The 57,671-nt window shown below is 58.3% G+C and carries 48 protein-coding genes and 2 tRNA genes (1 of these 50 only partly in view); 29 read left to right on the forward strand and 21 right to left on the reverse strand.

Features of this window, described 5'->3' with window-relative positions; genetic code table 11:
- From ACUZ9P_RS12645 to ACUZ9P_RS12660, 4 genes are all read left to right on the forward strand, one after another.
- Positions 1-494 carry the 3' portion of an amino acid ABC transporter permease gene (locus ACUZ9P_RS12645; protein WP_449249978.1) on the forward strand. Its footprint begins 256 nt before the window's first position, so 494 of the gene's 750 nt are visible here — the last part of the coding sequence; its start codon lies beyond the left edge, outside the window; its stop codon occupies positions 492-494.
- Entirely contained in the window at positions 487-1,164 is a 678-nt protein-coding gene (locus ACUZ9P_RS12650) for an ABC transporter permease subunit (RefSeq protein WP_022659397.1), read from the forward strand. Before ACUZ9P_RS12645 ends, ACUZ9P_RS12650 begins: the two co-directional genes overlap by 8 nt.
- Positions 1,165-1,184: 20 nt before the next feature.
- A complete protein-coding gene (locus tag ACUZ9P_RS12655) occupies positions 1,185-1,913 on the forward strand; it encodes an amino acid ABC transporter ATP-binding protein (protein WP_027180933.1) in 729 nt (242 codons plus the stop codon).
- Positions 1,914-2,323: 410 nt separating this feature from the next.
- Entirely contained in the window at positions 2,324-3,232 is a 909-nt protein-coding gene (locus ACUZ9P_RS12660) for a flagellin N-terminal helical domain-containing protein (RefSeq protein WP_449249979.1), read from the forward strand.
- A gap of 115 nt (positions 3,233-3,347) precedes the next feature.
- Here the strand turns inward: ACUZ9P_RS12660 and rnc are convergent, their stop codons facing one another.
- Positions 3,348-4,091, reverse strand: a complete 744-nt coding sequence (gene rnc / locus ACUZ9P_RS12665) for a ribonuclease III (RefSeq protein ID WP_449249980.1) — start codon at positions 4,089-4,091, stop codon at positions 3,348-3,350.
- A gap of 101 nt (positions 4,092-4,192) precedes the next feature.
- Between rnc and ACUZ9P_RS12670 the strand changes: the two genes are divergently transcribed.
- The 4 genes from ACUZ9P_RS12670 to ACUZ9P_RS12685 all read left to right on the forward strand — a co-directional run bounded on the left by ACUZ9P_RS12670 (position 4,193) and on the right by ACUZ9P_RS12685 (position 8,238).
- Positions 4,193-4,534 carry a hypothetical protein gene (locus ACUZ9P_RS12670; protein WP_298994310.1) on the forward strand — a complete coding sequence of 114 codons (342 nt, stop codon included), beginning with the start codon at positions 4,193-4,195 and terminating at the stop codon, positions 4,532-4,534.
- A gap of 163 nt (positions 4,535-4,697) precedes the next feature.
- A complete protein-coding gene (locus tag ACUZ9P_RS12675) occupies positions 4,698-7,373 on the forward strand; it encodes a TIGR03960 family B12-binding radical SAM protein (protein WP_449249981.1) in 2,676 nt (891 codons plus the stop codon).
- A 4-nt stretch (positions 7,374-7,377) separates the two neighbouring features.
- The gene (locus ACUZ9P_RS12680) at positions 7,378-7,998 is read left to right on the forward strand and encodes a GDSL-type esterase/lipase family protein (RefSeq protein WP_449249982.1); all 621 of its coding nucleotides are present in this window, start codon (positions 7,378-7,380) and stop codon (positions 7,996-7,998) included.
- Positions 7,999-8,007: 9 nt separating this feature from the next.
- A complete protein-coding gene (locus ACUZ9P_RS12685) occupies positions 8,008-8,238 on the forward strand; it encodes a hypothetical protein (protein WP_449249983.1) in 231 nt (76 codons plus the stop codon).
- A gap of 443 nt (positions 8,239-8,681) precedes the next feature.
- On the opposite strand, the gene ACUZ9P_RS12690 is transcribed toward ACUZ9P_RS12685, so the two are convergent.
- Together ACUZ9P_RS12690 and ACUZ9P_RS12695 are read right to left on the reverse strand one after the other, a co-directional pair.
- Positions 8,682-9,158, reverse strand: a complete 477-nt coding sequence (locus ACUZ9P_RS12690) for a chemotaxis protein CheW (protein ID WP_022659383.1) — start codon at positions 9,156-9,158, stop codon at positions 8,682-8,684.
- A 169-nt stretch (positions 9,159-9,327) separates the two neighbouring features.
- Positions 9,328-11,250 carry a cytochrome c biogenesis protein CcdA gene (locus ACUZ9P_RS12695; RefSeq protein ID WP_449249984.1) on the reverse strand — a complete coding sequence of 641 codons (1,923 nt, stop codon included), beginning with the start codon at positions 11,248-11,250 and terminating at the stop codon, positions 9,328-9,330.
- Between the two features lie 83 nt (positions 11,251-11,333).
- Between ACUZ9P_RS12695 and ACUZ9P_RS12700 the strand changes: the two genes are divergently transcribed.
- A tRNA-Lys gene (locus ACUZ9P_RS12700) sits at positions 11,334-11,409 on the forward strand.
- A 556-nt stretch (positions 11,410-11,965) separates the two neighbouring features.
- Here the strand turns inward: ACUZ9P_RS12700 and ACUZ9P_RS12705 are convergent.
- From ACUZ9P_RS12705 to ACUZ9P_RS12730, 6 genes are all read right to left on the reverse strand, one after another.
- Positions 11,966-13,333: an amino acid permease gene (locus ACUZ9P_RS12705; RefSeq protein ID WP_449249985.1), complete on the reverse strand. Its 1,368-nt coding sequence runs from the start codon at positions 13,331-13,333 to the stop codon at positions 11,966-11,968.
- Between the two features lie 337 nt (positions 13,334-13,670).
- Complete coding sequence (locus ACUZ9P_RS12710; RefSeq protein WP_449249986.1) at positions 13,671-14,393, reverse strand: zinc-ribbon and DUF3426 domain-containing protein; 723 nt, start codon at positions 14,391-14,393, stop codon at positions 13,671-13,673.
- Positions 14,394-14,436: 43 nt separating this feature from the next.
- Positions 14,437-14,985, reverse strand: coding sequence for a hypoxanthine phosphoribosyltransferase (gene hpt / locus ACUZ9P_RS12715; protein WP_022659378.1), 549 nt, complete (start codon positions 14,983-14,985; stop codon positions 14,437-14,439).
- The gene (locus tag ACUZ9P_RS12720; protein WP_449249987.1) at positions 14,972-15,481 is read right to left on the reverse strand and encodes an N-acetyltransferase; all 510 of its coding nucleotides are present in this window, start codon (positions 15,479-15,481) and stop codon (positions 14,972-14,974) included. The genes hpt and ACUZ9P_RS12720 overlap by 14 nt, the downstream gene beginning before the upstream one ends.
- Positions 15,481-15,948 (reverse strand): TlpA family protein disulfide reductase, encoded by a 468-nt coding sequence (locus ACUZ9P_RS12725; RefSeq protein ID WP_449249988.1) that lies wholly within the window; start codon positions 15,946-15,948, stop codon positions 15,481-15,483. The genes ACUZ9P_RS12720 and ACUZ9P_RS12725 overlap by 1 nt, the downstream gene beginning before the upstream one ends.
- 49 nt (positions 15,949-15,997) lie before the next feature.
- Positions 15,998-18,394 carry a homocysteine S-methyltransferase family protein gene (locus ACUZ9P_RS12730; RefSeq protein WP_449249989.1) on the reverse strand — a complete coding sequence of 799 codons (2,397 nt, stop codon included), beginning with the start codon at positions 18,392-18,394 and terminating at the stop codon, positions 15,998-16,000.
- A gap of 297 nt (positions 18,395-18,691) precedes the next feature.
- Here ACUZ9P_RS12730 and ACUZ9P_RS12735 point away from each other — a divergent pair, with 297 nt between their 5' ends.
- The 17 genes from ACUZ9P_RS12735 to ACUZ9P_RS12815 all read left to right on the forward strand — a co-directional run bounded on the left by ACUZ9P_RS12735 (position 18,692) and on the right by ACUZ9P_RS12815 (position 34,221).
- Positions 18,692-19,954: an RNA polymerase factor sigma-32 gene (locus ACUZ9P_RS12735; RefSeq protein WP_449249990.1), complete on the forward strand. Its 1,263-nt coding sequence runs from the start codon at positions 18,692-18,694 to the stop codon at positions 19,952-19,954.
- A gap of 1 nt (position 19,955) precedes the next feature.
- Entirely contained in the window at positions 19,956-21,740 is a 1,785-nt protein-coding gene (locus tag ACUZ9P_RS12740) for a tetratricopeptide repeat protein (RefSeq protein ID WP_449249991.1), read from the forward strand.
- A complete protein-coding gene (locus tag ACUZ9P_RS12745; protein WP_192111900.1) occupies positions 21,737-22,522 on the forward strand; it encodes a lipoprotein insertase outer membrane protein LolB in 786 nt (261 codons plus the stop codon). The genes ACUZ9P_RS12740 and ACUZ9P_RS12745 overlap by 4 nt, the downstream gene beginning before the upstream one ends.
- A 142-nt stretch (positions 22,523-22,664) precedes the next feature.
- Complete coding sequence (rpiB, locus tag ACUZ9P_RS12750; RefSeq protein WP_022659370.1) at positions 22,665-23,108, forward strand: ribose 5-phosphate isomerase B; 444 nt, start codon at positions 22,665-22,667, stop codon at positions 23,106-23,108.
- 9 nt (positions 23,109-23,117) lie between these two features.
- The gene (gene cysS / locus ACUZ9P_RS12755) at positions 23,118-24,569 is read left to right on the forward strand and encodes a cysteine--tRNA ligase (protein WP_449249992.1); all 1,452 of its coding nucleotides are present in this window, start codon (positions 23,118-23,120) and stop codon (positions 24,567-24,569) included.
- 59 nt (positions 24,570-24,628) lie between these two features.
- Entirely contained in the window at positions 24,629-26,038 is a 1,410-nt protein-coding gene (locus ACUZ9P_RS12760; RefSeq protein WP_449249993.1) for a beta-barrel assembly-enhancing protease, read from the forward strand.
- Between the two features lie 2 nt (positions 26,039-26,040).
- Positions 26,041-26,574 (forward strand): ATP-dependent protease subunit HslV, encoded by a 534-nt coding sequence (hslV, locus tag ACUZ9P_RS12765; RefSeq protein ID WP_449250258.1) that lies wholly within the window; start codon positions 26,041-26,043, stop codon positions 26,572-26,574.
- Between the two features lie 30 nt (positions 26,575-26,604).
- Positions 26,605-27,483 (forward strand): 4-(cytidine 5'-diphospho)-2-C-methyl-D-erythritol kinase, encoded by an 879-nt coding sequence (gene ispE / locus ACUZ9P_RS12770; protein WP_449249994.1) that lies wholly within the window; start codon positions 26,605-26,607, stop codon positions 27,481-27,483.
- Between the two features lie 5 nt (positions 27,484-27,488).
- Positions 27,489-27,563 (forward strand) — tRNA-Gln (locus ACUZ9P_RS12775).
- Positions 27,564-27,710: 147 nt separating this feature from the next.
- Complete coding sequence (locus ACUZ9P_RS12780; RefSeq protein WP_298994356.1) at positions 27,711-28,658, forward strand: ribose-phosphate diphosphokinase; 948 nt, start codon at positions 27,711-27,713, stop codon at positions 28,656-28,658.
- Positions 28,659-28,767: 109 nt separating this feature from the next.
- The gene (locus tag ACUZ9P_RS12785; RefSeq protein WP_449249995.1) at positions 28,768-29,358 is read left to right on the forward strand and encodes a 50S ribosomal protein L25/general stress protein Ctc; all 591 of its coding nucleotides are present in this window, start codon (positions 28,768-28,770) and stop codon (positions 29,356-29,358) included.
- Between the two features lie 95 nt (positions 29,359-29,453).
- Positions 29,454-30,338: an alpha/beta hydrolase gene (locus tag ACUZ9P_RS12790; RefSeq protein ID WP_449249996.1), complete on the forward strand. Its 885-nt coding sequence runs from the start codon at positions 29,454-29,456 to the stop codon at positions 30,336-30,338.
- A gap of 153 nt (positions 30,339-30,491) precedes the next feature.
- Positions 30,492-31,088 carry an aminoacyl-tRNA hydrolase gene (gene pth, locus ACUZ9P_RS12795; RefSeq protein WP_298994363.1) on the forward strand — a complete coding sequence of 199 codons (597 nt, stop codon included), beginning with the start codon at positions 30,492-30,494 and terminating at the stop codon, positions 31,086-31,088.
- Between the two features lie 307 nt (positions 31,089-31,395).
- Positions 31,396-31,911 carry a CarD family transcriptional regulator gene (locus ACUZ9P_RS12800; RefSeq protein WP_449249997.1) on the forward strand — a complete coding sequence of 172 codons (516 nt, stop codon included), beginning with the start codon at positions 31,396-31,398 and terminating at the stop codon, positions 31,909-31,911.
- Positions 31,912-32,094: 183 nt separating this feature from the next.
- Positions 32,095-33,390, forward strand: coding sequence for a transcription termination factor Rho (gene rho / locus ACUZ9P_RS12805; RefSeq protein ID WP_298994368.1), 1,296 nt, complete (start codon positions 32,095-32,097; stop codon positions 33,388-33,390).
- Between the two features lie 160 nt (positions 33,391-33,550).
- Positions 33,551-33,760 carry a twin-arginine translocase TatA/TatE family subunit gene (locus ACUZ9P_RS12810; RefSeq protein ID WP_022659359.1) on the forward strand — a complete coding sequence of 70 codons (210 nt, stop codon included), beginning with the start codon at positions 33,551-33,553 and terminating at the stop codon, positions 33,758-33,760.
- A 29-nt stretch (positions 33,761-33,789) separates the two neighbouring features.
- Positions 33,790-34,221 carry an ACT domain-containing protein gene (locus ACUZ9P_RS12815; RefSeq protein ID WP_240824457.1) on the forward strand — a complete coding sequence of 144 codons (432 nt, stop codon included), beginning with the start codon at positions 33,790-33,792 and terminating at the stop codon, positions 34,219-34,221.
- A gap of 176 nt (positions 34,222-34,397) precedes the next feature.
- Here the strand turns inward: ACUZ9P_RS12815 and ACUZ9P_RS12820 are convergent, their stop codons facing one another.
- The 5 genes from ACUZ9P_RS12820 to ACUZ9P_RS12840 all read right to left on the reverse strand — a co-directional run bounded on the left by ACUZ9P_RS12820 (position 34,398) and on the right by ACUZ9P_RS12840 (position 43,125).
- Entirely contained in the window at positions 34,398-35,771 is a 1,374-nt protein-coding gene (locus ACUZ9P_RS12820) for a surface lipoprotein assembly modifier (protein WP_449249999.1), read from the reverse strand.
- Positions 35,772-35,783: 12 nt separating this feature from the next.
- Positions 35,784-36,839 (reverse strand): FecR family protein, encoded by a 1,056-nt coding sequence (locus ACUZ9P_RS12825; RefSeq protein WP_449250000.1) that lies wholly within the window; start codon positions 36,837-36,839, stop codon positions 35,784-35,786.
- A 27-nt stretch (positions 36,840-36,866) separates the two neighbouring features.
- Positions 36,867-39,065, reverse strand: coding sequence for a CHASE2 domain-containing protein (locus tag ACUZ9P_RS12830; protein ID WP_449250001.1), 2,199 nt, complete (start codon positions 39,063-39,065; stop codon positions 36,867-36,869).
- The gene (locus tag ACUZ9P_RS12835) at positions 39,062-41,116 is read right to left on the reverse strand and encodes an HD domain-containing phosphohydrolase (protein WP_449250002.1); all 2,055 of its coding nucleotides are present in this window, start codon (positions 41,114-41,116) and stop codon (positions 39,062-39,064) included. Before ACUZ9P_RS12835 ends, ACUZ9P_RS12830 begins: the two co-directional genes overlap by 4 nt.
- A gap of 230 nt (positions 41,117-41,346) precedes the next feature.
- A complete protein-coding gene (locus tag ACUZ9P_RS12840; protein ID WP_298994385.1) occupies positions 41,347-43,125 on the reverse strand; it encodes a formate--tetrahydrofolate ligase in 1,779 nt (592 codons plus the stop codon).
- Positions 43,126-43,381: 256 nt separating this feature from the next.
- Here ACUZ9P_RS12840 and lpdD point away from each other — a divergent pair, with 256 nt between their 5' ends.
- Positions 43,382-43,750, forward strand: coding sequence for a prenylated flavin chaperone LpdD (gene lpdD / locus ACUZ9P_RS12845; RefSeq protein ID WP_449250003.1), 369 nt, complete (start codon positions 43,382-43,384; stop codon positions 43,748-43,750).
- Positions 43,738-43,947: a hypothetical protein gene (locus ACUZ9P_RS12850; RefSeq protein WP_192111918.1), complete on the forward strand. Its 210-nt coding sequence runs from the start codon at positions 43,738-43,740 to the stop codon at positions 43,945-43,947. Before lpdD ends, ACUZ9P_RS12850 begins: the two co-directional genes overlap by 13 nt.
- Positions 43,948-43,998: 51 nt before the next feature.
- Here ACUZ9P_RS12850 and bioA read toward each other — a convergent pair whose 3' ends face one another.
- From bioA to ACUZ9P_RS12880, 6 genes are all read right to left on the reverse strand, one after another.
- Positions 43,999-46,092, reverse strand: coding sequence for an adenosylmethionine--8-amino-7-oxononanoate transaminase (gene bioA / locus ACUZ9P_RS12855; protein WP_449250259.1), 2,094 nt, complete (start codon positions 46,090-46,092; stop codon positions 43,999-44,001).
- On the reverse strand, positions 46,079-47,029 hold the full coding sequence (bioB, locus tag ACUZ9P_RS12860) for a biotin synthase BioB (RefSeq protein WP_449250004.1): 951 nt from the start codon (positions 47,027-47,029) through the stop codon (positions 46,079-46,081). The genes bioA and bioB overlap by 14 nt, the downstream gene beginning before the upstream one ends.
- 177 nt (positions 47,030-47,206) lie before the next feature.
- On the reverse strand, positions 47,207-47,617 hold the full coding sequence (locus tag ACUZ9P_RS12865; RefSeq protein WP_298994394.1) for a MucR family transcriptional regulator: 411 nt from the start codon (positions 47,615-47,617) through the stop codon (positions 47,207-47,209).
- 332 nt (positions 47,618-47,949) lie between these two features.
- Positions 47,950-48,690, reverse strand: coding sequence for a DUF4851 domain-containing protein (locus ACUZ9P_RS12870; RefSeq protein ID WP_449250005.1), 741 nt, complete (start codon positions 48,688-48,690; stop codon positions 47,950-47,952).
- A gap of 295 nt (positions 48,691-48,985) precedes the next feature.
- Positions 48,986-52,288 carry a tetratricopeptide repeat protein gene (locus ACUZ9P_RS12875; protein ID WP_449250006.1) on the reverse strand — a complete coding sequence of 1,101 codons (3,303 nt, stop codon included), beginning with the start codon at positions 52,286-52,288 and terminating at the stop codon, positions 48,986-48,988.
- 211 nt (positions 52,289-52,499) lie between these two features.
- Complete coding sequence (locus ACUZ9P_RS12880) at positions 52,500-53,618, reverse strand: sigma-54 interaction domain-containing protein (RefSeq protein WP_449250007.1); 1,119 nt, start codon at positions 53,616-53,618, stop codon at positions 52,500-52,502.
- 116 nt (positions 53,619-53,734) lie between these two features.
- On the opposite strand from ACUZ9P_RS12880, the gene hrpB reads away from it, so the two are divergent.
- Positions 53,735-56,521, forward strand: coding sequence for an ATP-dependent helicase HrpB (gene hrpB / locus ACUZ9P_RS12885; protein ID WP_449250008.1), 2,787 nt, complete (start codon positions 53,735-53,737; stop codon positions 56,519-56,521).
- A gap of 65 nt (positions 56,522-56,586) precedes the next feature.
- Here the strand turns inward: hrpB and ACUZ9P_RS12890 are convergent, their stop codons facing one another.
- A complete protein-coding gene (locus tag ACUZ9P_RS12890) occupies positions 56,587-57,588 on the reverse strand; it encodes a YheT family hydrolase (RefSeq protein ID WP_449250009.1) in 1,002 nt (333 codons plus the stop codon).
- Positions 57,589-57,671 lie beyond the last annotated feature (83 nt).

A 57,671-nucleotide genomic window follows, 5' to 3' on the forward strand; every position in this document is an offset into this window, starting at 1 on the left:
TCGCAGCACCCGACCTGCTGCCCTACAAAGCTAGCGTATGGTTTAAGGCAGAACTGAACCCCAACATCCAATTTTTTGTCATTGCCACCTGCGCGCTGGGTTTCTTTACCGGGGCGCGCGTCTGTGAGCAGGTCAGGTCTGGCATTCAGGCGCTCTCGCGCGGACAACGCTACGCCGCCCTGGCCCTTGGCCTTACGCTGCCGCAGACCTATCGGCATGTTCTGTTGCCCAATGCCTACCGCATCATTATTCCGCCGTTGACCTCAGAAATGCTCAATATGGTCAAAAACACCGCAGTCGCTTCAACTGTGGGACTTATAGAACTGACCGCGCAGGCCAACCGCCTTCTGGAATTTTCTGGCTACGCGTATGAATCGTTTATTGCGGTTACGCTTGCCTACGCCTTCCTGAATTTTGTGGTCATGCGTTCCATGAAACTGCTGGAGAACAAAATGCGTTTGCCCTCCATGAGCACAGGAGGCAAAAATGTTTAGCATAGACTGGAGCATCATCCAGCAGAGCCTGCCCCTGCTTGCGCAGGGGGCATTGGTAACGCTCAAGATCACCATTACGGCCATTGCCTTTGGCATGGTGATAGGCACGTTGCTTGCTGTGGCGCGCATTTCTGTTTACGCGCCCATGCGCTGGCTCTCCGCCGCCTACGTGAACTGCTTCCGCTCCATCCCCCTTGTGATGGTGCTGTTATGGTTCTACCTCATTGTGCCGCAGTTTTTGACTTCATTCTTCAATCTTTCGCCGCAAACAGACATCCGGCTTGTTTCCGCCATAGTGGCCTTTACCGCATTTGAGGCGGCCTACTATGCAGAAATTATCCGCGCAGGCATGCGCAGTGTTTCGAGCGGCCAGTATGCGGCATCCCTTGCCCTTGGCATGACCAAGTCGCAAACCATCACCTATGTCATCCTGCCGCAGGCATTCCGCGTTATGACGCCCCTGCTGCTGACCCAGGGCATGATTCTTTTTCAGGATACCGCCCTGGTGTACATCATCGGCCTTGCCGACTTTTTCCGCACCGCTTCCAACATTGGCAAAACAACAGGCTATGAAATTGATATGGTACTGATTGCAGGATCCGGCTACTTTGTGGTCTGCCTCTGTGTTTCAGCCACCGTAACCATGGTAAAAAAGAGACTCAATCAATGATTAATCCCACCGATGAAGCCATGATCATTCTGGAAAACGTATCCAAGTGGTACGGTGACTTCAATGTGCTGAGCCACTGTAGCACGCGCATACACAAGGGCGAGGTTGTTGTGGTATGCGGGCCTTCCGGTTCGGGAAAATCCACGCTGATCAAAACCGTGAACGGCCTTGAACCCGTGCAGTCTGGCAAAATTTTTGTAAACAACACAGAAGTAACCAGCAAAAAGACCAACCTGGCCCAGCTCCGCAGCCACGTTGGCATGGTTTTTCAGCATTTTGAGCTTTTTCCGCACCTGAACATCATCCATAACCTTGTTCTGGCTCAGGAAAAAGTGCTCAAGCGCAACCGCGAAGAATCTATGGAAAAGGCCCACATGCTGCTCAAGCGGGTCGGCCTTGAACAGCAGACGGAAAAGTATCCTTCACAGCTTTCTGGCGGGCAGCAGCAACGCGTTGCCATTGCCCGTGCCCTGTGCATGGATCCCGTGGCCATGCTTTTTGACGAGCCGACCTCCGCACTTGACCCGGAAATGATTAACGAAGTGCTGGATGTCATGGTTGAACTGGCCTACGAAGGCATGACCATGATGGTCGTTACCCACGAAATGGGCTTTGCCCGCAAGGTCGCCAACCGAGTTCTCTTTATGGAAAACGGCCAGATTCTTGAAGACTCCCCCAAGGACAAGTTCTTCGACAATCCGGCAACCCAGCGCGCCAAGGACTTTTTGGCCAACATTATTCCGCACTAATCGCCGCCTCAGGGCGCTGAAAACAGCGAACCCCGGCCAGCTCCCCGATACATGGGGGGAACAGGCCGGGGTTTTCTGTATGGTGCGCACGGCCCACGACCTTAACGAATACCTTTTCCTCAGGCGTATGCCTGTGCGCAATGCCTGCGCTCAATGGCTGCCTGCGCATCGAGCGCATGAGGTTGCCACATCATAAGCCTTCGGGCAGACCAGCCTCCATGGCCGAAGCAAGCAGGCAAAGTGGTTTGCGTGAATGTCTTGATATACTGTCAAAAATTCCTCTCCGGGGAGGGAAATTTTTTCCGGTTACAATTTAAATTTTATAACTATGTAAATTATAATAACTTTTTTTATTGGCACATGGATTGCATCTTGGCGAGTACAGCTTAGTAACCACCAGGAGGTGTCCCATGTCTTTGGTCATTAACCATAATATGATGGCCGACAACACGGCCAGAAATTTAAATGCGCATTACTCGGCACTGGGAAAATCCATGCAGCGCTTGTCGTCTGGTCTTCGCGTCAACAGCGCCGCTGATGATGCCGCAGGTCTGGCAATTCGAGAACTGCAACGCGCCGACATAACCACCCTGCATCAGGGCGCGCGTAACGCGAACGACGCTATTTCCATGATCCAGACCGCCGACGGCGCGCTTGGCATCATCGATGAAAAGCTCACGCGCATGAAGGAACTGGCGGAACAGGCGGCCACCGGCACCTATGATTCCACGCAGCGCCTGATGATCGAGTCCGAGTACCAGGCAATGGCTTCGGAAATTACCCGTATCGCCAACGCCACCGATTTCAATGGTATCCACCTGTTGAACGGCACATTGTCCTCTGACTCGCACGATGGCAGCGGCATGACGGCTTCCGGCAAGCTGAAGGTTCACTTTGGCACCGGCAACGATTCTGCCGAAGACTACTACTATATCACCATCGGTAGCACCACTGCATCTGCCCTTGGTGTTGGCAATCAGGCCTATGATACCGCCACCAACACATTGCGCGCGGGCGGCACGGTTTCCACGCAGCAGGCCGCGCAGCAGTCGCTTGAGGCCATCACGAAGGCCATTGTGTCCAAGGATAAAATCCGCGCGCACCTTGGCGCGGTGCAGAACCGTCTGGAAAATACGATTACCAACCTGAATACTCAGGCTGAAAATCTCCAGGCTGCTGAATCCCGTATTTCCGACGTGGACGTGGCAACAGAAATGACGTCCTTTGTCCGCAACCAGATTCTCACCCAGTCTGCGGTGGCCATGTTGTCGCAGGCCAACTCCTTGCCGCAGATGGCCATGAAGCTTATCGGCGGTTAGGTCATCATAAACTAGGCTGTGGTGGACCAAAGATGGAGGCCCGGGGACTGTGCCCCCGGGCCGGGACAATCCCGATTATGCACGCATGCTTTGCAGCGGCATATTGGGGGATTTGTCAGTTCTTTTTTGGTATTGCAGTAGATTCAAGAACGTCAAGCGCCTGCTGGGCGGCATTTTGTTCCGCCTTTTTGCAGCTGCTGCCAGTGGCGGCAAATTCGGTTCCATCCGGCAGCCGCAAGGCTATCTCAAAAATTTTGGCATGCTCCGGCCCTTGGCTGCCCATGCGGGTGTAGAGCGGCGCTTCGCCAAAGCGCTGTTGCGAAGCTTCCTGAAGCCGGGTCTTATAGTCCTTGGGCATGGCCTTGCTTGCAGCCGTGGGCCAGCGGTCGGCAAAAAGCCGCGCTACCACGCTCTGGGCGGCAGCAAAACCGCCGTCCTCATATACGGCAGCGAGCACTGCCTCCAGCGCATCGCTCAACACGCCATCACGATTGCGCCCTCCCTGGCTTTCTTCTCCCCGTCCCAGTTTCAGCAAGGCAACAAGCCCGATCTTCCGTGCCCGCTCCGCAAGGCTTACGGTGCTCACCAGATGCGCCCGCATCTTGGTCAGCTCGCCTTCGCGCGCATCGGGAAACCGCCTGAATAACTGGGCAGAGACGCACAGTTCAAGCACGGCATCGCCTAAAAATTCAAGACGTTCATTATGGTTTTGCCCTGTGCCGCATTCATTGGCCCACGAGCTGTGCGTCAGGGCAAGATCCAGCAGCGCGGGCTTTGTAAAGACATACCCGAGCACGGGTTCCAGCACTTTGGCCGCTGCTGCGGGGTCTGTATTGATGGGTGCGTCAAAATTCTGCATGCCCGTACTGTAGTCATTTCAAAACTGTTGGCAACATAAAATACCTTGACATGCGTTGCGCCAATGCCTAGGTAAAACCAACGACTACCGAGGAGTTGAGCATGGCTTATGATATCCGTTTGATGAAGCTGGTGACGGGCGAACTGGTCATCGGCAAGTATGACGCCGACAAGGACTGCCTTAACGAGGTGGCCACCCTTCAGACTGTCCCCACCCAGCAGGGTGTGCAGATGATGCTGTTGCCCTACGGCTATCCCTTTGAACCTGATTTTACGGGCAGCATTGAGGGAAAAAATTTCCTCTACCGCTATGCCAACACCCCCAAGGAACTGCAGGACAAGTACATCGAAGCCTGCACCAATCTGACCGTGGCCGGCGGCCTCGGCAAGATGCAGTTCAGCTCCGAACCCTTTGGCGGTTCCGGCAGCGGCCTTATCAAGTAATTACAAATAAAACTCTTGCAGCAAACCCCTTTGCGCCCGGCGGCTTTGCCGACTTTGACGGCGCAATACCCGAGAAACGGGGTTTGCCATCACTCTTGGGGCGGCGCAAAACGCCGCCCTTTTTGCACCCTTCGCCTTTTCTCCAACCCACACAAGGATAGACATGCGCCCACTGCTGCCCCTATTGCCCAAACCCAGCCGCTATGCGGGCATTGAGGACAACGCCTGCCGTAAGAACCCCGAAGACGTACGCCTGCGCGTGGCCTTGGCCTTTCCCGATACCTATGATGTGGGCATGTCCTACCTTGGGCAAAAAATTCTTTACAATATCGTCAACAGCGAACCGCGCTGGTGGGCAGAACGCGTCATGGCTCCTGAAAAGGAAGCCGCAGATATCCTGCGCGCACACAACACGCCTCTGGCCACGCTGGAATCAGACACGCCCCTGGGCAGCATGCACTGCCTGAGCTTTTCCATCACGCACGAGCTCTGCTACACAAATGTGCTCTACATGCTCGATCTGGCGGGCATTCCGCTGCGCACGGCAGACAGGCCGCAGAGCCTCACCCAATGCCCCCTGGTTATTGCTGGCGGCGGCGCGCTGCTGAGCGCGGAACCGCTGACCCCCTTTGTGGACATCATGGTGCTCGGCGATGGCGAGGAAAGCCTGCCGGACGTGCTGCGCATGCTCGAAAAAGCTCTGGATCTGGGCTGGACGCGCGATGAAATGCTGCTGCAATCGCGCACCATTCCCGGCGTATACGTGCCGTCCCTTTTCCAGCAGGAATTTGACGCCGCAGGCGCGCCCGTATTCCCGCTCAAGCCCCTGCGTGACGACTACCAGCGTCCCACCCGGCGTATTGTGGCCGACCTCAACAATGCGGCCTACCCCACGCGGCAGGTTGTGCCTGTGGGCGCGGTGCATAATCGCCTCTCGCTCGAAATTGCGCGCGGCTGCACACGCGGCTGCCGTTTTTGCCATGCGGGCATGGTTTACCGCCCTGTGCGCGAACGCTCGCTCGACAATATCAATGAACTCCTGACCAAATGCCTGAACGAAACGGGCTTTGACGAAATTTCCTTCCTTTCTCTGAGCACGGGCGACTTTTCCGCCTTGAAAACCCTGAGCTTCGGCGTGCTTGACCGCTGCGCTCGCGAACAGATCAGCCTCTCCCTGCCCTCGCTGCGCGTTGGCTCCATTGATGACGAAATCATTGAGCGCATGGCCGATCTGCGCCGCACGGGCGTGACGCTCGCCCCCGAGGCTGGCAGCCAGCGTCTGCGCGATGTTATCAACAAGGGCGTTACCGAAGAAGGCCTGCTGCTGCACGCGCAGAAGCTGGTCGAACACGGCTGGCGGCTTGTAAAGCTCTATTTCATGATCGGTCTGCCCACAGAAACGGATGAAGACCTGTCGGCCATTGCGGATATCTGCCGCAAGGTGCGCGATGCCGCAGGTCGCGGCAACCCCCGCTTACAGGTGACAGCCGCCCTTTCGCCCTTTGTGCCCAAGCCCTTCACGCCCTTCCAGTGGGTGCCGCAGATCGGGCAGGATGAAATCCAGCGCCGCGTCAATCTGGTGCGGACGCAGTTCAAGGGGCAAAAGTTCCTCAAGCTGCGCTGGCACGAACCCGCCATGAGCCACCTTGAGGGTGTCTTGTCGCGCGCAGACCGCCGCATGGCCGATGTGGTGGAAAAGGCCTACCGCAAGGGAGCGGTGTTTACGAGCTGGATGGAACATTTTTCTCTGCCGCCCTGGCTTGAAGCCCTTGAAGAGTGCGGCATCAGCGCGCAGGAATGCACCGGCCCGCGCGAACCCGGCGCGGCCCTGCCCTGGAGCCACCTTGAAGCTGGCATCTCCGAGGAATTTCTGCTGCGTGAACGCGAACGCGCCCTGACGGAAAAAATTACCGATGATTGCCGCTACGGCGCTTGCCGCCAGTGCGGCGCATGCGACACCAAGGCTGGCCCTTCGCGCATGCAACACGCATCCGCCCCGGCAGACTCGGACGAACCCGACCAGCCCCTGCACCGCAACAGGCTTATTTTGCCGCAGCGCGACCAGATGGCCCACGCGCCCACTCTGGACGAGGAAGGCCGCCTTGTATGCCGCCCGCAAACCAGCCGCCCGCCCAAGATCACGGCGGAGCTGACCGTCAAGGCGGCCCAGTACCGCCTGTGGCACAGCAAGGCTGGGGGCAGCGCATATTTGAGCCAGCTTGAATTGCAGGCCGTGCTTGACCGCGCTCTGCGCAGGGCTGCCATGCCCCTGGCATTTTCGCAGGGTTTCCACCCCATGCCCTTGCTCTCCTTTGGCCGTGCGCTGCCTGTGGGCGTGGAAAGCCAGGCTGAGTGGTTTGCCCTTACCCTGCACAAAAATTTGCCGCCGGAAGAAGTCGCCGCGCGCCTGGCCCCCCTGCTGCCCCCCGGCATGAACGTACTGCGGGTGGAGCCTGTGGAGAAAAGCCGCCGCACAGAACAGGCCGTTGCCGAGGCCTTTACCCTGCGCATGCCCACTCAGGAAGAAACCGCGTCTGCGGCTCGCTGTTTTGCCGAATTTGCAGAGCTGCCCGAGCGCATGTTCACGCGTGATACCAAGAAGGGCCCGCGCACAGCAGATATCCGACTGATGTTGCGCGACTGGTCCACAGAGACCAATGCAACGGGCCGGGTGGAGGCCGTGACATTTGTGGCAGACTGGAGTAACGGTTATTTGTCTCCTCTGGTTTTCTGCATGGCAGTGCTAGACACCCTGGGAACACCCGAAACTCTGCGCCAGCGCATAGGCTTGCTTAAAACAGCGCAGATATTTGCGGACGGTCAATCCTATCCAGAGTAACCATATGCCGCATACGACACCTGCCTGGTTCTTTTTTGGCGATTCGCTGACGCAAGGCGTTAACGATTGCCTCATGCCGGGCGGGTGGGTAAGCAGGCTGGCGGTGCTTGCGCACAAAACAGGCCTTTGCCCCATACCACGCGCCACCTTTTATAATCTTGGCGCGAGGCGGCACGGCACGGCTGACATTGCCGCCCGCTGGCGGCAGGAGCTGGAAAACAGGCTGATACCCGGCATGAAGCCGCACCTTGTTTTTTGTGTGGGCGTGGTGGATATGGCTGCCCCAGGCGGCGGTCAGCCCGCAGACCCGGCATTGACGGCAGCGCTGCTGCACCCCGTGCTGGAAGAAGCGGCAGCAACCGCCCCCACACTGGTGATCAGCCCGCCGCCCGTTGCGGCAGCGGAAGCGAACGCCCGCATCGCGCAACTGTGCAAGCTGCAACAAAGGCTGTGCAACCAGCGCGGCATTCCGTTTGCGCAGGTGCATGAGCTTTTGATAACCAATTCCGTCTATATGGACGATCTGAGCGATGGGCTGCACCCCGGATCACAGGGTTGCGCCCAGATGGCGCAAACGCTGCTGGCGCAGCAATGCGTAAGTGAATTCATGCGCGCCGCGCAGTAGGAGAAAACAATGGGTTCATGTATTCCCTTTATTGACGAACAGCCTTTTGCAGAACGTGTCAAAACAATGGCGGATGACGAACTGCTCGAAATCTGGGAAGAAACCCAGCAACTTGAAAACATGTTGTCCAATGCCCTGCACACAGATCTTGCCTTGGCCCCTGATTATGAAAAGGTCATTGTGGAAGAGCTGTTTCTGCGGTCGAGCCGCCGGGTACGGCAGCAGCCGCTGGGCAAATAATTCTCTTTTTTCTATCGATACGGCTCCTGCACACAAATGCCGGGGCCGTTTTTCTCATTGCAGCTTTTGCCTTGCAGCGCAGGATCCCTGCGGCGGCAAAACGCCCCACCAGTCAGTCCATCGCAAGACAAAAGGCTCGCGCACTTTCAGCGGCAGGCGCTGGTGCGACCCATCATCTCCCCTCTTTTCCCAGTTCACTACGAGATCAAATGAGTGCTTGGCAGTGGTCAACAGTTAAGACAGGCCGGGCATAGCCCGGCCTGTCTTAAATACCCTTTCGGCATGCGTGGTGTGAACTCCGGCATGCTGCCAGCACACCGCAAGCGAGCGGCTGCAAGGCGGTCATACCCCGCGCGGCGGGCGCAACCAGAGAAATCCGATGCCGGCATACCGTCTTCGCTCAAATCTGCTGGCAACGGCAACACCGGATGCCGGGCTACGGGCTACACGGACGTCAACATCTCCAGGTCGTCGCCAGAAAGCAGCTTATCAAGGTCAAGCATGATAAGCAGGCGATCCTGCAACTTGCCCACGCCGCTGATGTAGTCCGAGTCCACCCCGGCAACAACCGGTGGCGGCGGTTCCACCGTGCTCGCGGGTATGCGCAATACCTCGGAGACGGCATCGACAACAAAGCCCACGATGATGTTGTTGATTTCAATGACGATAATCCGCGTATTTTTGTCATGCCCCTTGGGTGCAAGACCAAAACGCCGACGCAGGTCAATGATGGGGATCACCTTGCCGCGCAGATTGATGACGCCTTCCACAAATTCCGGAGCACGGGGCACCTTGGTGATTTCCATGGTGCGGATGATCTCCTGAACTTTCAGGATGTTCACCCCGAACTCTTCTTCACCGATGCTGAACGTCACCAGTTGCAGAAGTTCGTCTTCCTGTTTTTTTTGACTCAGATCCATGTCTGCTCCCTTGTCGCAAGTAGGCCGCAGTCGTGTGCAGAAAAATTACATGAGGGACAACCCTTGGGCCGTAAACCTCTTTTCCATTTCAAGCACTGCTGTATGGTCACACATTAGACAATATCGGCAGGGCAGTAAAGAACCATAGGGCAATCTACGAAAAAGGCCATTATTTTTCATAAGTTTCGTTCAGGGCTTGCTCAAGTGTCCGGGCGCTATACACATCGCGCAACACAAGCGGCTGCCCGGCCTCGTCCCCGGCGGGGAAAATGGCTGTGAGCGGAATACTCTTGCTGCCCAGAGCGTCCAGCAGGCGCACCGCATAGGCATTGGCGTTGGTCAGATCAACACGTACGAGTTCCATGCCGTACCGGGCCTGAAGCTTGCGCATGCGCTCGTCCGTCAGCACTGTGGCTTCCATAAATTTGCAGTTGGGGCACCAGTTGGCGGTAAATTCAAGCAGCATGGGCTTTTTGCCAAGATTGGCCTCAAAAGCCTCCGGCGTGAATTGCCGCCAGTGCGGCAGGGGCGCAACAGGGCGCAGCACCCAGAAAACAGACGCCACCAGCAGCCCCACGCCCAGCACGCCCATGATCTTGCGTCTCAGGGGCGGCGCGGTTATGCCGCAATACTGCCCCCACAGCCAGGCGCAGAGCGAAAGCACCAGCAACACGGTGAGCACCTGCATGTGCCGCTCAACAGGCAGCACAGAAAGCAGGTAAAGGGCTGTGCCCATGAGCATAAAGCCCACTATGCGCTCAAATACGTGCATCCATGCTCCGGGTTTTGGCAAAATACGCGCCAGATCGGGCCAGAGACAAAACATGATGTACGGCAGGGCCATGCCCAGCCCCACAGCCCAAAAGACCACAACAACAATGATGAGCGGCTGGGTAAAAGCCCAGCCCAGCACGCCGCCCAGCAGTGGGCCGCTGCAAGGCGTAGCCAGAAATGTCGAAACAAGGCCTGTAAAATATGCCTGCAAGCAGGGATTTTTGCTGTTGGCCCCGGTCTTGAGGTCAATAACCGGCAGGCTGAACACGCCAAGGGTGGACAGCCCCATCAGAAAGACCACCAGCAGCATGACCATGAGCACAGCCTGATTTTGATAAAGCTGCCCCCACATGAGGTCTGCAAGCCCCAGCACAAGGGCCAGCGCGCTGAACAGCGTCATGACCCCAGCTGCAAAGCAGAGGTTGTGCTGCCGAAAACGCTTGAGTCCTGCGGCATCACGCCCGCCAACCATGAGCAGCCCGCTGACCTTGAAGGTAAGCACTGGCAGCACGCAGGGCATGGCGTTGAGCAGCAGGCCCGCGAGTATGCCAAACAGCAGGGCCTTGCCCAGGCCGGAGATTTCCATGGAATCATCAAGAAAACGCGGAGAAAGGCGCACGTCAAAACCATCCGGCGGCGGCAGCTTTTCAATGCTTTCATCAGCCAATGCTCCGTTGGTGGCCTGCGCTGGCTCTCTGGCCCACGTATCGCCCGCCACATCATCGTTGCCGTCCTCCTCCGCCGGGGTTGCTGGCGACGCCGCAGGCGTGCGATGCTGCAATTGCTGCCACTGTATGCGCCAGGACATGCCGCTGAGGGGCGCTGATTCGCGCGCAACCATGCCCGTCACTTGTTCATTGACGGGCATGCACTTGCGGCTGGAGCATAACAGCATGCTCAAATCAGCCACAAAGGGCTTTCCTGCGGCATCGGACGGCAAGGGGATGTAGAAGGTCACGTTGCCTTCGTACACGTTCACAGTGGCCGCAGGATCGTAATAATCCCGCTGAACTGCTCCATCGGGGTAATACACGGGCAAGGCCCGGCCCCCTGCTACAGAAAAAGCCACAGTGGTGGGTCTGCCCGCCTCGCCCGGTTCGTGCCCGTAGGCGTGAAATTCCGCAGGGATAACAATATGCAGCGCAGCAATCAGGTTTTGCCCGTCGCGGGCAGTTTCAAGCCTTGGTTGCAGATCCTCGGCCCGCGCTCCAAAACTCATAAAAACAGCGGCGCACAGCACTACGAGGCCTGCGCACAGCGCTCGCCAGGCCGGGGCAAGCGGCATGGTGGAAGCTACGGCCAGTTTGTCATATTTCAATGCATTATCTCTTTTTAGCTGATTTTTTTCAAATTGCTTGACAGGCAGGGCCGCATAAGCGTAAACACCTTTTCACGCAATGCGGGTCATTAGCTCAATTGGTAGAGCAGCTGACTCTTAATCAGTTGGTTCGGGGTTCGAGTCCCTGATGGCCCACCAGAAAATTCAGGTTCGCGGTTCAACCGCGAACCTTTTTTTGTTGTTGCTTTATGTTTTTTCATGGCGTTCACCTGTTGCAAGACAATAGCCGCTCCTCGAAGGCAAGTCTAGACAAGCGCTTTCCGGCCACGCCACTTGTGAAAACCGCAGCTTACGCTTTTCTGTTCGCATTTACCCCACTCCAGCCCTTTGCCAGCCCATCACAGACTGATTCTGCCCATTCCGCTATCGAATTTTCCTAACAGTCTTGCAGACATAAATATTCTAACCGCACACCGGGCTTGAAACCAGACAGGCTGGCACAGACGCTACGTCACAGCTACGGATTTTTTGCCGCAACACGCGACTAGCCGCTCTTTCATCTTTCTGCTTGTGCCAAAAAAAATTTTCTATACCTTGCTGTGCGCTGTCCAATTTGCTCGGCTGGCAGCGGCAGGAATCCCCTGCCCCAAACAATGTATCGCACCACAAAAAACAAGGCCCGCTTGGTCATGCCGTCCCCGGAGGAACGCGCACGCCAAGCGGGCCTTTACAGCCAGAAAGGGCGGCTACAGCGTTATTTGCTCATGCTGGGCGGCAGATGTTTGCTCTGCTTTTTCAGCTTGTAGCCCAGCCACACAAAGGCAATCCAGATGGGGGCAAGCATTACCGCAAGGCTTTCACCAATAATCACAAGCACTGCGAGCACCATGGCCATGACCAGCAGGCACAGATAGTTGGTGAAAGGATGCCAAAGGGACTTGAAATAAATGACTTCGCCAGCCCGAACCATGGCAGCGCGGAACTTGAGGTGCGTCAGGCTGATCATGGCCCAGTTGATGACCAGAGCGGCCACAACAAGCGACATGAGCAGGCCAAGGGCCTTGCCGGGCATGGCGTAGTTGATGATGACGCAGATCAGCGTGGCAAGAGACGAAATCAGCAGGGCGTACACCGGCACGCCGCGAGCGCTGACCGTACCGAAGGCCTTGGGGGCGTTGCCCTGAAGCGCCAGACCAAACAGCATGCGGCTGTTGCAGTAAACGCAGCCATTGTAGACGGAAAGGGCCGCCGTGAGCACCACAAAGTTCAGCACATGCGCGGCAAAAGGAATACCGATGAGGTCAAAAATCTGCACAAAGGGGCTGGCTACCATAGCCTGGGCCCAGTGGCTTTTGTCCACGGGCGCGCCAAGCTGGCTCCAGGGGTGCAGGGTCAGCAGCACAAGCAGCGCGCCGATGTAAAAAATAAGAATGCGGTAGATGATCTGGTTCACAGCCTTGGGGATGGTCACACGCGGATTGTCGGTTTCCGCAGCGGCAATGCCCACAAGTTCCAGCCCGCCGAACGAAAAGGCCACAACCGCCAGTGCGGTAAACACGCCTTCCCAGCCATGCGGCAAAAAGCCGCCGTGGGTCCACAGGTTGCTCACTGCCGCGTCAGGGCCAGCATGGCCGCTGAACAACAAAAAAGACCCCAACAGAATCATGGATACGATGGCCACAATCTTGATGGAGGCAAACCAGAATTCCATTTCGCCAAAAAGGCTCACATGGCAAAGGTTTACGCCAGTGATCAGCAAAAAGAAAAAGGCCGTGGTCTGCCATGGCTGGATGCTGGGGAACCAGTATTGCACGTATACGGCAACTGCCGACAGCTCGGACATGCCCACCAGAACATACAGAATCCAGTAGTTCCAGCCAGAGAGCAGACCGGGAAAATCACCCCAGTACTTATGGGCAAGGTTGCTGAAAGATCCGGCAACGGGCTCTTGCGCCATCATCTCGCCAAGCTGGCGCATGATCATAAAGGCAATGAAGCCGCCAAGCGAGTAGCTGATCAGAACAGCGGGGCCAGCCATCTGGATGGTGCCGGCCGAACCAAGGAACAACCCTGTGCCAATGGCTCCGCCCAGGGCAATGAGCTGTACGTGCCTGTTTTTCAAGGCTCTTTTCAATTCTGGTGTTTCGTTTTTCATTTGCAGCTATTTGGCTATGCGGCCACTCCCCGCCAGAGTCGCCCTGTTGCACAAAATCCGGTATGCGGCCGGCCAATCCTCTTGTCGTCAAAAACGAAAGGCGGCTTCCACAACAAAACCGGCCTTTCGCGCACATTCGCCTTTTGCCCGGCCAGCAGCAGACGGCTGACCCAACATTCCGCAGGCCGCAATACAGCCCGCCGCAGCTATTGGCACCGCGGTGGGCAAACCGCATATGCGGCCCTGCGCCTGGCACAATAACAAAACGCCGCTCGAAAACAAGCGGCGTTTTGCGTCAGACCAACTATTTGGGCTGTTCGGCAGTGGCGCCCGTACCGGAGCCGCCCTGCTCAGACACATCCCTGGCGTCAATGATCCTCACGCCAAACTCGGCCACGCCATCGGGCGGCGCGTAAAACAGCACCATAAACGGCACTTCGCCGCCATGCGGTACATTGGTATTGTTGGTGAGAATTTCAACCTTGTTGTTGAGGAAGGATTCCATTTCCTTTTCACTCAGCACCTGGAGCTGAAAAAGTGAAAGCTGCACGCCGCCGAGCTGTTTTTTGACAGCCAGGGCTTTCTTGTCTTTATCGTAGATGGCGGCTTCAATGGTAATGAGTTCCTTTGGCTGCGGAAACTCGTTAACCACCCTGCCCTCTATCACAAAAACCTTGCCCACCTTTTCATTATCAACATAATACTGCCGCACGTTGCGCATGGTCAGCAGTTCAACCTGCTTGGCAATTTCCTGCTCATTGGGCTGCTTGGCAGCATTCTTGAGCGAGTAATAATACCAGCCGCCGCCTGCACAGGCCAGCACCAGCACAAAAATCAGCGCCAGTTTGACCAGTGGCAGCTTCTTTTTGATGGGCATTTCCGGCAGCGGCCCCTGTTCGGCCAAGGGAACTTCCGGCTCGTAGGTGAAAACCGTCTTGCAGACCGAGCAACGCAGCTTGACGCCCGGCTTGGCAAGCTGATCCGGCAAACTGAAGCGGCTACCGCAATTGGGACACTTTATTTCCATGCCATTACTCCAAAACCTACCGGCTGCCGGAGCCGGGAAAAGCCTATTCGGGAATCACTTCAAACACGCCGGGCAACATACGGTAATGCTCGGCGTAGTCCAGGCCATAGCCCACAATGAACCCCTGGTTCAGCTTGAAGCCCGCAAAATCGACCTTAACGTCTACTTCCCGGCGTTCATCCTTGTCCACCAGTGCAGCCAGACGCAGACTGCGCGCCTTGCGCGCCGCAAACTGCCCGAGCAGAAAACGCATGCTGTGCCCGCTGTCCACGATATCTTCAACAATCAGCACATGCTTGCCGCAAATGTCAATCTCCACATCTTTACTGAAGATCACATGCTTGGAACTGGCAGACCCTTTGCCATAGCTGGACAAACGGACAAAATCCAGTTCCAGATTTTTATTATGCAAAAATCGAACCAGATCACTAAAAAACATAAAGCCACCCTTGAGCACACACACTGCCACCATGGGCTCATCACCGTATTCGGCGTTGATCTCTGCGGCCAGTTCCTGGATCCGGGCTGCAATCTGCTCCGGCGTGAATACCGGTTTCAGTTCTTTTACCTTGATGTCGTTAGCCTTGGACATGCACCTCTCCTACGTCCTTTGCAGCGGAATCCAGTTCAAAATAGACGGCCGTTTCGTCGCAGTTGGGGTACTTGGCGCAGTGCACGCAGTCGGCCCATATTTTTTGCGGCAAAACATCCTTGTCCACAACCCTGAAACCCAGGCGGGCAAAAAACGCCTCCTGGTATGTAAGCGCAAACACTTTCTGAATATGCAGGTCGCGGCATTCGCTGAGGCAGGCGTTGACAAGCTCCCGGCCCGTTCCCAGGCGGCGGGCTTCTTCACGCACCACAAGCGAGCATATTTCGGCCAGGTCTTCCCACACCGGGGCAAGGGCGCAGCAGCCCACTATCTCGCCAGCCGTATTCTCCGCAACCATAAAGTTGCGCACATGCCCATAAAGATGGATCAGCGCGCGGGGCAGCAAAAGCCCTTTCTGGGCGCATTGCAGCAAAAGCCCATGCATGGACTTTACATCGTCCATGTGGGCTTTGCGCACCACAAGGGTATTTTCCATTATTTCTGTTCCAGCAGCTTTTTAAAGACCATTTCGACCATTTCGGCGTCCGCCATGCCAGGTTCAGAAAGAATGAGCTGACCATCCTTGCTGTAGAAGGCATTGTGAGGAATCTGCGAAATCTTGAACGCCCGCGCCACTTCGCGGTCAGCGACAAAGACGGGGTATGTCATCTTCATCTTTTCCACAAAGGGGGGCACAACCTTGGCGTCTTCATCAAGGGAGATGCTCACGATAAGCACGTCTTTTTCCGCGTACTTTTTGCGAACGTTCACAAGCTCGGGGATTTCAACGCGGCACGGAGGGCACCATGTGGCGAAGAAATTGAGCATGATGACCTTGCCCTTGTTTTTGGCAAGCATATCCGTCAGCCCGGCCAAATTCAGGGTAGGAACCGATGACGAGGCCGCCAGCGCCGAGCACGGCAAAGCCAGACACAGCAATAAGGCCAGGATGAGTTTCTTCATAGTTTACCCGAAGTTTTGAATGAGGAGCAAAGGCCGCGCCGGGGCGCGGCTAAACAAACTGCTTGGCGGCCTTTACCGCACCTACGGCGTCAGCGCAATACGCATCTGCGCCAATGACATCGGCAAAAGCCTGCGTAACGGCAGCCCCGCCCACCAATACCTTGATGGGCAAAGCGCGCTCCCTGACGATTTTGATGGTGTCTTCCATGCGAACCATGGTGGTGGTCATCAATGCCGACAAGCCGATGATACGCGCGTTGTGCTTGAGTGCGCAAGCAACAATGGCTTCTGCCGGAACGTCCTTGCCCGCGTCCACGACGTCAAAACCGTGGTTGCCGAGCAGCAGCGAAACAATATTTTTGCCAATATCGTGAATATCGCCTTCGACCGTGGCCATCACCACAACAGGGCGCGTTTCCGGGCCTCGCCCGGCCTCCAGCAAAGGCTTGAGATGCGCAAAGGCGGTCTGCATGGTTTCTGCCGCGCGAATGAGCTGGGGCAAAAAATACTCCCGCCGTTCATAGCGCGCGCCCACTTCCGTAATAGCCGGAATGAGCGTTTCCTGCACAAGGGTAAAGGGGTCAGCGCCCGCGTCAAGCTCTGCCGTGAGCAGGGACAGCACATTTTCCTTGTCGCCGTTGAGCACGGCCTCGGCAAGGGTTTTGGCCGCCGCCCCGCCGCCCTGACGCACCTGCACGGAGCCTTCGCCGGGCTTCCAGCCGGAATAGGAGGCTATAAACGAGGATGCGTGGGCATCGTGGTTGCACAGCACCTTGAGCGCGTCTGACGCCTCGCGCAGCCGCTGGGCCGAGGGGTTGGCGATGCACGATGTAAGCCCCGCGCCAGCCGCCAGGGAAAGAAACGTGGAATTAAGCAGTTCGCGCGCTGGCAGGCCAAAAGAAAGATTTGAAAGGCCAAGCGTTGTGGGCAGGCCGTTGGCAGCGCACCAGCGCGTCATTTCGAGGCACTGGAGCGCGCTGTCCGCGCTGGAGGATACAGCCAGCGCCAGAATGTCCACCATCATCAGCCGCCGCGAAATACCCATGCCCTCGGCCTTTTCGATCAGGCTCTCCACCGTGCTGATGCGCTCTGCGGCTTTTTCCGGCAGATGCGCCCCCTGGAGGGGCAGCAGAATAAATGGCGCGCCAAAGTCGCGGCACAGGGGGCCGAGCGCTTCCATGCGCCCAGTCTCGCCGCTGATGGAATTCACCAGAAACGAACCGGGACAGTACGGCAAGGCGTTGGCAATGGCATTGGCATTGGAGGAATCTATGGAGAGCGGCAGGGGCAGCCGCCCCACAAGGCGCTGCACGAGTTCGGGCAAAAGCTGGGTTTCGTCCACCAGGGGCGCGCCCACGTTCACATCAAGCACGGTGGCTCCGGCGTCCACCTGGGCGTCGGCCAGTTGCATGGCGACGTCAAAAACTCCGGCCTGAAGCTCCTGCGTAAGAGCCTTTTTGCCCGTGGGGTTGATACGCTCGCCAATGATGGTCAGGGGCTGGCCCACAGCGATGCGCACCATCTGGGAGCGGTTGGTCAGGCAGATGCCCTTGCGCGATACCGGGGGCGGCGTGACGCTGTCCATGCCGCGCAGGGCCTGCGCAAGCGCCGCCAGATGAGCGGGCGTGGTGCCGCAGCAGCCGCCAAGTACGCGCGCGCCAAGGTGGGCGAAGGGGGCGGTTTTTTGCGCAAAATCTTCCGGCCCCAGAGGGAACACGGTTTCATTACCGCGCAGCTCGGGCAAACCGGCATTGGGTTCGGCCATGACCGGGCATTCGCACACGCCGAGCAGTTCCTGCACCACGGGCATCATCTGATCCGGGCCGAGGCTACAGTTGGTGCCCACCACATCCACGCCCATGTTCTGCATGGTTTCGGCAAAAATTGCGGGGGTGGAGCCGGTAAGGCTCACGCCCTGTTCAAAAGTCATGGAAACCATGACGGGCAGGTCGCATTCCTGCCGGGCAGCCGCCACGGCGGCTCTGGCTTCGGCCAGATCAAATTGCGTTTCAATAAATATGAGGTCGGCCCCGCCCGCCACAAGCCCGCGAATCTGATTGGCAAAGGCCGCGATAAGATCGCGCGGTTCCACCGGGCCGAGGGGCTTGGCAAAATGCCCCGTGGGGCCCACATTGCCCGCCACAAAAACAGGGCGGCCAGCCTGTGCGGCGGCTTCCCTGGCAATTTCGACCATGCGCCGGTTGAACGAAAAAACGTCCAGGCTCTTGGGCAGCTTGTAAATATTGCCGCCAAAGGTGCACGACGTCAGCAGATCAACGCCCGCGTCCAGATAGGCCTTGTGGATGCCGCGCAGGGTGTCGGGGTTTGCCATGCAAAATTCTTCGGGAGTCGCGCCAGCGGGCATGCCCGAGGCCTGAAGCATGGTACCCATGGCACCGTCGAGCAAAAGAGGCCTGCCAAGGCCGAGGGCTTGTCGAAATGTCATCGTCGTCTCGCTCTGTTCCCAGCACAGTCGCCGCAAGCCAAAGTGCACCTTTGCCTTCCGCCTGCATTACCTGTATGCTGGGGCTTCCGTTGTTTGAGGCCGCTGATTCCGTAAGGATTTTGCGAACCGGAACATGCGGGCCGACCCGGGGCTGAACGCCGCCGGGGCCGCAAAACCGCGCCGCGCATTAAACCCGGCAGGCCTTTTACTACTGAAAAACACTGAAAAGAACAAACCAAAACTATAGCATTAAACATTGCGGCCCGTTACAGGCAGCGATGCCCAAACATAAATATCATGAAAAAAGATAGTCCGATAGCTCCAAAAAAACCGCGCAGCGCGCAAAAAGCGGAAGAAACCGAAATTTCCTCGCCTGAGGTGGAAATTCTGGATGCTCCCCCTTCGCGCAAGCGGGCAGCCTCTGCCGGGGGCGGCACACGTGGCGCTGCCGCCAAGGCGCGCTCCCGCACGACCGAAGGCAAGGCCGCCAAGCAGAGCATTCTTGACGTGGATGGCTCCGCCGTGCGCGAGGTTCCAGCAGATTCCGTATCTGACGATCAGGACGATGACGACGCGCTCGCTGATTCCCCAGAAGATGTGGACGTTGAGCTGGACACCAGCGATCACGATATCGATCCCTTTGTTCTTGATGCCGACCACGAGGGCCTGCCTGCGCCGTCCACACCGCGCCTGCCTGCTGTGGGGCCACGCGACAGTCTGCACCTTTACCTGCGCGAAGTAAGCCGCTTCCCCCTGCTTAAGCCGGATGAAGAGCACGAGCTTGCCCTGCGTGTGCGCGACCACAACGATGCGGATGCGGCATTTCGGCTGGTTTCATCGCATCTGCGGCTTGTGGTGCGCATTGCCATGGACTTTCAGCGCAGATGGATGCAGAACGTGCTTGACCTTGTGCAGGAGGGCAACGTGGGCCTCATGCGCGCGGTCAACAAATTTGACCCCGACAAGGGCATCAAATTTTCGTACTATGCTTCGTTCTGGATCAAGGCTTACATACTCAAGTTCATTATGGACAACTGGCGCATGGTCAAGATCGGCACCACCCAGGTGCAGCGTAAGCTGTTCTACAACCTGAACCGTGAGCGCCAAAAGCTGATCATGCAGGGCTTTGACCCAGATGCGGCCATGCTTTCCGAACGCCTTGGCGTTACGGAAGACCAGATCAACGAGATGGATCAGCGCCTTGCGTCCACCGATATGTCGCTGAACGTGCCCGTGGGCGAGGATGCCGGCGGCGCAACACGCATGGACTTTTTGCCCGCGCTCGGCCCCGGCATCGAAGACAGCCTCGCGCGCGACGAAATCGCCAGCCTGGTGCGCAGCAAGCTCAAAACCATACTGCCCAGGCTGAACGAAAAAGAGCTGTATATTCTGCAAAATCGCCTGCTCACGGATGAACCTGTAACCTTGCGCGAGATAGGCGAACGGTATAACGTCACGCGGGAACGAGTCCGCCAGCTTGAGGCACGGTTGCTGGAAAAGATCCGGCAGCATCTGGCTGTGGATATCAAAGACTTTTCAGACACATGGATACAATCCTGATATGAAACGTAACCACGTTGCGCTGCTATGCGCTCTGGCCCTGACTGCCGCCACCTCCTTTTCCTTGCTGGGATGCGGCGGCTGTTCCGGCGCCAGGCACCAGACTGCTGAAAAATCGGACACGTCCGCTGCAGAATCTGCCGCGCCGTCTGCCACAGCAAAGGCCCAGCAGCACGACCTCAAGGGCGTATCGCTGCGCCCGGTTGAAGCAGAGCTTTCGCCCAATGCGCTCAACACCTACGCCTTTCTTGTTTTTGCGCAGGCCATGAACAATGAGGACGACAACGCCCTTGCCGCCGCGTCGCCGCTGCTGGCCAAGGCGCACATGCCCGTCAACATCTGGCTTGAAGGCGGCGTGTGGCTGCTCAGTCGCAAGTCTCCCCATACCGCGATGGTCATGGAGCAGGCCTTGAGCGTCTGGCCCGATGATATTTCGCTCAATCTGCTTTACGCCGAAGCCCTCATGGAAAAAGGTTCGCCCGAGCTTGGCGTCAAGCTCATGCGCGAATACCTTAAAAAGCACCCCGATTCCGTAGATGCCCGCATGGAGCTGGCCCTGCTGCTGGTCAAAACCAAGCAGTATCCCGAGGCCGAAAAGCTGCTCAACAGCGTTACGGGCAAGCAGCGCACCCCGCTAGTGGATTATTACCATGCGAGGGCGCTCATTGGCATGGACAGGCCCAGCGAAGCCGCGGCCTACCTGCAGCGCGCCATCAAGGATACGCCCGATTTTGTGGAGGCGCTGGCAGAACTTGCCTTCATCTACGAGCAGAAGCCCGACCTCAAGGCTGCGCGCGGCGTTTACGAAAAACTGCTCAAACTCAATTTTTCGTCGCAGGATGTGCTGCTGAGGCTCATCAATATCTCGCTGCGCATGGGCCAGCCCGAACGGGCGCTCAAGTACATGCAGCAGGGGCCGGACAGTACGCCTTTCAAGCTGACTGTCGCCAGCATGTTTATGGATTCGCGCCACTTTTTGCAGGCGGAGAGCCTGCTCAAGCAGATAGTTGCGCAGGGCGATGCGCCCCACGATGTGTATCTGCTGCTGGCCGAGCTGGCATATGACCAGCGCCGCGATCTGGAAATGGCTTTCTCCTGGCTGGATAAAATCCCGGCTTCCAGCAAGTCTGCCGTGCGGGGCGTGTTGCTGCGCATCCAGTTGCTGGCAGAGGCTGGCCGTGATGCCGAGGCCCTTGACGCCGTGCGCAAGGCCACAAGCGCCAACCCCGACTCCTCCGAGCTTGTGGAGGTCGAGGTGCGCCTGCTTGCGCGGCAAAAGCAGATGAAGCAGGCCCTGGACGTTGCCCAGAATGCCATAAAGCGCTGGCCCAACAATGCGGAAATGTTCTTTCTGCTCGGCTCTCTTCAGGATGAAACCGGCGACAAAAAAGCCGCTTTCAAAACCATGGAAAAACTCCTGGCCCTGCATCCTGACAATTATCAGGCCCTCAACTACGTGGGCTACACCCTGGCCGAGGAAGACCGCGACCTTGACCGCGCCATGACGCTTCTTGTGCGGGCCAACGATCTGGCCCCCAACCAGTCCTATATTATAGATTCTCTGGCCTGGGCTTATTTCAAGGCTGGAAAACTCGATGACGCCCTGAAGGAAATCCGCCGCGCCGTTACGCTGGACGAGCATACGGATGCCTCCATATGGGAGCACTATGGTGATATCGCCGCGCGGGCTGGCCTTAAGGATGAAGCCCGCACCGCCTATCAAAAGGCCATGGAACTCAAACCCGACAATGCGGAAGCATTGCGGCAGCGGCTTTCACATCTATGAAAAAACTAGTTATTTTTTGTTGTCTGGCGCTGCTGTGCGCCTGCGCCCGTCAGCCCGTGCTGGAAACCTCGCCCGAAAACCGCGCCGTGCTTGAACAGCGCTGGCAAAAGTTTGCGGCTGTCAGCTCTGCCGACAAGTCTGAACCCTATCGCCTGCAACTGAGCCTGCGCTTTGGCACAGAGGGCGACACGCGACGCGTCACGGCCCTGTTCTGGGGCAACAGCCAGCGCCAGTTGCGACTGGATGTTATGGCGGGCGTGGGCACCACTGTTGCCAAGATACTTGAAGACGGACAGCATTTTCTTGTGTACAGCCCCAGCGAAAACAAGGCCTACTTCTATCAGGGCGCTACCAAGCCCCTGCTTCAGGTTGGCGTACCGGTTCCCTTCAACCTTGTGCATCTGGCCGACCTGCTCAATGGTCGGTACACGGCGGTATTTGGCAACCAGTTTGACAAAACCGCCTTTTCTGCCGACGGCAAGGCCCTGTACGACCTTCAGGGTCAGCCCGGTGGCCGCCTGATCATCAACGAGCAGGGCCTGCCCGTGGAATGGCAGGAACAGGCCAACGGCAAGGGCTGGAGCATGGAAATCCTGTATTCGGATGATCCCAAGCCGCTGCCCCGCCGTCTGAACCTTGCCCACAGCAACGGCAAACGCGCCATTGTGCTTATCAAGGAAAGAGAAAAGGTTTCCCAGCCCTTTACAAAAGAGCAGATGGCCTTACCCCTTCCTGATGACGCTCCCCTGCTGCCGCTCGCCAAGTTCAAGCAGCAGCAATAGTTTGGGCCTGACGGGCCGCGCCTTACAGCTGCGGCCCGGTATCGGGGCAACGCGCTTTAACCGCCAATACAGAAGTGTTAAATGCTCTAGCGGTGCGTCCGGCCAGTCCGGGCGCACCGTGCGTACCTTTGCAGGAGTATACATGCAGACCATTCATATTGCCTCAGACCACGCTGGCTATGCGCTGAAAGAACACCTTGTCCAGTTTCTTGCCCAGAAGGGCATAAACGTGGTGGACGACGGTACCCATTCCACCGAAAGCTGCGACTACCCCGTGCTGGCGCACAAGCTTTGCGCCGCTGTGGAAAAAGAGCAGGGAACAGGCATTCTCATTTGCGGTACAGGCATTGGCATTTCCATTGCCGCCAACCGCCACTCCGGCATCCGCGCGGCCCTGTGCGCCACTGAGCTTCAGGCGCGCCTTTCGCGCCAGCACAACAACGCCAATGTGCTCTGCCTTGGCGCGCGCATCATCGGCGTGGAACTGGCACAGGCCATTGTGGAGGCATTTCTGGGCGCTTCCTTTGAAGGCGGCAGGCACCAGCGCCGCATCGACATGATCAATCTTCCCGGTCAGGCCGGGTAAGGGATATACATGCTGCTCTACAATACCCTGGGCCGTAAGAAGGAAGAGTTTGTTCCCGTTCATCCGGGCAAGGCAAACATGTATGTTTGCGGCATAACGGCCTATGATCTTTGCCATATCGGGCATGCGCGTTCCGCCCTTGTTTTTGACGTGCTCGTGCGGCAGTTGCGCCATACAGGGCTTGAGGTCCGCTTTGTGCGCAATTTTACGGACGTGGACGACAAGATCATCAACCGCGCCAACAAGGAAGGCCGCGACTGGCGCGAGGTTGCCCAGACCTACATAACCGCCTTCCATGAAGACATGGATCGCCTGGGCGTGCTGCGGGCCGATGAAGAACCCCGCGCCACCGACTTTATCCCGCAGATTCAGGCCATCTGCTCCACGCTTATTGATTCGGGCAAGGCCTACTCCACGCCCTCCGGGGACGTGTATTTTCGTGTGCGGGCCTACGAACCCTACGGCAAACTCTCTGGCCGCAGCCTGGACGATCTGCTCTCCGGCGCGCGCGTAGCACCCGGCGAAGAAAAGGAAGACCCCCTGGATTTCGCCTTGTGGAAGGCCGCCAAGCCCGGCGAACCTTTCTGGGAAAGCCCCTGGGGCAAGGGCCGTCCCGGCTGGCATATCGAGTGCTCGGCCATGAGCCAGCCCTATCTGCCGCTGGATATTCACGGCGGCGGGCAGGATCTTATCTTCCCGCACCACGAGAACGAGATCGCCCAGTCCGAAGCTGCCTGCGCCTGCTCGCTGGCCCGCTACTGGGTTCATAACGGCTTTGTGCAGGTAAATGCGGAAAAGATGTCCAAATCCCTGGGCAACTTCAAGACCATCCGCGATATTCTTGAAAACTATCTGCCTGAAACCCTGCGCTTTTTCCTGCTGGGCAAGCACTACCGCAGCCCCATCGACTTTACCGCCGACAGCATGGATGAAGCGGAAAAAGCCCAACACCGCGTGTACACAGCCCTGCACGAAGCGGGCAAGGCCCTTGCCCGCGACAAGTGGAAAAAAACGCCCCTGCCGCAGGAAATGGCCGAGGAATGGGCCGCGCTGCCCAAGGCTTTTGATGCCGCCCTTGAGGATGACATCAATACGGCGCAGGCCCTTGGGCAGGTTTTTGCCCAGGTACGCCTTGTGAACCGCCTGCTGGAAGACAAGGCCCTGCGCGCAGCCGAAGCCGGACGCGACCTCTTGCAGGAATTTCTTGCCCGCGCGCAGGAATGGGACAAACGCCTTGGCCTCTTTGGGCAGGCCCCGCAAGCTTTTCTGGCTGATTTGCGCAGCCAGCGCGCCACACGCGGCAAGATTGACGTGCCCCGAGTGGAAGAGCTGATGCTCGCCCGGCAGGAAGCCCGCGCCAGCAAGGATTTTGCCCGCTCGGATTCGCTGCGGCAGGAAATTCTTGATCTGGGCGTCAGCGTACGCGACACCCCCGAAGGTCAGGTTTGGGATCTGGAATAAGCCGCTGCCCGCGTCGGTCTCCGACGCGGGCGCTTTTACTGCGGCATCATGAGGACGCCATGTTGCATCGTGTTGCCCTGCGCCGAGTTATGGCGCTGTTTGTTCTGCTGGCATTTCTGTCAGCCCAGCTTGTGGCCGTACCGGCCCAGGCCTTCTTTTTCGGCGGCGTCACCATCAAGGACGAAAAAGAGATGGGCCACAAGTTTGACGTGATGATCCGCGCAAACATGCCCATTGTGGAAGACCCAGAGGTGAGCCAGTACGTCAACCAGATCGTAGACCGTCTGGTCAAAAAGATTCCGCCGCAGCCCTTTAATTTCAAAGCCGCCGTTATCCTGCACAATTCGCTCAACGCCTTTGCCATTCCCGGCGGCTACGTCTACGTGTTCACCGGCCTCATCATGAACATGGAAAAGGAAGAAGAACTCGCAGGCGTTCTTGCCCATGAACTGGCGCACGTAACCCAGCACCACGTGGCCTCACGCCTTGAACGCGCGCAGTTTGTGACCCTTGGCTCCCTGCTGTTGGCCATTGCGGGCGTGGCGGTGGGCGGCTCCAGCGGCGGCGCGATTGCTGTGGGCGCGCTGGGGGCCGGGCAGTCGGCCATGCTCAACTATAGCCGCATGGACGAAACCGAAGCCGACCAGATTGGCCTGCAATACCTTGTGGCTGCGGGCTATCCCCCGCAGGGCATGGTGGGCGGCTTCAAGGTGCTGCGTCAGAAAAGCTGGATGAGCGGCACCAGTGTGCCGACCTACCTTTCTACCCACCCTGCCATCGGCGACCGCATCAACGGGCTTCAGGCCCGCATTGAGGGCATGGGCAAGTCTGTGCAGGGCCGTACGCAGGACAACACCAAATTTATCCGCGTCAAAACGCTCCTCTGGGCGCGCTATGGCGATGCGCAGGCTGCGCAGCAGCGTTTTTCGGGCAAGGACGGTCTTTCATGCATGGGGCGCGGCATTGTGCTGGCCCGTACCAACCGGGTTGCCGAGGCCAGCAAGGCCTTTGACGAAGCCCTCGCCGCTTCGCCCAACGATCCTCTGGTGCTGCGCGAGGCTGGGGCATTCCACTACCGCAAGGGCGACATGAGCCGTGCTGATGGCTTGCTGCGTCAGGCCATGCGCCTTGACCCGCGCGACTACATGGCCTCTTTTTTCTATGCCCGCATGCTTGACGAAACGGGCAGGCCGGCGCAGGCCGCGCAGTATTATAAAGATGTGCTGCGATACGTGCCGGAAGACGCCGAAGTTCACGAGGCCTACGCCCGCTCGCTCGGTAAAACGGGCGACACTGCCGGGGCCTATATCCACATGGCGTACAGCGCGCTGTATTCCAACAACAAAAAACAGACCGAGCGCTACTTTAACCAGGCCAAGGCCTTGTCGGGCAAATCTGCAAATCCGCGCGATTTTCAGAAGCTTGAGGCCGCCTACAAAGAGCGCAAGGAAATATGGGAAAAGAACTGATGATGGATACGCATGCCACAACCATACTGGCAGTAAGAAAGAATGGCCGCGTGGCCATTGCTGGCGATGGTCAGGTGACCCTCGGCCAGAATATGATCATGAAGCACAGCGCGCAGAAGGTACGGCGTCTGTATGACGGCAAAATCCTGGCGGGTTTTGCCGGGGCCACAGCCGATGCCTTTACCCTGTTTGAACTTTTTGAAGCCAAGCTCAAGGAATTGCGCGGCAACATGGTTCGCGCCGCCGTTGAAATGACCAAGGAGTGGCGCAAGGACAAATACCTGCGCAAGCTCGAAGCCATGCTCCTGCTGGCGGACAGCGAACACATCCTCGTGCTGTCGGGCACGGGCGACGTCATTGAACCGGACGACGAGGTTGCGGCCATTGGCAGCGGCGGCCCCTATGCCCTTGCCGCAGCGCGGGCGCTTGCCCGGCACAGCGACATGGATGCGGAGGCCATTGCCCGTGAGGCCATGCGCATCGCCTCGGAAATCTGCGTGTACACCAACGGCAATCTCACGGTTGAAACGCTGTAGCCATCAATCGCCACAGGAGCGAAAAAATCCATGAGCGTAGTTGTTGCCGGGTGCAAGGTTAATCTTGGTTTGCGCATCACGGGTGTGCGGGAAAACGGGTATCATGAACTGGATTCTCTTTTCTGGCCCCTGCCTCGTCCCTGCGATCGCCTGCACATTCGCGAAACCGACGCTGCCGGGCTGGTTGTGCAGTGTGATGCGCCGGGCATTGACCTTGAGAACAACACCCTCACCAAGGCCTACGCAGCCCTCGCCAAACGTGTGCCCAACCTGCCCGGGCTTGAAGTGCGCCTGAACAAGGGCATTCCTACTGGCGCAGGTCTTGGCGGCGGCAGCAGCGATGCGGCGGCCCTGCTGCGCTGGCTCAACAGCAGGCTATCCAGCCCGCTTGACGATCAGGCGCTGGCTGAGGTTGCCCTCACAGTAGGCGCGGACACGCCGTTTTTTCTCATAAACAAACCCTGCCGGGTGCGTGGCATTGGCGAGATCATCGAGCCTTGCAGGGATGATGCGCTTGCAGGCATACACCTTGTTCTGATATGCTCCCAAATTCATGCATCCACCCCCCAGGCTTACGCCGATTATGACGCCGCGCTCAAGGCTTCAAACACGGTTTCTGGGCAAAATTGCTTGACAAAGACAGAAAGCAAGGCTAATGGAACTTTTCTCTCCGGGGTGCGGACAGAGTTGAGCATTCACAACGACCTTGAGGACGTTGTATTTTCTCGCCATCCACAGCTTGCAGAAATCAAGGCGAACTTGCTGCGCCTTGGGGCTGGAGCCGTAGCCATGAGTGGCAGCGGCTCAAGCATTGTGGCGCTTTTCGCACACGAATCCCATGTGGAATCGCAAGCGGCTGCCGCCATGCTGCAAGGAGAGAACAGGCGCGTATACGCGCACGTGCTGTGAAATACTGGGATGTAGCCAAGTGGTAAGGCAACGGGTTTTGGCTCCGTCATTCGAAGGTTCGAACCCTTCCATCCCAGCCACACGCTGCTGTATCGCGTCTGGGGCGTCTGACCGCGCCTTCCGTCGATTTGTCGGCGGCCTGGCAATAAAGCGCCGCCTTTCTTCCGGCGACGGCAGCAAGGATGTATAACCGTAAGTGCTCTTTGGCGCGCAAGGCAGGGCGGTTCATGTACAGCGATCTTAAGATCGTCACCGGGTCCTCCAATCCGGATTTGGCCAAGGCCATCTGCAACCATCTGGGGTGTCAACTCACGCCCACGCTGGCTACCACGTTCAGCGACGGCGAGTTGCGGATCGAAATAGGCGACAATGTTCGCGGTGATGACGTTTTTGTGGTGCAGCCCACCTGCCCCCCGACCATCAACCGCAATCTGGTGCAGCTTTGCCTCATGCTTGATGCCCTCAAAAGGGCCAGCGCAGGCAGGATTACCGCCGTTATTCCTTACTACGGCTATGCGCGTCAGGATCGCAAGGTCAGCCCCCGTGCGCCCATCAGCGCCAAAATGGTGGCCGATTTTATCAGCGTTGCCGGTGCGGAACGCGTGGTCACCATTGACCTGCACGCGGGACAGATTCAGGGCTACTTTGACTGCCCGGTGGACAACCTGTTTGCCGTGCCTGTCATGCTTGAATCGCTGCGGCGGCTGCATGATGACAACATTGTGATCGTGTCGCCCGATGCTGGCGGTGTTGAGCGCGCCCGCGCCTATGCCAAAAGGCTCAATGCGCCGCTGGCCATTGTGGACAAGCGCCGCGACAAGCCCAATCAGGCGCAGGCCATGCATGTTATCGGCGATGTGAAAGGCCGTATTGCCATTGTGGTGGACGACATGATCGACACCGCTGGCACACTGTGCGCTGGTGCTGACGTGCTGCTCAAAAACGGCGCTACCAAGATTGTGGCCTGCGCCACCCACGGTGTTTTGTCTGGCCCGGCCATTGAGCGCATCAACAGCACCGAGGCGCTTTCAAAGTTATTTGTCACAGACACCATCCCCATGGGCGACAAGCTTGAGCGTTGCCCAAAGCTGGAGGTTGTTTCTGTGGCTGCCCTTCTGGGCAAGACTATCCACAACATCCATACCGGTTCATCGGTGAGCGTGTTGTTTGTGTAACCCGCTTTATGCGGTTTGCGTATAGCCCCAAGCCTGCCCGCAAGGGCCGGTTCCATAATAACAGAACTTTTTCCGCACGCTTCGGCTGCGGTAAGCCAAGGAGCAGGACATGAATATTGAAAAGACTTTGAGCGTGCAGAAGCGCGAAGGTAGCGGCAAAGGCGCCAGTGGCCGTCTGCGTACCCAGGATCTGATCCCCGGCGTGTTCTACACCGCCAAGGGTGACAACATTTCTGTGCAGGCTCCTACCCTGCCGCTGGAAAAGCTTTTTTCCGAAGTCGGTCGCACCTCGGTGTTCAACCTCGAGATTGACGACAACGGCCAGAAGTCCATGCATCCTGTGATCATATGGGACGTGCAGTACCATCCCTACAAGAAGGAATTCTGCCATATCGACTACTACGGCGTGGATCTGGACAAGCCCGTGACCGTTGACGTGCCCGTGGAATTCGTGGGTGTGTCGCGCGGCGTGAAGCTCGGCGGCCAGCTTGAAACCTACCGCGAAGTCGTACGCCTGTGCAGCAAGCCCCTGGACATGCCCAAAAAGATCGTTGTTGATGTGACCCCCATGGACATCAACACCACCATCTGCGTGGGCGACCTGCCCCTGCCCGAAAACGTCAAGGCTGTTTACGACCAGAACTTCGCCATCGTCAGCGTCCTTTCCAAGGCCAAGGAAGCCGCTGAAGCCGCCGAATAAGACTGTTTGACGCAAAGCCCGGTCATCGGGCCTTTGTGCGACTGTATTGGCCGGTTCCTCGCGGGACCGGCCTCATTTTATGTACGCATGGCGCCATGAACAAACCAGCCTTTGTCACGCACAAGCTGCCTGCCCATAACCGGGAACTGCGGCTCGAACTCTGGCCCAATCATGGGGCCGGGGTCATGCTGTTTTATCCTGGAACCATGCTGTCGCCCATTCAGTATCGGCCCATGATTGCCGCCTTGCAGCAAGCTGGCTTTGCCGTTGCCGCAGTGCATTTCACCGGGCACGGCCTGAACCGCCACAGCGCGGATTTCAGCTTTGACGACCTGCGGCAAGACTGCCTGGACGCCGAGGCCTGGCTGCGCGCTGCAGGTCATGCCCACATTGCGGTATGCGGGCACAGCCAGGGCGGCATACTCGCACTGGCGCATGCTGCGGCATCCCCCGACCTTACGGCGGCATTTCCCATTACCGGTGTGCTGCCCCAGATGCGCGAGGCTGTCTATCTGACGCGCTTTGCCGGACTGGCTGACCGCAGAGCGGATATTGAACGTATTTTCTGTAGACTGGCACGCTGGCTGCCGTGGCTGCCCATGCCCTTGCAGGCCTACCTTGATTCCTGGCGGATCATTTCCGGCGCGCGACGAACTGTGAGCAACCGCCGCAAAACACGGCTGACATACCCCCTGAGTTTTCTGGCCAGCCTGTTCAACACGCGTCTGCCCGAGGGGCTACGTTGCCCCCTGTATTTTTTTAGCGCTCAAAACGATGCTCTGTTTACGCCAGCCATCATTCAGGCCACCTTTGACTGCCTCAAGGCACCGGCCAAAAAGCTGGTCTGGCTGCCCGGCGGCGGACATCTGGCCGCCATGAATCCCCCGCTGTGCCACTTTATGGCCCGCACCGCAGCAGCGGCGTGCGCGGGGCTTGGCCTGCCACTGCATCTTGAGCAGACTAGAGCAGATAAACTTTGAAAAATACATTTTCAAAGTTTAAGACACGCCTGTTCCGGCATTTAACCGCGCAAGTAAATTGCGCTTATACCTTCACGGCGAGTGCCTGCCCTCGCAGTCACCAGAGCAATTTCAAAATGATATTGCTCTAAAATCGCCCCCGGAGGCGTACTGATGGACTATAAAGGCGTTATCGTAGGCTTGGGCAATCCCGGCGCCAAATACGACCATACACGTCATAATTGCGGCTTTGATTTTGTGAGCTATCTTGTGGAACTTGCCGCCAGAGACGGCGAAGCAAGCCAACAAAACGGCGGCAAATTTTCTTGCGAATTGTGGCGCTTGCGCCTGCCAAAGCTTGGGGGCTTATGGCTTGCGGCCAAGCCGCAGACATTCATGAACCTGAGCGGCCAGTGCGTGCAGCCGCTGCTCGCATGGCACAAACTCAAGCCGCATGACCTTGTTGTTGTGCATGACGAACTGGACATCCCCGCCGGAGAGCTTCGATTCAAGCTTGGCGGGGGCAATGCCGGGCACAATGGGCTGAAATCCATCACAGAACTTTTGGGAACGCCAGATTTTTACCGCCTGCGCATGGGCATTGGCCGTCCCCCTCACAAGGGTGACGTGACCAACTGGGTACTGGGGCGACCTGAAGGCGAAGATGCAAAACACATTGAGAATTCGATGGAACTTGCCGCCGATACATTGTTTGCCTTTGCCGATAAAGGGCTCGACAGCGCTGTTCGTGCTGCGCGAAAGGCATCCTAAGCAGTGCCGTGCAGTGCTGCCTTTTGATAATGGCTTTCTGTAACCGCCGGTTTTGCAATCAATTTGCATCGGGCCAATGCTGTAAACCCTCTGCAACAGTATCTGCGCACTGCCTTGCGCGCCCGGTCAAATGCCTATTGCCTCAAATATGAGCAAAATACTTTTTCAACTGGACTCCTGCTCATTCTTGGACTAGGATATTTGAAGAGTCGGTTTCCGACTCTTCAATACTTCATTTAATTCGCGACTTCCAGCTATCGCTCCAGGTCTCGTTTATTTGCGCCTTTGGGGGCGTTTTGGTGGCATCATGTTCACTCCGGACGATCTCGTTGTATATCCTGCCCAAGGTGTGGGCCAAATAGAACGCATAGACAGCAAAACCGTTGGGGGGCTTGTCTGTGAGCTCTATATTGTGCGCATTCGGGCAAACAACGTCACGCTGATGGTTCCGGTAAACAATGCCGCGCATGTGGGCCTGCGCACCCTTACGCCCAAGGATGAAGCGGCCACGATTCTTGAATCGCTCCACAATGATTCGGGCAAGGTTGTGTATACGGGCCAGAACTGGAACCGCCGCTTCCGCGAATATTCCGAGCGGCTCAAAAGCCCGAGCCTTGCAATTGTGGCCGAAGTGCTGCGCGAGCTGCTGCTTATTGGCCGCAGCAAGGAACTTTCTTTTGGCGAACGGCGGCTTCAGGAGCAGGCCATGGGCCTTGTGACCGGCGAATTGTCAGAAGTTCTGGAAATCGCAGAAGACAAGGTGCGCAACGAACTGCTTGAAATCTATGCCCCCCCGCCAGCACCTGAAGGAACCGCCAGCTAGCCCGCTCACCCCCTGACCAAATTTTTTGTGAACAACGACGTATTTTTTCCTTGCCATTACAGAAAAGATGGGCTAATCGCATTTTCACACATCTTTTTTGTTCCCAATATCATCCGCCTACCACGCTACAATATGCAAATATTGTAAGCGTTACCCTGTGTCTTATCAAAATATCGGACTGTTATGCGCAAAAAGAAAGCTACTTCCACACTGTTGACCGACAGCGCCTTGAGCCTCACGGAGCTGAAGACGCGTAGCATGCAGGAACTCATGGAGCTGGCTGAGCAGTATGAAATTGAAAATGCCAGTTCCATGCGTAAGCAGGAGCTCATTTTCGCTCTGCTTTCCACCTGTGCTTCACAAAACGGCACCATTTACGGTGATGGCGTGCTTGAAATTCTGCCCGATGGCTTTGGCTTTTTGAGGTCGCCGCTGTGCAGCTACATGCCCGGCCCGGATGACATCTACGTGTCGCCCTCGCAGATCAGGCGGTTTTCCTTGCGCAAGGGCGATATAGTTTCCGGTCAGATCCGCCCCCCCAAGGAGGGCGAACGCTACTTTGCCCTGCTCAAGGTCACCGAGATCGGCTTTGAACCGCCGGAACACGCCAAGAACCTTGTTCTTTTTGACAACCTCACGCCCATCTATCCTGACCTCCAGCTCGTCATGGAAAACGGCGAGAAAAATCTTTCCAATCGCGTTATCGACATCATGGCGCCCATTGGCTGCGGACAGCGCGGCCTTATCGTGGCCCCGCCGCGCACGGGTAAAACAATCCTGCTGCAGGCGCTGGCCAATGCCATTAATGCCAATAACCCCGATGTGTACCTCATTGTGCTTTTGATTGACGAGCGCCCGGAAGAAGTTACCGACATGGAGCGCACAGTCAAAAAGGCCGAGGTTATCAGCTCCACCTTTGACGAACCGCCGCAGCGCCACGTGCAGGTGTGCGAGATGGTGCTTGAAAAAGCCAAGCGCCTTGTGGAACGCAAGCGCGACGTTGTCATCCTGCTCGACTCCATCACCCGCCTGGGGCGCGCGTATAACGCGGTTACCCCTTCTTCTGGCCGGGTGCTCTCCGGCGGTCTTGACGCCAACGCCCTGCAACGGCCCAAACGCTTTTTTGGCGCGGCCCGCAATATTGAAGAAGGCGGCAGCCTCACCATCATCGCTACGGCGCTTATCGACACGGGTTCCCGCATGGATGAAGTTATCTTTGAAGAATTCAAAGGTACCGGCAACATGGAAATCTACCTCGACCGCCACCTTTCGGAAAAACGCGTCTTCCCCGCCATCGACATCAACCGCACGGGCACTCGCAAGGAAGACCTGCTGTTGGCCGACGATGTACTCAACCGCGTATGGATTCTGCGCAAGATTCTTGCGCCCATGTCTTCCATCGACAGTATGGAATTTTTGCTGGACAAAATGCGCGCGACCAAATCCAACAAGGATTTCATGAACGCCATGGGCAAGTAAGCCCCCGGCAACCAACCAAGGCAAATTGCCGCTCTGCGGCGCGAGCATGGGGCCGTGCACCCGGTCGGCTCCAGGTTTCACCTTGACCTTGGGGTTAGCAAGGCTTATCTTTTAGGGTGTAATTTGCATTATTGCCCAACTCTCAACGGAGGCTCCCCGCATGTTCGGCGTAAGCATGCCTGAATTATTGCTCTTACTTGTTGTGGTTCTGCTTGTTTTCGGGTCGAACAAACTGCCGGAAATCGGCGGCGGGCTGGGTCGGGCAATCCGTAACTTTCGCCGCTCTTCAACAGAGCCGGATGAAATTGACATAACCCCCAAGGATAAAAAGCAGCCCACGTCTACTGACGATCCCAATCACAAGGCATAGAACCGCCCGTTGAAACATAAGGATTTGTCATGAAAACGGAACAGCTTTCAGTTTTTCTGGAAAACCGGGCCGGTCGTCTGGCCGAGGTTACGCATACTCTGGCAGAGGCTGGCATTAATATTCGCGCGCTCTCGCTGGCCGATACTTCTGATTTCGGCATTCTGCGCATGATTGTATGCGACCATGATAAAGCCAAGGTTGTTTTGAAGGAAAAGGGGTTCACCCTTGGCCGCACAAGCGTTGTGGCCGTGGAAGTTCCCGATGTCCCCGGCGGCCTTGATTCCGTCCTTCAGACGGTTTCCAAGAACGGCATCAACGTGGAATACATGTACGCCTTTGTGCAGCGCGAAGCTGAAAGCGCCGTCATGATCTTCCGCTTTGACAAGGTCGATCAGGCCATTGAAGTACTCAAGGCCCACGACTTTGTCATTATCCCGGCAGAGCGCCTTTGCGCTCGCTAGGGCGTTGACGCAAGCCACAGGATTTTCAAGCTGAAAGAGCCGCAGTAACCTGCGGCTCTTTTTGTCCAAGCTCTTGGCAAGATTTTACGCAAAATGGCTTGTGGTTTCCCACAAGCCATTTTTTGTTGCGTGTGAAGTGCCCCGTGGGCATCAATACCAGGCATTTTAGGCAGACCCTAGAACGACCAGGCAACTCCCAGCGAAACAAGGGACTGGTCGTATCTGTACAGCGGGCTTTCTGAATTGTTGTGGGTATACTGGTACGATGTTTCAACAGACCAGGCATCGGTAATATGCCACGTAAGGGCCGCGCCGGTGCGCCATTTCTGATCAAGCCTGTTGGACGTTTCAAGGGCAGTTGCCGGGCCGTTATACCAGTCGTTTTCAAAGGAAACAAAGGGGGCAAGCTCAAAGCCCTTGGGCAGTTTGAGTGAAAGCCGGGCGCTGGCTTCCCATCCGGAGTAGCAGTAATCGGCCCTCTCCGGCGTATTACCGCCCACATAGCTTAAGCCGACCATGATTTCATGGTTGCTCTCGCCAAAAAACCGCCGCACATACTGGCCCAGTGTCCAGTACGCGCCGTTGCGGTCGCCGTCCCGTGAGTATGCCCGCGAATCCAGAGTCCCGCGCGTAATGAGGTGCCATGACGGCGTGACCGCCCAAAGCCATGTAGCTTCCGGGCCGGATGCCGTGACATTCTGGTACCACTGGTAATCGAAAACTTCGCTCTTAAGACGCAGATCAAACATGGTTGTAGGCGTGAGATGGCGAAGGCCCACCGCCGCCCTGCCCCATTCTGTAGTGCGGCTGTGCACATCATCCAGCGAGGAATCTCCATTACCGCGCGCCATGCCCTGCGCATCGCCCACGATCCACCAGGGCGTATCCCGCTCGGCCTTCCAGCCCACATCAAGGTTTGCCCCAAGATACGCGCCAAAGGTGCCTTTGGCTTCAGAATCCGGCAGGCTGACGCGCCACGTACCCAAATCCATGGTTGTGCTTGAAGGGCCAAAGGTGGCGTTGGAGTCATACAGCAGGCCAGTGCGAAGTTTTCCGTGCACCTGCCAGTGATCGTAGCGTTTTTCAAGCGAATCTAGCAGTCGGTCATTATCAGCCTTGCTGATATTGGGATTCAGCGACCGCATGGTTGCCATGGCCCGTTCCGCGCTGTCGCGGTCTTCAAGCGCCATGTAGGCCTGCGCCAGTTCGCTGTAGAGTACAGGCTCCGAGGGGTATTTTTCCGTAAGGCGTTCATAGGCCATCACAGCCTGATTGTACCGCCCGCTGCGCATGGAACTGCGCGCCAGATTAAGGTTGATTTCATCATCGTCCGGCGCTTCACGCAGCAGGCGCATGTACATATCGTATGCGGAAGCATACTTGCCCTGTTGCATGAGGGCTGCGGCGTCCGCCTTGGCTGATCCCACCGCCGTGCGCAGAGCGGGTGAATCATCCGCGGCGATGGCGGCACTGACCAGCAAAAGCATGCACAGGGGCACAAGCGCGAACCGACAGCAGAGCTGCAGCAGGCGGAATGGATTACGTATCATTGCTGGCTCCACCTATCTTTGTTTGCCGGAAAATGAACCAGATTCCCTCAATTGGCCATCACTGTTATTAGTGATCTTGTAGCCGCCTGAAACAGACAGCCCTGATGCGTTGCGGGCGGCGGTGCCATTCATGGAACCGGAATAATCATCCGCCGTGAATCCGCTAACATTCAGGCTTGAGCCGCTGATGCTTCCCCTTCCGCCCGTCATTGCCATAGGCGTGTCCGAATTGCCAGACTGCATGACGCCGTTGCTTACGGCGCCGCTTGTCAGATTGACCAGAAAACTGAACGATCCTGTGTACACTTCATTGGTCAGCGAACCAGACACATTGGCGTTGCCCGTCTGCCGGAAGCCCTCGCCCAGTGCTTGCGATACAATGGGCGTCTGCGCCAGCGTTGTGGGCGTAATAGGATTCCCCACAGCGGGTGACGGTGGTGCCAGCTGCGCTGTTGCGCCAGAGGCTGGGCTGTTTGCCGCCACGCTGCCAGAGACCATGTTATGGTCTGCTGGTGTCATGGGGGTAGGCGCGCCCTGCGGCAGGGTGATTTTGAAACCTGTCTGCACCAGCACGCCGTTAACAAAAACCTGCTTGGTGGTGTTGGTTACAAATACGGTTGTGGTGCCGTTGCCCACCTGAACGGCAAAGATGGTGCCGCGGATACCTACGGTAGCATCTGGCGTAACAACTGAAAAACCGTCAGGATTTTTTTCCACAATCTTGCCCGTGATAAACCGGGCCACGCCCTGCCCCATTCTGGCCTTGAAGGCTGGATTCGCGCCCTCCGCAACCACAGTTTCAAGGCTCAGGGACGTGTTGGAACCAAGCGCCACGGTAGTGTCGTCGTCAAAAAGAATCTGCGCCCGGCCCGTGGCGTCCGTAGTCAGCGTATCCCGATCCCCGACCGGGCTTTTCATGTCCAGCGCCACGGCCTGTCCATCCCTTTGGGCTGTAACGCCAGCCTTGAAGGAAATAACTTGTCCCACATCCTTGGCCGTGCATACGCCCCCAGCCAGCAAAGTCAGGCACAGGGCCAAAGCCCCGCGCCCCAGCATTGAACGAATCATGGTTCCCCCCACAGCAACAGGATGTTTCTACTTACCTTCCATTGTCCAGATGCCGTCCCACTGGGCAGGCGGATTCTGCGCAAGCATAAGCGTGCGTTCATGATACAGACCAAACAGACGCACGGCGGGATAACTTTTGGTCAGCGCGGCAAAGCCAGCCGCAGCCTCGGCAAAATCCCCCTTTTCATACAGTGCGCGCGCCGCGCTCCATTGCGGCATGGCTGCCTGAAAAATTGCATCCCTACCCGGCCTCATGGGCCAGTAGATGCTGACAGGCTTCGTCTTGCCCTTCACGCGCAGCACGTCAAGATGAACAAAGGCAAAGGCATCCCCGCAGCCTTCCCTGGTATCCCCGCTCACCACCACAGGTGCGCCGTAACGTTTGCACAGGCCCTCAAGGCGCGAGGCAAGATTCACATTGTCGCCTATGAGGGTGTAGTTGATGAGATCGTCCGACCCCATGTTGCCCACATAGGCCTGCCCGGTGTGAATGCCCGCGCCCATCGCAAGGCGTATGCCAAAGCTCGCCTCAATTTCGCCGTTCAGCGCCTCAAGTTGCTCCTGCATGCTCAGTGCGGCATCCACCGCCAGCGCAGGATGGCCCGGCACGTCAAGGGGCGCGTTCCAGAAGGCCATGAGCGCATCACCGATAAACTTGTCCAGGGTGCCCTGCCGACTGCGCACAATGGCCGTCATGGGCGTAAAATAACGGTTCAGCAGTTGCACCACATCCTGTGGTGAAAGCGATTCAGAAAGGCTCGTAAAACCCCGAATATCCGTGAACAGAATGGAAAGCTCACGATTTTCGCCCGCCAGCAGATCGCCCTGCCGCTTGCTGATCCGCTTGACCACCTCCGGCGATACGTAGCGCGAAAACGCACGGCGCAAAACGATCTTCTGTTTTTCCTCCTGCCAGAAGCGCACGCTCAGCAGCAAGCCGCCGCACAGCAAAGTGGAGAGCAGACCATACAGGGGCGAGAGAAAGAGGCCGCCCATAAACAGCTGTCGTGAGGCCACAACCGTAGCGCCCATCAGCGCCAGGGATGACGGCACATATACGCGCGGCCCGGCAAAACCAAAGGCCAGCGTTGCCGCGCAGGTCACAAAGGCTATTATCAGCGCCTGCGCACCCGGCCCCCAGGATGGCGCCTGCACAAAATTGCCGCTGATCATGGCGTCTATGACCGCCGCATGTACCTCCACCCCCGGCATCACCCTGTCAAAGGGCGTTGCGCGGATGTCGGCCAGACCGGGTGCAGACGTGCCCACAAAAACAATGCAACCGTCAATATCCGCCCGCTTTGCGCTGCCATCCAGCACCTTGGCGGCGCTGACATACCGATAGGTATGCCGCCCCCCCTGAAAGGGAACCAGCATATAGCCTTCGCGCGAAACCGGAATCTTGAACTCCCCCGCCGCCACGCTGAAAAGCCCGTCCGGCCCGGTATACAGCCGCAGGGCATCAGTTCCCAGCGCGCGCATGAGGGCCTGCAAGGCCAGCGAGGGGTAAACAGCATCGCCAAGCCTGAGGAGCAGCGGAACCTGCCGCACAAGGCCATCCGCATCGGGCGATACATTCACAAAACCCACGGGGGCCTCTGCAAAAAACTGCGGCAGAGGCAAAACTGCGCCAAGGGCTGTCGGTAAATAGGCATCAAATGGGGGGGCATCCTTGCCGCCCCGCGCTATCATGGCCGGAGGCTGCGGCATGGGGCCGGAATACGGCTCGCCCGCATAGCGGGCAAACGCGCCAAGCACCACAGGCGCGGCGCGCACGGAAGCGGCGAACAGGGTATCAAAATCCCCCAGATATGAAGGCAGGCCCACAATTTCTAGCGTCACGCCCCTGTCGCGGTAAAGCCCCTCGCGCATGCTCGCGGGCGAGGTTCTGTCCGGCTCTGCAAACATGATATCCAGCCCGATGGAAGCAGCGCCATTCTGCGCCAGTCTGTCCACCAGGTCGGCCACCAGATACCGGGGCCAGGGCCACTGTCCGTAACGGGCCAGGGATTCCTCGTCTATATCGACAACAAGAGGTACCGGAGAAGGCTCGCTTTGCCGCCGCAGGGGCAGCAGCGCATCGTAAATTCTCAGATCAAGGCGTTGCAGCGCCACAGGCTGCACCACATACAGCGCCAGCATGGCAAGGCCGCCGCACAGCCCCACAAGGGCGGTGAAAAGCCACGGCTGCCGCAGCAGTCGTTTCAGGGCATCTGCAAAGTTCATGAAGCAATGTCACGGCTTGGCTGTTCCGGCTCCGCATCAGGAAAGCGCTCATAAATCTTGGCGACAACGTCCATGATTTCTTCAAGGCATTCCACAAGCTGCGGGTCGAAATGACTGCCTGCCTCCTCGCGCAGGAGTACAAGAGCCTTTTCGTGCGGCCATGCGGCCTTGTACGAACGGGGAGAAACCAGCGCGTCAAACACATCGGCAATGGCGGTTATGCGCGCCGCAAGGGGGATAGCCTCCCCTTCCAGCCTGCCCGCATCGCTGGGGCCTGCATAGCCCTTGCCATTCCATTTCTGGTGGTGATGGTGGGCTATCTCGCGGGCGAAGGACATGAACCCGCCGCTCTGTGCCTCTGCCTCCAGAATGCCCGCGCCAATAATCGTATGCGACCGCATGACGGCCATTTCTTCATCAGAGAGTTTGCCCGGCTTTTTCAGCAGCAGATCGCTCACGCCCACCTTGCCTATGTCGTGCAACATGGCAGCAAGACGTATCTGGCTTTTGACATGCAGGGTCACGTCCGGGTCAAGGCACAGGCGGTTGGCCCGCACCTGATACATTTCTGCGGCAATGGCACCCACCCGCTCGGCATGGGGGCCAGTTTCCAGCGGATCATGCACCGAGGCCAGCCGCACAAGCCGGTTGATGCTTGCCCGCACCAGATGGCTGCGCTCAAGGATATTGGCGATTTCGCGGGCCAGCACCCGTATGTGCCGCTCCATGTCGTGGGTGAACTTGCGGGGCTTGCCCGTGCGCGGATCAAGGCTGTTGATGAGCTGCATCACACCCGAGATGCGCCCCGCGTGGTCGTGAAAAGGCACCACAAGCATGGATTCCGTGTGGTATCCCGTGGCCTTGTCAAAATCATCGCGGAACGAAAACGGTAAATCCTTCGGCAAGGCGCGCACATTCACAATATTGAGCATTTCGCCCGTGCAGGCCGCATAGCCCGCAATGGAATGGGGATTGATGGGCAGGCGCGCCGAGGAATAGGCGAACTTTGAGGCAGTGTTTACAGAAAACAGACTGTCGTTGTGCGTATAGGCAAAGAGCAGGTCTTCCCCATCAACAAGAAAAATGGTTCCTGCATCAGCCCGCGTGATCTCGCGGGATTTGGCGAGTATGCGGTCGAGCAGCGTGTTCTCGTCCTGATACTGCGAAAGGTCGTCCAGAAATCTGTCGAGCCAGTCGCTGAACTGAACCAGACCACATTCCCCGCAGGCCTGTTGCCTGGGCATGGGCAGGCTGAACCGCATGCCCTCACGCGCAAAGCACAGGCGCTGCCCGCTCGTCTGGCAACTCTGCAAGGCCTCGCGCTGTAGCGCGTCTATCTGCGCGTCGGTCATATCCGGCGCATGGTGTGAAAGTACGATGCAGCCCGACCCGGCAGCATGGCCCAGATCGCGCCAGTCTTCCCAGCGGGAATGCCCCCAGCCTTCAATATAGCTGGCCTTGCTGTACATGCTGTCCACAACAGCCAGATCCGCGCCTTCAAGCAGTTCGCGCGCCGCCTGCTGCACTTCAGGGGCGCGGGTGATTTCATAATCGCCGGAGTACACAAAAACGGCGTTGTCGGCGCAAACCCTGTAGGCAAGCGCACCGCCGGGATGGTTGGCCGCTATGGCCGCAACCGCGACACCATCGGCGGGATGCACCTCGTCACCGGGTTCAAGGCTGTGCCGCACCACGTTTCCGGCAAAGTCGCTGAATGGTATGGGAAACATGCCGTGGGCAAAGTGATTGTCCAGCACGTCTTCAAGCCAGGCGGGAATATAGATGTGGGTTGTCCAGCGGGGGGAATGCAGGGGCGGAAAGAACCCCAGCCCCTGAATGTGATCCGTATGCCCGTGCGAAATAAAAAGATGGCAGGTGCCGCTTTCCGGCAGGTTTTCGCCTGCCTGCCGCAGACCAGTGCCTGCGTCAAAAAAAATCAGCGCCCCGTTGTCGGAGCGCAGTTCAACGCATGAGGTGTTGCCACCGTAAAACGACATGGCCGGAGCTGGCACGGCAATGCTGCCGCGCACGCCTCTGAGCACTACTTCCATGCGATCCTCCTGATGGATCAATACGGTGTTTTTATAGCGCTAACCCTATGTCTTTTGTGATTTTTTTCAAGCGGCAAAAACAGACATATCTGATATTCGGTAATATTATTAACCATGAATAGAGTAGGTTGGAAAAATATTTCTGAAAAATTTTTTTTTGCTTATGAAAGGCAATAAAAGCGTTATCCGGCCAATCAACAGACCGGATAACGCTTTTATTGTATGCTTTCCTAGAACACGCCGGTTACACGCCCGGTTGCCACATCCACATCTATGTTGCGGAAGGAGGGCCTGGAGCCAGTACCGGGCATAAGGCTGATGTCGCCCGCCACCGGAGCCACAAGGCCAGCGCCGCCAAAAAGCAGCACATCGCGCACATGCAGCCGCCAGGATGAAGGCACGCCCTTGCGCTTGGCGTCGTCCGAAAGCGAATACTGGGTTTTGACCATGCACACGCCAAGTTCGTCCGCATCAGGGCGTTCCTGGAGCGTCTTGAGCCGCTGGGCAGCCATGGGTTCAAAATCCACGCCGTCCGCGCCGTACACTTCGCGAGCGATGCAGACAATGCGCTCGGCAATGGGCAGCTTCCAGTCATAGAGCGGGCGGAAGTTCCGCTTGGGCGAATTGCAGGCGTCCATGACGGCATCTGCCAGTTCAAGCGCCCCCTCGCCGCCTTTTTCCCAGTGTTCCGAAACAGCCACGCTAGCCCCCGCCTTTTCGCAAATACGGCGGATAGCGGCGATTTCTGCGGGCTTGTCGGTATAAAACTTGTTGATGCACACTACAGAGGGCACACCGGAACGGCGCACAATGCCGATGTGGTGCAGCAGGTTGACGCAACCGGCTTCCACCAGGCCCACATCTTCCCGCAGATATTCTTCGGGCAGGGGCTGGCCGGGGCGGGGCTGCGGCGCGCCGCCGTGGTGCTTGAGCGCCCGCACTGTCGCCACAATCACTGCCGCGTCAGGCGCAAGGCCACTGTAACGGCACTTGAGGTTCCAGAATTTTTCGTAGCCCATTTCTGCGGCAAAACCGGATTCTGTCACATGGATGTCGCCAAGCTTCAGCCCCACCCTGTCGGCAATAACCGAACTCTGTCCCAAAGCGATGTTGCCGAAGGGGCCAGTGTGCACCAGCACGGGCTGGCCCTCGATGGTCTGGATAAGGTTGGGCTTGATGGCCTCCACCAGCCAGGCGGTCATGGCGCCGTCCACTTCAAGGTCGGCGGTGGTCACGGGCCTGCCGTTGCGGTCAAGGGCAAGCACCATGCGGCCCATGCGCTGCCGCAGATCGGCCAGATCCCGCGCCACGGAAAGAATGGACATGACCTCGGAAGCAACGGTGATGTCAAAGTGCGAGCGCATCATAAAACCGTCGTTGCGCCTGCCGTCGCCTTCCATACCGATAATCACGTTACGCAGGGCCTGAGCGCAGAAATCCATCACCCAGCCGGTGCTGACGCGCGTGGGGTCAATATCCAGACGGCGCATGCCCGAAAGCCGCTCAAGGGTGGCGTCGTCATAGTTGCGCTCGTGCTGCATGCGGGATGTGAGGGCCGTCATGGCAAGGTTGTGGGCCGCGCCCACGGCATGGATATCGCCCGTAAAGTTGAGGGAATACGGCGTGAGCGGGATGCACTGCGAAAGACCGCCGCCAGCGGCGGAACCCTTCATGCCCATGGTGGGGCCGCCCGAAGGCTGACGGATGGCGGCAGACGACCGCAAACCGCGCCGTGCAAGCCCCTGCACCAGACCGATGGTGGTGGTGGACTTGCCTTCGCCAAGGGGCGTGGGCGTGATGGCCGTAACGTCAACGTATTTGCCGTTGGGGCGGCTCTCAAGCCTTTGCAGCACTTCCTGCTGCTCAATCTTGCCCATGTATCGCCCGTATGGCAGCACTTCTGAAGGTTCCAGCCCCATCTCGGCGGTCAGGGCTTCAAAAGTTTTCATATTCTGTTCGGCATCCAGGGCTATCTGCCAGTCCGGGTGCTTGGTGGGATCAAGAGTCATGCTGTCTCCATACAACAAAGAATTGGCAAAATGGTAAGGGCCGCCAGCTGGGGCGTCAAGCCCGGGGCATCAGGCATCGTGGCGGCCTTGCGGCTGTAGACCGCATCATATATATACCACAACAATTCCGCCATGTTCATGGGCGGATTTGCCCACCGCAACAGGCAGGCTGGAAATTTCATCGGGCACATGGCAAAAAGCCGTAAGGCCCGCAACGGCGTGGCACCCTACCCGCCGCCAAAGCACAGGAGCAGCCATGCGATTCACCACCCAACAGGGCCGCCTGAGCATACATCTGCGCGTTTATCGCCAGGGGCGCGACCTGCAGGTGCTCTGCGGCGGCGGCGCGACCCATATCGGCGCTGTGGCTCTGGCCGCGCCTGCGCATGGCCAGGTAGAGGCCCAAAGCCATCTGGCGGGCCTGCCCGGCCACAAGGAAGACGCCCTCGCCCAGCGCATGGCCGAGCGCATGGCTCATGCCCTGAACTGCGCCGTGTGCGTCAGCGCGGGCATCCACTACGACAACATCACCCGCGAAGAAATCCGGCAGGTCGAGCAGATGGTTCACGACCTGACGGAACGTTGCATCTCCGCGCTGCAAAAGGATTCTCCATGCTCACGGTAAACGATCTTACGGAACTGGAAAACTACATCCGCAGCGGCGAGCTTGAAGCCGATTTCAAGGACGGCTGCGAAAACGACCGCTTCTACCTGCTGGAACTGCTGGAAAAGCTCATGGACGTTTCCGAACTGGCAGACGCCGCCGCCACACGGCTCATATTTAAAGGGCTGCCCGTTCCTCCGCCGCCCACAGAAAAATAACCGGCAAGATGGACTTTAGAAGCAGCCAGCCTGAGGCTAGGACGGCAGCCTTTATCCTTGCAGATGCGCTCCTGATTCCAATGCGCCTGCCACCACAGCGCAGAGCCGCGCCACATCCTCAGCCGGAGTAACATACGGCGGCATGAGGTAAACAAGACGATTAAATGGCCGCACCCAGATGCCGTGCCGCACAAAATATTCCTGTAATGCGGATGTATTGACGGGTTCGCACGTTTCCACAACGCCGATGCCGCCCAGTACGCGCACGTCAGCCACGCCTTGCAGCTCCGCACAGTGGGCAAGCCCGGAGCACAGCCCGCTTTCAAGATTTGCCACCTTCTGCCGCCAGTCTTCCTCTTGCAGCAGGTCAAGGCTGGCGCAGGCCACGGCACAGGCCAGCGCATTGGCCATAAAGGTGGGGCCGTGCATAAATACATTGCCCCCGGCGCAAATGCCCTGCGCCACGCTGGCGGTGCAGGCCGTGGCAGCCAGGGTGAGCACCCCGCCCGTGAGCGCCTTGCCGCAACACAGAATATCTGGTGAAACACCGGCCCATTCCGCAGCAAACATCTTGCCCGTGCGGCCAAAGCCCGTGGCGATTTCATCAAATATCAGCAGCGCGCCAGCCTCGCGGCATAGTTGCGCAAGGCCTCGCAGGTAGTCCGGGTGGTAAAACCACATGCCGCCCGCGCCCTGCACCACTGGTTCAAGAATCACCGCCGCGATCTCGTGCCCGCGCTCGGCAAAAACACGCCGGGCATCGTCAAGGCTCGCGGGGTCAAAGGGCTGGTCAAAGCGGCAACTTGGCCGCGCCATAAATATCTGTTGGGGCAGCATGGCCGTAAACAGGCTGTGCATGCCCGTAACCGGGTCGCACACCGACATGGCACCAAAGGTATCCCCATGATAACCGCCGCGCGGCGTTAGAAACTTTGTGCGCCCGGTCTGCCCCCTGCCCTGCTGGTATTGCAGGGCCATTTTCAGCGCCACCTCCACCGCCACCGAGCCGGAATCGGCAAAAAACACGCGCTCAAGCCCCGCAGGCATGAGGCGCAGCAGTTTTTCGGCCAGATTGACCGCCGGTTCGTGCGTCAGGCCGCCAAACATCACGTGGGGCATGCGCCCGGCCTGTGAATGCAGGGCCTCCATAAGGCGCGGATGATTGTATCCGTGCACGGCTGCCCACCAAGATGACATGCCGTCCACAAGTTCCCTGCCGTCAGCCAGCACAATACGGTTGGCTCTGGTGCGCGCCACAGTGCTGAGCAAGGGCGGCTGCATGGCCGAGGCATAGGGGTGCCAGATGGTCTGATGATCGCGGCGCACAATATCTGCACCACAGTCGCAAGCAGAATCCTGTGAGGCTTGCAGATGCCGCACCAGCGGCTCAAGCCCCTGAGCCAGGGTCTGCCATGCCGCCGCATCCAGTTGCGCCACACGCGGCAATTCCACAAGGGGAGCAGTCTGGCCATGTTGCGCAAGCCGCTCACGGAGCATGGTGGCGTTGTCGGCCAGCATGGCGTCCACATCCACGCCGGGGCAACCCGCTGCCGGATCGGCAGATGGGACAAGCACCACTCCGGCCAGTTGCAGGCCGTTATGACGCAATGCATCCAGCGAAAGCAGAATGTGGTTTAGCCCACCCAGATAATTGCCGCCCACAAGCAGCACGGGCAGACCCACCGAGGCCATGAGGTCGAGCATGTCTTCACGCTCGTTGAGCGGCACCCGCAAGCCGCCAGCGCCCTCAAGCAGCAGCATTTCAGCGGTGCTGGCGCGGCTGTGGCAAACAATGTCGTTGCGCAGCCCTGCGCAGGTCAGGCGCGCGCCTTCGCGGGCCGCGGCCAGATGGGGCGAAGCAGGCAGGCTGAAGCAATGCAGGGCCGTGGCAGGCAGCATGGCGGCGCTTTGCGGCATGCCCGCAACGGCAGCGGCATACACTCGGGCATCGGCCAGAGGGGCCGTATTGGCCCGATCCGGCGCAACGCCAGTCTGCACAGGTTTTACAGCCTGCGCCTTGACTCCGCCCAGCAGCAAGGCCCGCAGCAGGGCCGCCGTCACTACGGTCTTGCCCACATCTGTGCCGGAACCGGCTACAAAAAGGCCCCTTAGCGGTGGGTCAGTCTTTTCCTCAGCAGCTTGCATCACAGCGAACCTCAAGCCCTTGCGCGGCGATCATTTCAAGATCATGCGCAATGCTCTGCCCATGGGTTGTAAGATAATCACCCGTCATGAGGGCATTGGCCCCGGCGATGAAAATTTCATTCTGGCGGCTGCCCAGCACAAGAGGCCTGCCCCCGCAGATGCGCAAGGTCGCCTTGGGCAAAATGTGCCGGAACACGGCAATGAGCGTCAGCGCTTCATCAGCGGTGAGGGGCTTCTGCCCTGCCAAAGGTGTTTCCGGGTGCGGATGCAGAAAATTCATGGGCACATGGCTCACGCCCATCTTTTTGAGACTGAAGGCAAAGTCCACGCGGTCTTGCCAGCTCTCACCCAGGCCGAACAGGCCGCCGGTGCACACGCTCAGGCCCGCCTCACTGGCTCGCAGCACTGTGTCGCGCCGCTGCTCCCAGGTTTGCGTAGTGCACACGCTGGAGTAATAGCCCTGCGAGGTTTCCATATTATGGTGGAACCGGGTAAGCCCGGCCCCGGACAAAAGGGCAAAATCTTCAGCCGTTAGTTTGCCCAGCGAAACGCAGACGCGCGGGCGCACGGCATCCGGCAGGCCGGAAATTACAGTGCGCAGGCGCTGCAATTCGCTGCCGCTCAGGGCCGAACCGCTGGTAACAACGCCAATGCGGGCCACAGGCAGGGCTGCAAGACGCAGAATGCGCTCGCGCAGTTCATCGTCCGGCAAGAGAGGAAAAACCTCAATGGGGGTGTGATTGTGCCTGCTCTGGGAGCAAAAACGGCAGTCCATGGAGCAGTTGCCGCTTTTTGCATTAATGATGGCGCACAAAACAATACCGCGCCCAAAGGTCGCCTCGCGCAGCGCAGTGGCCCTGGCAAACAACTGTTCCTGCGGCAGGGACAAAAGCGCGAGGGCTTCGGCGGGCGTTGCAACCGCCTGTGATTGAGTCATGATATAACCCTGAAAGAGAACAATGGTGCAGAGCAAAAATCATTTGCTGACCGGAGCCACTCTGAATGACAGCCATGCCGTCATACAGACAGGCACCATGCCATTTTTTGGCCTAAAAAAAAAGCCCGCCTCAGGGGCGGGCTTTCAGACCGATGACAAAGCCCACCATTGCGGGTCTTATGCCGGGGATACTTGAACCTTGCGGCGCTTTTCCCACAGCTTCATGTCTTTCATCTTTTTGCGGCGTTCGCGCTGCAGGGCCTTACACACCAGAGGTGCGTCTTTCTTGAAGCCCCACTTTTCGCGGTATTCAGCCGAGGTCATGCCGTGGCTGGCCAGATGACGCTTGGTAAGGATCTTAAAGCTCTTTCCGCACTCAAGGCAGGTGACGGACTTTTCTTTGACCGACTTGCGTGCTTCAACGGCCATTTCGCCGCTGTCCAGTTCCACAGGCGTTTCGCCTTCAGCAACTGCTTTGATGCCCTGCGCCACTTTCTGTATAAAGGCGGCTATTTCTTCTTCGCTCATAACGCGAACGCCAGCTTGTGCTCTGGTAATTTCCAGCGCCTCTTTCAGATAATCGTCCATAACTACCCCTTTATTGTCTTCAATATACTCAATCTGACGCGCTGCGTACCCGCCTGATCGGCTCATTGACAGAACAGTCGGTCCCCCTCCCATCCTGATGGGGAGAACATACACAGCAGCTATTGTTTCGTCAATGTACTATACCCTATAATATAAAATTGTGTTGCAAATTTTACATAACCATTATTCCAGAATGTATTAACTTGTTGCAGTTACTTAGTGTCGGTGCAGGCGCAACAAACGTAAAAAACAGGGAGGCCGCTTGGAAAAACTTTCCCAAGCGGCCTCCCAGGCGGAATCCCGGTGTAATGTCAGATTACTGCAAGAACATGCTACTTTAAGACAAATGTGTCATACTTTGATGCAGTCCCCCAGAAGCGGTGATCCAGGTATTGCCCACGAATGTTCTTTGCATATCCTTCTGTAATTCCAGTCATATATTCAGATACAGAAGCAACGGCAAAGGCTGCGCTGGCGCGCTGCTCAAAGGCACGAAGCTGGTCAGTCTGGCTTTCTGTAAGGCTTTCCTGCCCGGCAAGATTTTCAGGCAGGAGTTCTCTGTATTCCAGTATGACCTTGGTGTCATTAAAATTGTATCTGGCGGCAAAACCGCGCGTCAGCCAGCGCATGGGCTTTGCTTCGTCCGTCAGCCCTGCAAGGGCTGAAAATGCATCCCTTTTGCTGTCCACAATATAGGTGCTGGCCGCAAAGCCGTCATTGTTGAAAATCTCCACCCCTTTATCAACGCTAAAGGGACGCTGGCCATCGCTGTCCCAGTACCAGCCGCGCGGCACCTCAGCCAGCCCCACAATGGCCAGGGGGCTTTGGGGATCGCCCTTGCCGTAAGCAGCAACCCACGCGTGCAGCGGCAAGCCGCCGATAACGCCTGCACCATCAAGGCTGACGCTTGTTTCGCCGCCGGTAAGCAGGGGCATGTTCACGGCCTTGATGCTGATGGCCGGGCGGGCTGTGGAAACATAGGCCGTGTTCTGCATTCCCCTTTGCAATGCGCCGGTGCATCCGGCCATCAAGGCAAGCAGGCCGAGTGTAACGCAAAGAAGCACTCTGTTCATATGCCCTCCAAGGCTGACGGCGCACATCACGTCCTGCATCATCGTATGAATCTTGCGGGACGTTCCATCGCACTTATCCATTAAAATTGCATCAGGCAGCTAATTCCACCCCACGGCAGAACTGCTGTTGCGTCTGGTTATATTCCAAGGAGTGAACGCATGCAATGCGCCCTCACATGCCAGATCGGCATATGGGAGGGGTTCGGCGCTCTGATGCAAGATGCGCCGGAGACACCAGCAACCAGCCTGGACGACAAGCAAGGGCGACAGGCCCAAAGGATAAAAACCGGGGAAGCTAGGGAGCGGCAGGCTTGGCCGCAGGCGCAGCCTGACTGCCCGCCCCGCCGGGCAGGTAGTTTTGCAGGTCGCGCGAAACCTCAAAGGTGTGCAGTTCCGCTGTGGCTGCCTTGGCAAAAGGCGAATCGGCATAGTTGCGCACAATATCCTCAAGCAAAGCCTGAGCCCGCGTGGCATCGCCCAGCTTGCGATACAGCCGGGCCTCGCGGAATCGCAAGCCAGGATATTCCGGCGACTCCTTGGGCACAAAGGCATTGTAACGCGCAAGCCATTCCAGGGCTTCCGGCACACGGTTGCCTACTTCGCAGATATCCATGAGTGAAAGTATGGCATCCTTGATGCGCTGCGGGTCGGCCTTGTCGGAACGTTCGTTCTGCAACTGGGTAAAGAGATCAATCACCTTGCGGTTCAGCGTGTAGGAATTGCGAATATCCTTGCGCTGTTCGGCATCACGGGCAAGAAAGTACGTGGCGTAGGCCCGCTGATAGAGCGGGATATCCTGCCGCTCGGCAAGCTTTTGCCACATGGCGAGAGCAGCCCCGGCCAGATTGAGATTCTGGGCCGAGAGCGCCATGGCGTAATCAAGCTGGTTGCGCAACTGGGGGTTCAAAGGCCAGGTGGCCACCAGTTTGCCAAGATCAAGAATCTTTGCCCAGGCACCGACCTGAAGATACCGGTTGAAAAATTCCGTAAAGGTAGCTTCCCCATACTGGGGGTCCATGGGCGACTTCAAAAACTCCGCAAGCATGCCAAGGGCTTGTTCAGTATCGCCCCGTTCAAGCAAGCCCTGCGCCAAGGCATAACGCATACGCGGATCTATCGCCCCGTAGCGTTCGCGCACCAGGGGAAAGCCATTCCATAAAATGAGAATGCGTCCATAGTTTTTTTCAGCCATGGAATTGGCAAGCTCTTTTTGAAAAGCAAGCCAGATAATATCGCGAGCCTGCGCCACGTTGGCGTTCTCGGGATAACCATCAATAAAATCTGCGGCCTTGCCCATGGCCTCGGTATAACGCTTGCTCCAATAGAGCCACATGGCCTCCTTGAGCCGCGCAAGCACAGACTCCGGCGCAGTGCGCGAGGCCGCCGCAAGGCTGGCGTAAACCTTGGGCAGGTTGCCACTGGCGGCCCTAGCAAAAACCTGTGTCATGGCCTCATAATTGATGGGCGAATCGTAAATGCCGCCCTCGGCCAACCGCAGATTTGCCATATTTGCCGCATGGGTTCCCGCAAAATGCCGCGTCAGGTAGGAATACAGAAACTCGGCCCCGCTCTTGTTGCCAAGGCGGGTATACATGTCGCCCATTTTAAGGAGCAGGTCGTCGTTGCCCTTCTGCCCGGGCACAAGGTTATAATACAGCCAGTACAGGGTCAGGGCCGCAACGGGTTTGTCCAGAGCCTCATCATTGGCGCCCTGCAAAAACAGGAATGTGGGGTCTTCAATATAATAGCGGGGCCAGCGCTTGCTTATAAAGTCGAGAATAACCTGCGCATTGGTGTACTTGCGCTGGTTGTTCAGCGCCTGGGCAAGCCCCACGGACGCCTCCTGCAAAAAGGAGGATTCAGGGTACTTGTCGAGCACAATGGCAAAGGCCTGCTCCGCCTGGGCATCCATGTGCCGCTTGAGCTGCGCCTTGCCCAAGGCCGTAAAGCCCTGCGCCACGCCGGGATAATCCGGATAGCGCCGATACATGGCCACAATGTAGCCCCCGGCATCTACCAGATTGCCCACGTTGACGTTAACGAGCCCCAGGCGCAGGAGGGCCTCCGGCACACGGGAAGAACGCAAGTCAAAATTCATGGCCTCGCTGGTGGCAGAAACAATAGGCTCAAAGCCAGCCAGCGGATTATCGGCATATCTGGCCCATACGCAGTCGCTGATGTAATACAGCGTTTTGAGACGCATATCGGCGCTGATGGTGGGCATTTCCTTCAGTTTTTCCAACTGCGGCAAAGCCTCAACGAACTTGCGCTCCTTGATGAGACGCTCCGCCTCTTCCATCATTTTTTCCGGGTCAGCAGGCTTGGCAACAGGATTGCCCTGTTCGTCCACATAAACCACGGGCCGAGGTTCTTCCTTGGGAGCAGCTGCCCCGTGACCGCCTTTTTCTTCGGCATGCGGCAGCCCCACCACATTGTCCGAAACCTTGCCGGATACGTTACCGCCCGCGCCGTTCGGCTTTACCTGACCGGCCTGGGAAGCAGGCGCAGAAGCTGCGGCTGGCGCGGGCTGCTGAGCCGGTGCTGTTTTTGCCTGCGGCGCAGGCTGCGGCGCTGCTTGGAGTGCAGGTTGCGGTATGGCCTTGGGCACAACCTGCTGGACAGGCTGCGGAGCGGGCTGAGCTTGCGGCTGCGCAACGGGTGGTGTCGCGGGCGGTACTGTACGCTGGACCTCATTTTGCGGGGCAGGCGCAGGCTGAGCCGCTGGTCTTGTTACGGGCTGGGTTGCAGGCTGAGTTACTGGCTGGCTTGCAGGCGCAGCCGAAGCCGCTGGTGCTGCCGCTGTGGCCGGAGCCGCAGCAGGAACATTACTGGGGATTGATGTAGAAAGCCCCTTACTGTCCGGCCAGTTTTCCGGCCCGCCGGGGTTCACCCGGCTCATGAGGCTCTGGGCGTCCAGCGTCACGGCGAGGCTGCCCGCACCGCCTGCGGCTTGCGGCACTTCGGCGGCTTCCGCAGTTTTGGTCGCGCCAAGGGCGGAGAATTTCTGGCTCAAATCCGCCAGCTTTGCCTTGCCCGCGTCAAACAGATCCGTAGTAAACAGGCCAGCGATGGGCAAGGCCTTTACACCCTGCTGCACATCGGCCAGCAGCATTTGGGTCTTTTGCAAAAAACCCACTGCGGCATCAGCGGGCAGATTAACGGCAAAAGAAGCGCCCTGCCCTTCTGAATCAGCAGGCGCGTTGCCCACAGGCACGCCCGCCGCATCCAGACGAGAGGAATTTTCCCCTTTCTGGGTTCCGGCGGCAAAAATTTCTATATCCAGTTCAGAAGGAGAAGACCGGCGCATGACGTGGTTCACGGCCTTGGGAGAAAGCGTAATGCGCAACTGGCCGTTGGAAAGCCCGATACTGTCGAGCAACGCCCCCGCAGAAGGTGCTGCGCCGCTGCGTTCAAGCGTTGCGGAAGGATCGTCAAGATAGAGAAGCAAGGTATTGCCGGTGCGCAGAAGCCTGTGCACCTGACCAGGGCTGTCGAGCGTGAGGCGCAACCTTTCCCCGGCTGGCTGTGAACTTTTTGACTGTTGCCCGGCAGCCGTGGCTGCGGCAGTATCTGCAATGGGGGCCCAGTTCCAGCTCATGCCGTGCGAAGGTTGCGCGGGCAGCAAAAGGCTCGCAATCAGCAGCAAAGCCCCAACACGTGAGCAGCGTTGGGGAATCGCACCCTTGCGGGCAGAACTATGAGGCCGTGTCGCGGCGGCGAAAAGTTGTGTGTTCACTTGCACTTCGCAGGATGTGTCGTGGCATCTGAGCCGCAAAATCCAACGCAAATTTCATGCAAATTTTATGCCGCTACATGCTGCGTTTCTTGAGCTTTTCAATAAGCGTTGTCCGCTTGATGCCCAAAAGCTCGGCGGCCTGATTTTTCACGCCCTCTGCCTTGGTCAGGGCTTCATCAATAAGGCGGCTTTCCACAGCATCAAGAAAATCTTTAAGGTTCTGCCCCTGAGCCGTCAAAACGCCCAAGTTGGGCCACACGAAAGCTCCATTGGCTGCAACGGGCATTGCGGCTTCAGCCTGCGGCACTGGGGCGGGTGCCTGCTCCACGCCGCTATCAGCGATGGGTTCGGCGAGAAGCTCCGCCTCGGGCTCGCACGCAGGGGCATCCTCCACCACCGGGGGCAGCAGCGACACATCACCCACCTGAGCCAGAATCTTGCGCGGCAGGTCATCCATGCACACCGTATTGGCATCCACAAGGATGCTCAGGCGCTCCATGAAGTTTTCAAGCTCGCGCACGTTGCCGGGCCAATTGTAGGCCGCCAGGATACGCTGCGTTGTTTCATCAAGCAGCATGGGATCGCGCGCTTTTTTGGTGCAGAAATGGTTGAGAAAATAGCGCGCAAGCAGCAGCACATCGTTGCCGCGCTGGCGCAGCGGCGGCAAATGCAGGGGAATGACGTTCAGGCGATAGTACAGATCCTCGCGGAAGCGCCCGGCGGCAACTTCCACCTCAAGATCGCGGTTGGTGGCGGCCACAATGCGCACATCCACCTTTTTGCAGCCCGTGCCGCCCACGCGCTCGATTTCCTTTTCTTGCAGCACACGCAGAATCTTGACCTGAAGGCTTAACTCCATTTCGCCGATTTCATCCAGAAAGATGGTGCCGCCGTCAGCCATTTCAAAACGGCCTTGCCGCGAACGGATGGCGTGCGTAAAGGCGCCCTTTTCGTGACCGAAAAGTTCGCTTTCAAGCAACTCTTTAGGGATGGCCCCGCAGTTGATTGGTACAAAGGGCTTGTCAGCCCTGCGGCTGTTGGCGTGAAGCGCGCGAACCAGCAATTCCTTGCCAGTTCCCGATTCACCAGTTACAAGCACAGTGCTGTCCGTGGGCGCAACCTTGCCGAGAACCTTGAAGACTTCGGCGAGGCTGGTGCTCTGGCCGATAATGCCGCTGGTATTCAACTCCATGTGTGCATTCTCCGCGTGCATATCCTTTCCTGTGTCAATACACTGACACGCATTGGATTACCAGTAAAAATGCGCCTATTCTACCGCATTTACCCTCAGCCATGCCGCATTTAGCCATGACCGATTCGCCGATACGCATTGCCGCCCCCTCAAGTACCCTTGCCCGCTGCCCGGCCCTGCCACAGTGCCCACTCGACGCTTCGCGCGCAGAAGTTCTGGAATCTCTGGCTCAGGGCCGCAATCTGGTGCTCAGCGCCCTGCCCGGAGCGGGCAAGAGCAGTCGTGTTCCCCTCTGGCTTATGGGGCAGCCCTGGCTTGAGGGCCGCCGTATTCTTCTGCTTGAACCACGGCGCGTGGCGGCCCGCGCGCTGGCACGCTACATGGCGGCCCTGCTGGGTGAGGAACCGGGCGGCACGGTGGGCTACCGCATGCGTGACGAAAGCCGCGTCAGCAGCCGCACCTGCGTGGAGGTTGTCACCGAGGGCGTGCTCACGCGCATGTTGCAGGATGATCCCGAGCTGCCGGATATAGCCTGTGTGATTTTTGACGAATTTCATGAACGCTCGCTCACGGCCGATACCGGGCTTGCCCTCTGCCTTGAGAGTCAGGCTGCATTGCGCCCCGACCTGCGGCTGATCGTCATGTCCGCCACGCTGGATGTGCAGGCCGTTGCAACACTCATGGGAGGCTGCCCTTTTGTTGTGTGCGAAGGCAAGGTCTTTCCCGTACAGATGCGGCACCTGCCGCCCAAAATCCGCGCGGGGCAGATTGTGGGCGGCGGCCCTCTGTCTGCTGCCGGGGCAGGGCCGCTGCTGTGGCGGCACATGGCTGATGTCATTTTGCATCTGCTGCGTACGGAACAGGGCAGTCTGCTGGCTTTTTTGCCCGGCGCGGGCGAAATCCGCCATCTTGCAGCCATGCTTGAGGGCGCTTTGCCTGCGGATGTGGCCCTGTGCCCGCTCTATGGTAATCTTACCGCCAGAGAACAGGATGCGGCCATTGCGCCAGCTCCGCAGGGGCAACGCAAGGTGGTGCTTGCCACGTCCATTGCCGAAACGTCGCTGACCATTGAGGGCGTGAGGCTCGTGGTGGACAGCGGCCTTGCGCGCTTGACGCGCTTTGATCCGGCCTGCGGCCTCACTCGCCTTGTGACTGAGCGCGTGTCGCTGGCTGGCGCTGCCCAACGGGCCGGACGCGCCGGACGCATTGAACCTGGTATCTGTTGCCGCCTTTGGGCAAAAGAGCAGGAAAACGGCATGCGCCCGCACATCCGCGCTGAAATTCTTGATGCAGACCTCACCGGGCTCGCCTTGCAACTGGCGGTTTGGGGCGTGACCGATCCGACCTCGCTCGCATGGCTCGACACGCCGCCCCCGACCCATCTGACTGTCGCCAGACAGAACCTTCTGGCCCTGGGCGCGGTGGATGCCCAGATGCGGCCAACCGCTTTGGGCCGCAGCATGGCCGCATTGCCCCTTGCGCCGCGCACGGCGCGCCTGCTGCTGTGGGGGCGCGACAAATCCCTTGCCGCATTGGCAGCCTGTATCGCCGCCCTGCTGGAAGAACGCGACCCTCTGGCCTTTACCGCTGGCAAAAGCAAGGGCGGCATGCCTGCCACGGGCGCGGGATGCGATGTGCTGCGCCGCCTCGACTGGCTGTGCCGCGATGGCGTTGCGGGCAAGAATACGGATGCCGCCCGTGAGCGTGTGCGCCGCCTGGCGCAACGGCTCATGCATCAGATTGATCGGCATGAGGAGAAAGGTTCCCAGCTTGCGGCACAGGGGCAATCCAACAAAACGGGCAACATTTTTTCCGCAGCTCTCGTTCAGGCCGCAAGCCTTGGGCAACTGCTGGCGGTGGCGTGGCCGGAACAGGTCGCCATGCGGCAGACAGACGGTCAGCCACAAAACAGCGGCAAGGGAAATTTTGCGGGAGGGGTGACCCCCATGACGCCCTATCTCCTGCACAGCGGAAGGGCCGCCCAGATAGACAGCGACGACCCTCTGGCGCGCCTGCCCTTTCTGGCCATTGCAGAAGTTGACGGCGCAGCGCCGCGCGGGCGCATCCGCCTTGCCGCCGCCCTTTCGCCCGATGATCTTGCAGCGCTTTTCAGCGCAGACATTTGCAACGAAGACAAGCTCACTGTTTCGGATGCCGGGCTGGTCAGCGCCCGGCGGCAGCGAGTGCTGGGATCTCTTGTTCTGGAAGATGCCCCCTTGCCCCGGCCTCTACCCGATCAATGCGCGGCTGCCCTGTGCGCCCATGTGCAGAACAAGGGGCTGGAATGTCTGCCGTGGGATGATGCCGCAAAGCAGTGGTGCGCGCGGGTAAGCCTGCTGCGCGAGCTGGAGGGCGAGGCGTGGCCCGATGTTTCTGATGCCGCGCTGCTGGCGACTCTCAATGACTGGCTTGCGCCAGCCTTGCAGCAGGCGCTCGAAAGGTCAGCCGGGCAAGGCAAACAGGGGCGCGCCAATTCGCTGGCGGCGCTCGGACCGGAGCAATTGCTGGAGGCCCTGCGCCGTCTGCTGCCGGGGAATCTTCACCGGATACTTGAACGGCAGGCCCCCACGGAATGGCAGGTGCCGTCAGGGGCCATGCGCCCCATTGTGTATGGTGAAGACGGAGGCCCATGGCTGGCCGCCAAGTTGCAGGAATTATTCGGCTGCGTGGACACGCCGCGCATAGCTGATGGGCGCGTAGCTCTGGTGCTGCGCCTCAATTCGCCCGCAGGCCGCCCCTTGCAGGTCACGCGCGATCTGGCCCATTTTTGGCGCAACGGCTACCCCGCAGTGCGCGCAGAAATGCGTGGCCGCTACCCCAAGCATCCCTGGCCGGAAGACCCGGTTAACGCCGTGCCCACGGTTCTGACCAAGAAGCGGCTTGCCGAGCGGCAAAAAAGCTGACGCGCCCGCAAAACTACCATCGCAACAAGCCCTCTGTAGGTGCGCCCGGTCGCAATACCAAGCGCCTAAAAAACACCGCGCCCTGTCAACTGCCGCACAAATTCGCGCGCGCGTTGCTCGCTGTAGTATTCCTGCTTCTGTTGCACAAAACCTACATGCCCGCCGTGCGGGGCAACCTCCAGATGCAGGTGCGCGCTCTGCTCCGCCGTCTGCCACGGATAGCACGAAGGCGCACAAAAAGGGTCGTCCGCTGCCATGAGCAGTAGGGTCGGCACGTCTATGCAGGGCAGGTCGGGCAAAACCGTGTTCTTTTCCCAATAATCTTTGGCTGATGCAAAACCAAAGGCAGGTGCGGTAAAACGCTCGTCAAACTCAGCAAAAGTGTGGATTTTTTCCACGCCTTCAACGGAAGGATAGGAAGGAAAGCGCTCGGCCTTTTCGCGCACTTTTCTACGTAGGGTTCGCAAAAAATAGCTCATGTAAATGCGGCAGGCAGGGCCATCCATGATCGGTGCAGCGGCGGAAAGATCGCACGGCACAGACACGACTACAGCTGCCCGCACCAGCGGCGAAACCGGCCCCCGGCCCAGATAACGGCAAATCTGGTTGCCACCCATGCTGAAGCCAGCCAACAGCAGGGGGCGGTCAAACTGCTCGGCAAAGCGCGATACAGTTCCCAGATCTTCAATCTCGCCCATGTGATACAGGCGCGCAGTGCGGTTACTCTCGCCCGAGCAGGAGCGCATGTTCCAGGCCAGCACGTCAAAGCCTTCGGCACGCAGGGCATTGGACATGCCCAGCACATACTTGCGGCGACTGTTGCCCTCCAGCCCGTGCGAAATAACAGCTATGCCCCTGCCCTGCCCAAAAGGGCGCTCCGCCCTGTCTTTTCCGAGCGAGGGATGCTGATCCACATCAAGAAAGTCGCCATCGGGCGTTTCTAGGCGCACCCGGCGCACAGAGGGCGACATTTGCGGCTTTTCACGAAAGAGCACGGGCCACATGGTGTTGGCGTGACCGTTGCGCACAAACCACGGCGCAACGTAGGATGAAGCAAGAACTGGCATGACAATCCCGGTAAAAGATGGCGGCGAAGCCGCGCTGGTAGATTCAGACAATGGCGGTTTGACGGCACACAAGGGCTTGGCAG

It is taken from the genome of Desulfovibrio intestinivivus (genome assembly GCF_053570665.1).

Bases quoted from the DNA above. Each gene is read 5' to 3' on its own strand.
- rnc (WP_449249980.1), bottom strand. From the start codon at position 4,091: ATGCAGAATTTTGACGCACCCATCAATACAGACCCCGCAGCAGCGGCC.
- ACUZ9P_RS12890 (WP_449250009.1), bottom strand. From the start codon at position 57,588: ATGCCAGTTCTTGCTTCATCCTACGTTGCGCCGTGGTTTGTGCGCAAC.
- ACUZ9P_RS12880 (WP_449250007.1), bottom strand. From the start codon at position 53,618: ATGGAGTTGAATACCAGCGGCATTATCGGCCAGAGCACCAGCCTCGCC.
- ACUZ9P_RS12825 (WP_449250000.1), bottom strand. From the start codon at position 36,839: ATGATTCGTTCAATGCTGGGGCGCGGGGCTTTGGCCCTGTGCCTGACT.
- ACUZ9P_RS12725 (WP_449249988.1), bottom strand. From the start codon at position 15,948: ATGAAGAAACTCATCCTGGCCTTATTGCTGTGTCTGGCTTTGCCGTGC.
- rho (WP_298994368.1), top strand. From the start codon at position 32,095: ATGCGCAAAAAGAAAGCTACTTCCACACTGTTGACCGACAGCGCCTTG.
- ACUZ9P_RS12685 (WP_449249983.1), top strand. From the start codon at position 8,008: ATGGGTTCATGTATTCCCTTTATTGACGAACAGCCTTTTGCAGAACGT.
- ACUZ9P_RS12875 (WP_449250006.1), bottom strand. From the start codon at position 52,288: ATGAGCTGGAACTGGGCCCCCATTGCAGATACTGCCGCAGCCACGGCT.
- cysS (WP_449249992.1), top strand. From the start codon at position 23,118: ATGCTGCTCTACAATACCCTGGGCCGTAAGAAGGAAGAGTTTGTTCCC.
- ACUZ9P_RS12650 (WP_022659397.1), top strand. From the start codon at position 487: ATGTTTAGCATAGACTGGAGCATCATCCAGCAGAGCCTGCCCCTGCTT.
- ACUZ9P_RS12870 (WP_449250005.1), bottom strand. From the start codon at position 48,690: ATGAACAGAGTGCTTCTTTGCGTTACACTCGGCCTGCTTGCCTTGATG.
- ACUZ9P_RS12745 (WP_192111900.1), top strand. From the start codon at position 21,737: ATGAAAAAACTAGTTATTTTTTGTTGTCTGGCGCTGCTGTGCGCCTGC.
- ACUZ9P_RS12720 (WP_449249987.1), bottom strand. From the start codon at position 15,481: ATGGAAAATACCCTTGTGGTGCGCAAAGCCCACATGGACGATGTAAAG.
- ACUZ9P_RS12790 (WP_449249996.1), top strand. From the start codon at position 29,454: ATGAACAAACCAGCCTTTGTCACGCACAAGCTGCCTGCCCATAACCGG.
- ACUZ9P_RS12760 (WP_449249993.1), top strand. From the start codon at position 24,629: ATGTTGCATCGTGTTGCCCTGCGCCGAGTTATGGCGCTGTTTGTTCTG.
- ACUZ9P_RS12830 (WP_449250001.1), bottom strand. From the start codon at position 39,065: ATGAACTTTGCAGATGCCCTGAAACGACTGCTGCGGCAGCCGTGGCTT.
- ACUZ9P_RS12785 (WP_449249995.1), top strand. From the start codon at position 28,768: ATGAATATTGAAAAGACTTTGAGCGTGCAGAAGCGCGAAGGTAGCGGC.
- ACUZ9P_RS12740 (WP_449249991.1), top strand. From the start codon at position 19,956: ATGAAACGTAACCACGTTGCGCTGCTATGCGCTCTGGCCCTGACTGCC.
- ACUZ9P_RS12710 (WP_449249986.1), bottom strand. From the start codon at position 14,393: ATGGAAATAAAGTGTCCCAATTGCGGTAGCCGCTTCAGTTTGCCGGAT.
- ACUZ9P_RS12680 (WP_449249982.1), top strand. From the start codon at position 7,378: ATGCCGCATACGACACCTGCCTGGTTCTTTTTTGGCGATTCGCTGACG.
- ACUZ9P_RS12655 (WP_027180933.1), top strand. From the start codon at position 1,185: ATGATCATTCTGGAAAACGTATCCAAGTGGTACGGTGACTTCAATGTG.
- ACUZ9P_RS12675 (WP_449249981.1), top strand. From the start codon at position 4,698: ATGCGCCCACTGCTGCCCCTATTGCCCAAACCCAGCCGCTATGCGGGC.
- ACUZ9P_RS12815 (WP_240824457.1), top strand. From the start codon at position 33,790: ATGAAAACGGAACAGCTTTCAGTTTTTCTGGAAAACCGGGCCGGTCGT.
- bioB (WP_449250004.1), bottom strand. From the start codon at position 47,029: ATGACTCAATCACAGGCGGTTGCAACGCCCGCCGAAGCCCTCGCGCTT.
- ACUZ9P_RS12735 (WP_449249990.1), top strand. From the start codon at position 18,692: ATGAAAAAAGATAGTCCGATAGCTCCAAAAAAACCGCGCAGCGCGCAA.
- hpt (WP_022659378.1), bottom strand. From the start codon at position 14,985: ATGTCCAAGGCTAACGACATCAAGGTAAAAGAACTGAAACCGGTATTC.
- ACUZ9P_RS12850 (WP_192111918.1), top strand. From the start codon at position 43,738: ATGCTCACGGTAAACGATCTTACGGAACTGGAAAACTACATCCGCAGC.
- ACUZ9P_RS12690 (WP_022659383.1), bottom strand. From the start codon at position 9,158: ATGGATCTGAGTCAAAAAAAACAGGAAGACGAACTTCTGCAACTGGTG.
- ispE (WP_449249994.1), top strand. From the start codon at position 26,605: ATGAGCGTAGTTGTTGCCGGGTGCAAGGTTAATCTTGGTTTGCGCATC.
- ACUZ9P_RS12865 (WP_298994394.1), bottom strand. From the start codon at position 47,617: ATGGACGATTATCTGAAAGAGGCGCTGGAAATTACCAGAGCACAAGCT.
- hslV (WP_449250258.1), top strand. From the start codon at position 26,041: ATGGATACGCATGCCACAACCATACTGGCAGTAAGAAAGAATGGCCGC.
- ACUZ9P_RS12730 (WP_449249989.1), bottom strand. From the start codon at position 18,394: ATGACATTTCGACAAGCCCTCGGCCTTGGCAGGCCTCTTTTGCTCGAC.
- ACUZ9P_RS12810 (WP_022659359.1), top strand. From the start codon at position 33,551: ATGTTCGGCGTAAGCATGCCTGAATTATTGCTCTTACTTGTTGTGGTT.
- ACUZ9P_RS12780 (WP_298994356.1), top strand. From the start codon at position 27,711: ATGTACAGCGATCTTAAGATCGTCACCGGGTCCTCCAATCCGGATTTG.
- ACUZ9P_RS12660 (WP_449249979.1), top strand. From the start codon at position 2,324: ATGTCTTTGGTCATTAACCATAATATGATGGCCGACAACACGGCCAGA.
- ACUZ9P_RS12835 (WP_449250002.1), bottom strand. From the start codon at position 41,116: ATGGAAGTAGTGCTCAGAGGCGTGCGCGGCAGCATTGCCGTGCCAGCT.
- rpiB (WP_022659370.1), top strand. From the start codon at position 22,665: ATGCAGACCATTCATATTGCCTCAGACCACGCTGGCTATGCGCTGAAA.
- lpdD (WP_449250003.1), top strand. From the start codon at position 43,382: ATGCGATTCACCACCCAACAGGGCCGCCTGAGCATACATCTGCGCGTT.
- ACUZ9P_RS12800 (WP_449249997.1), top strand. From the start codon at position 31,396: ATGTTCACTCCGGACGATCTCGTTGTATATCCTGCCCAAGGTGTGGGC.
- ACUZ9P_RS12670 (WP_298994310.1), top strand. From the start codon at position 4,193: ATGGCTTATGATATCCGTTTGATGAAGCTGGTGACGGGCGAACTGGTC.
- pth (WP_298994363.1), top strand. From the start codon at position 30,492: ATGGACTATAAAGGCGTTATCGTAGGCTTGGGCAATCCCGGCGCCAAA.
- hrpB (WP_449250008.1), top strand. From the start codon at position 53,735: ATGACCGATTCGCCGATACGCATTGCCGCCCCCTCAAGTACCCTTGCC.
- bioA (WP_449250259.1), bottom strand. From the start codon at position 46,092: ATGCAAGCTGCTGAGGAAAAGACTGACCCACCGCTAAGGGGCCTTTTT.
- ACUZ9P_RS12820 (WP_449249999.1), bottom strand. From the start codon at position 35,771: ATGATACGTAATCCATTCCGCCTGCTGCAGCTCTGCTGTCGGTTCGCG.
- ACUZ9P_RS12840 (WP_298994385.1), bottom strand. From the start codon at position 43,125: ATGACTCTTGATCCCACCAAGCACCCGGACTGGCAGATAGCCCTGGAT.